Origin of the sequence: Mycolicibacterium palauense (assembly GCF_002592005.1) — a bacterium.
Lineage (GTDB): Bacteria > Actinomycetota > Actinomycetes > Mycobacteriales > Mycobacteriaceae > Mycobacterium > Mycobacterium palauense.
On record NZ_NVQF01000014.1, the window covers coordinates 1 to 56,666 of the forward strand.

The window sequence follows — 56,666 nt, forward strand, 5'->3', positions numbered from 1 at the left end:
AGCCCACACCCCAGCCCACGCAGCCCCCGGGCGACACCCCGCCGGCGCCGCCGGACCCGGTGACCCCGCCGGACTGGCTGACTCAGATTCCGCAGATCCCCGGCCTGCAACAGCTCCTGCCCGGGCAGGCTCCCGCCGAGTGAACCGCGGCGGCGCTCAGGGGGAGTGTCCGCCCTTGGCGAGCACCACCTTGGCCATCGGGATCTGCATCTCCTCGGGCGCCGCGGCCAGCCTCGCGGCCAGCCGCTGCTGCAACTGCTCGGCGAACCGGACCGGGCGCCCCTCGTCGGGCCCGTCGTCCAATGCGGCGGTCAGCGCGGGGAACACCGCTGCCCGGGCGAATCCGGCCCACCGCTCACCGAAGGCCTTCGCGTCGCCGTCGGCCCGGTACTGCGTCCAGAACCGGTCGCCGGCGTCGAAGACCTCGAGGTGTTCGACGCTGAGGTTCTCGAAGCGCCCCTTGGGGGCGAACGGTGCCACGAAGTCCTTCTCCGAGCGCCCGACGGTGGGAATCGACATCGCGCGCAGTTCCTCGGTGGTCAGGACCTTCTCGGTGACCAACTCGTCGAGGGCCGCCCTGAGACCGTCCAGCAGCGGGATCAGGCCGTACCCGCCGGACTCGTCGGCGCCGAGGGTGAGGACCACGAGCTTGCCGTGCGGTGACAGTTCGCGGCCCCGGAAGGCGATGAACTCGTGCCAGTCCTCGGCGGCCTGCCGGCTGTAGGCGGCGCGGAGGTCCTCGTCGGTGCTCATCGAGGCGTGCACATGGTCTTCGACCGGGCCCGGTATCCGGCTCAACCACTGGATCGCCCAGGAACTCCAGCCCAGCTGCACACTGTCGGAGGGGAGGATCTGCTGATAGAAGGACCGCCCGACCGCCGAGCTGAACACCTTCGGATCCTTGGCGAGGTAGCTGTCCGGGTCCTCGGCCAGGGTGTGGAACAGCGCGGTGAAGTCGTTTTCGGCGATGTCGGTGTGCGCGACCAGGATGGACTGCTCGGGCGGAATACGGGCACGCAGGCGGGCGATCGCGGCGCCGATCGGCAGCAGCGAGTTGTGCCCGTTGGAGGCGCCGTAGTCGGCGATGACGACCGGCTGCGGCGGTTTGGGCAGTGGGACCTCGTCGGCGGCCCGCTCGAAAAGTTCGATGGCGGGCCGCAATCCGGCCGCCTGCAGCCGCAGCGACGGGGTGTGGAAGACGCTGCCGTGCGGTTCGGGCCGCACCACGATGCTCGACTCGGGCACGGCTACTTCCGGCGTCGTCGGCCCAGCAGCAACCCCACCAGAATCCCCACCACGAGCATGACGGTCAGCACGAACCACATCGGCGATTCGACGGTGACCCACAGAATGTGAATACGCGGTCTGTCCCGGTTCTGGGCGATGAAGATGGCCGCCAGCGCGACCAGGACCAGGGCGACCCAGTACCGCACCGCGAAGCGCCGGACGGGGCCCGCCGTCGGCGACCCCGTCTCCTGTGCACTCATCGGAGAGCCTCCTTTCCCGGCATGTCGGTCTGGTTCCGACGGTAGTCGCCGTCCCGGCATGCCACCGTCCGAATGGTCGGCGGCACCGTTCTTGCCATGGTTGGCGGCGGAGTTGGCGGCACGGTTGGCGGCGCGCCGCGCCGGGCCCCGTGCGACACTTCGGGCATGGCTGACCGGCGGACGGCGCCGCGGCTGCTGCTGGCCGTCGCCGTCGTGACGATGGTGCTCACGGGGATCGGGTTCGTGCTGACACTGGTCCTCAACGCGTTCGTGCTCGACAAGTACGACGCCTACGGCCAGGTGCCGATCCCGGGCAGGGCCAGCCTGCAGCTGCCCGCCGGCGAGGTGACGATCACGTTCCACGCCACGGCGATCGGCTACCCGTCGGGAGCCATGCCGATCCCGGACCTGCAGATGAGCCTGCAGGGACCCGACGGCGGCCACGACCCGCAGGTCACCGAGAGCATCGGTACCACGACCACGGTCAACAACGACATGCGTCGCCGGGTGTGGGTCGCCCAGGTTCCCCAACAGGGCACCTACGACGTCATCACCGACGGCAACGTGAGCGCCTTCCTCAACCCGACGCTGGCGTTCGGGCGCGGCAGCGACTACGGGTCGTTGCCGTGGATCCTGGCCGCGGTGTTCGGGGTGGCGGTGCTCGACATGATCGTCGCGCTGGTTTGGCTCTCGCGCACCAAACGCCGGCCGCCGGTGGGCCTGGCGCCCAACCCCTTCGGCGGATCGGTGCGCGTCGGGGACCCGCCACCGCCGACCGCCACCCGGCGCGAGTCCGTCGTACCCAGCGATTCCGGGGTGCGTATCGAGCAACTCAAAACACTTGCCGCCCTGCGTGATTCGGGCGCGCTGACGCAGGAGGAGTTCGAGGCGGAGAAACGCCGGGTGCTCGGCGAGTCGTGAGCCGCGCGGCTCAGTGGCCCCTGGCCACCCACTCGTCGTAGTGCACGATCTCGTCGCCGATCTTCGTGGTGTCGCCGTGGCCGGTGTAGACCACGGTGTCGGCCGGCAGCACACCGAGTTTGTCCTTGATCGAGCCGAGGATCGTCGGGAAGTCCGAGAACGACCGGCCGGTGGCGCCGGGGCCGCCCTGAAACAGGGTGTCGCCGGAGAACAGCGCACCCAGCTCCGGGGCGTACAGGCACGTCGAGCCGGGGGAGTGTCCGGGGGTGGCGATCGCCCGCAGCTCGACGCCGTCGGCGGTGAGCACCTGCCCGTCGGACAGCGTCCGGTACGGCTTGCCGGGGTGGGTCATCTCCCAGAGCATCCCGTCGGCCGGGTTGAGCAGCACCGGCGCATCGAGGTCCGCCGAGAGCTGCGGCGCGACGGTGACGTGGTCGTTGTGGCCGTGCGTGCACACCACCGCCACCACGTGGCGGCCGCCGACGGCGTCCTCGATGGCCTTGGCGTCGTGGGCGGCGTCGATGACGATGACCTCCTTGTCGTCGCCCACGATCCAGATGTTGTTGTCGACGTCCCACGAGCCGCCGTCGAGTTCGAACTTCCCGCTGGTGACGACCCGCTCGATGCCGGGCTGCTTGTCGCTCATCGGTTTCCTCCGTTCTTCGCGCAAGCGCTCATCACTGCCTCCGGTTCTTCGCGCAAGCGCTCATCACTGCCTCCGGTTCTTCGCGCAAGCGCTCATCACAACACCACCACCGAGCGCAGCACCTCGCCGCCGTGCATCTTGTGGAACGCGCTCTCGATCTCGTCGAGTCCGATGCGTTCGCTGACGAACTTCTCCAGCGGCAGCCGGCCCTGCAGGTACAGGCTGACCAGGGTGGGGAAGTCGCGTTCGGGCAGGCAGTCGCCGTACCACGAGCTCTTCAGCGAGCCGCCGCGGGAGAAGAAGTCCACCAACGGCATCTCCAGGGTCATGTCGGGGGTCGGGACGCCGACCAGCACCACGGTGCCGGCCAGGTCGCGGGCGTAGAACGCCTGCTTCCAGGTCTCCGGACGCCCGACCGCGTCGATGACGACGTCGGCTCCGAAGCCGTCGGTGAGGTCCTGAATGGTGGCCACCGGGTCGAGTTCACGGGCGTTGACGGTGTGCGTGGCGCCGAAGTCGCGGGCCCACGCCAGCTTCGTGTTGTCGGTGTCGACGGCGATGATGCGCTTGGCGCCCACCAGCGCGGCCCCGGCGATCGCGGCGTCGCCGACGCCGCCGCAGCCGATCACGGCCACGGTGTCGTCGCGGCCGACCGCCCCGGTGTTGACCGCCGCGCCCAGACCGGCCATCACCCCGCAGCCCAGCAGGCCGGCCACCGCCGGGTCGGCATCGCGGTCGACCTTGGTGCACTGTCCCTCGTGCACCAGGGTCTTGTCGGCGAACGCGCCGATGCCCAGCGCCGGGGTCAGCTCGGTGCCGTCGGTCAGCGTCATCTTCTGGGTGGCGTTGAAGGTGTCGAAGCAGTACCAGGGCCGGCCGCGTTTGCAGGCGCGGCACTGCCCGCACACCGCGCGCCAGTTGAGTACCACGAAGTCGCCGGGCTCCACGTTGGTCACGCCCGCGCCGACGGCCTCCACGGTGCCGGCGGCCTCATGACCCAGCAGGAACGGGTACTCGTCGTTGATGCCGCCCTCGCGGTATGTCAGGTCGGTGTGGCACACCCCGCAGGCGATGATGTCGACCACCACCTCGCCGGGCCCGGGGTCCGGGATGACGATGTCCACGACCTCGACCGGGTCGCCCTTCTTCCGAGAGATCACTCCGCGCACTGTCTGGCTCATGCTGGAAACCCTATCGTCTGCGCGGCCCGCGCAGGATCCGGACGAACGGCGCTTCACCGCGCCCGGCGCCGGGTTGCGGACGGTTTCGGTGGCCGGGGAAAAGTGGCAGGCTGAGGGACATAACCGGGGGAGTTCTGCGCCCCACCCCACGGACCTGAAGTGGCCGACATGAACAGCACCGACATCCTCACCGATACCGCCACCGTCGAACTCCTGCTGGCCGCGCGCTCGGCACACGACGACCGCAACTGGCGGGCCGCCTACGACGCCTTCACCCGGGCGGGCGGGCGCGGTCCGCTGAGCACCGACGATCTCGACGCGATGGCGATGGCGGCCTGGCGGGTCGGCAACGTGCGCGAGGCGGTGCGGCTCTCCGAGCTGGTGTTCACCCGGCTGACCCGGACCGATCCGGTCGCCGCGGCGATGAAGGCCGTCGAACTCGGCCTGGCGTGGCTGACCCGCGGCGACCTCAACATCGGCCGGGGCTGGATGAACCGGGCCCGCCGGCTGCTGGAGGGCGCGCCCGAGAGCCCCGCCCACGGCTACCTGGCCTACCTCGACGCCGTGATGGCGGCGATGGAACAGGACGCCGAGGCCCTCGGCTCCTCCACCCGCACTCTGCGCGGCGTGGCCGAACGCACGGAGGTGCCCGCCTTGACCGCGCTGGGGCTGGTCGCCGAGGGGCTGCACGCGTTGTTCGACGACCGGCTGGCCGACGCCTACGGGCTGATCGACGAGGCCATGCTGCCGGTGCTGGCCGACCAGGTGCCCGTCGAGTGGGCCGGCGACATCTACTGCATCGTGCTCTACCACTGCCACCGGCTGGCCGACGTGCCGCGGATGCGGGCCTGGACGGAGTCGATGGAACGCTGGTGCGGGCTGTCGGGGTCGGTGGCCTACGGCGGGGTCTGCGATGTGCACCGGCTGCAGGTGGTGGCCGCCACCGAGGACTACCAGCATCTCGAGGAGCGCCTCGCCGACGCCAGCCGCCGCCTGGAGGATGTCAACAACTGGGCGGCCGCCGAGGGCTATTACCAGCTCGGCGAGGTGTGCCGGCTGCGCGGTGACGCCGAGGGCGCGGCCGCGGCGTTCGCCAAGGCCCGCAGCCTGGGCGCCGACCCGCAGCCCGGCGAGGCGCTGCTGCGCTGCAGCCAGGGTGACAAGCAGGCCGCGTGGGCCGGCCTGCGGGTGGCGCTGGCCGGCGAATCCGGGGTGGGGCGGATGCGCCTGCTGCGGGCGGCCGTCGACGTGGCGCTGGCCCGAGACAGTCTCGACGAGGCCGAGCTGTACTGCGCCGAACTGGAGGAGGGCGCGCGGGCGCGCCCGACGCCGGGGTTCCGGGCCTGGGCCGCCCACACCCGCGGGGCGCTGCTGGTCCGTCGCGGACGGCACGCCGACGCGCTGGACGCGCTGCACACTGCGCTGCGGGAGTACCGGAACCAGCAGGCCCGCTACGAGACCGCGCAGGTCTACGAATGGATGGCGTTGGCGCACAAGGGTTTGGGTGACACCGTCTCGGCCTCTGCGGACTCGGCGACCGCCGAGGCGATCTACCGCCAGCTGGGCGTGGAGGCGCCGCTGACCTGCGGTGACCCGACCCCCGGCGGTCTGACCAAACGCGAGGTGGACGTGCTGCGCCACATCGCGGTCGGCGCGACCAACCGGGAGGTCGCCCAGGAGTTGGTGATCAGCGAGAAGACCGTCGGGCGTCATCTGGCCAACATCTACGACAAGCTCGGCGTATCGTCGCGCACCGCGGCCGTCGCCTGGGCCTTCCAGAACATCGGCGACCAGCTGGACATGCGCTGATACGGCTTCTGCAGCATTCACCCCATCGGGCTCGCGCCGACGCGCGGCGAAAATGCATCATCTGCCCGATGAGCCGCCGGCCGTGCGCGCCGTAGCGTCGATATCCATGGCGGGCGACGGTGCCCGCACCGACACAGGAGTGCACACCAATGACAACCGTCACCGGATTCGACGAGGAAACCGATTCCGCGGCCGGCGAATCGGTCGAGGAGTTCGCCGGGCGCCTGCTGGAGGCCATCGACGCCGCCAGCGTGGCGATCCTGATCAGCATCGGTCACCAGACCGGGCTCTTCGACACCATGTCGCAGCTGCCGCCGGCGACCAGCGGCCAGATCGCCGACGCGGCAGGGCTCGACGAACGCTATGTACGGGAATGGCTGGGCGGGATGGTGACCGGCCGGGTGATCGACTACCACCCGGTGGATGCGGCCCCCGAGAAGTCCACGTACGTGTTACCGGCGCACCGGGCCGCGGTGCTGACCCGCGCCGCGGGACCCGACAACCTGGCCCGGGTGGCGCAGTTCATCCCGCTGGTGGGCGAGATCGAGCAGAAGATCATCGGCTGCTTCCACGACGGCGGCGGGCTGCCCTACACCGAGTACCCCCGCTTCCACGCGCTGATGGCCGAGGAGAGCGGCGAGGTCTTCGACGCCGCCCTGGTCGACGTGATCCTGCCGCTGGCCGAGGGGCTTCCGGAGCTGTTGCGTGCCGGTGCCGACGTCGCCGACTGGGGCTGCGGCAGTGGGCACGCGATCAACGTCATGGCCCGGGCCTTTCCGGGGAGCCGCTTCACCGGGATCGACTTCTCGGCCGACGCGGTGGCCACCGGTATCGCCGAGGCCGGCCGGCTGGGCCTGACCAACGCGAGTTTCCTGCAGCGCGACGTCGCCGAACTCGACACCGCCGAGGTCCACGAGGCCTGGGACGTCATCACCGCCTTCGACAGCATCCACGACCAGGCTCATCCGGGGCGGGTGCTGTCCAACATCCACCGGGCGTTGCGTCCCGGCGGGGTGTTCCTGATGGTCGACATCAAGGCCTCCAGCCGACTCGAGGAGAACGTGGGCGCGCCGCTGAGCACCTACCTGTACACGGTGTCGACGATGCACTGCATGTCGGTGTCGCTGTCGGCGGGCGGCGACGGGCTGGGCACCGTCTGGGGCCGCCAGCTGGCCACCCGGATGCTCGGCGAGGCCGGGTTCGGCGACGTCACCGTGGCCGAGATCGAATCGGATCCCCTGAACAACTACTACATCGCCCGCAAGACCGCCCGCACGGCACGCTGAGCCCGCACTCTGGGGCCCGGGCCCCAGAGCCGGCAGGCTAGGGTCGGGCGCCATGGGCGCACTCGACCTGCTCGATGACTGGCCGGTGCCGGCCGCCGCGGCCGCGGTGGTCGGCACCGCCGGCGTGCTGGCCACCCACGGTGACACCGCTCGCCGCTTCGCGCTGGCCTCGGTCACCAAGCCACTGGTGGCGCGGGCGATGCAGGTCGGTGTGGAGGAGGGCGCGGTCGAACTCGACACCCCCGCGGGCCCGCCCGGGTCGACGGTGCGCCATCTGCTGGCCCACGCCTCCGGGCTGGCGATGCACGAGGCGAAGGTGATGGCCAGGCCGGGGACCCGGCGGATCTACTCCAACTACGGCTTCCGGGTGGCCGCCGAGGCCCTGCAGGAGGCCGCCGGCATCGACTTCGGCCGCTACCTCGCCGAGGCGGTGTTCGCCCCGCTGGGAATGACGTCCTCGGCGCTGGACGGGGGAGCGGCCACGGCCGGCTACGGCGCCGAATCCACGGTGGCCGACCTGGCGGCATTCGCCGGTGATCTGCTCTCGCCGGCCACCGTGTCGCCCCAGCTGCACGCCGAGGCCACCTCGGTGCAGTTCCCCGGCCTCGACGGCGTGCTGCCCGGTTACGGGGTGCAGCGGCCCAACGACTGGGGGCTGGGCTTCGAGATCAGGGCGGCCAAGTCGCCGCACTGGACGGGGTCGGCCAACTCGGCGCGGACCTTCGGGCATTTCGGCCAGTCGGGCACGTTCCTGTGGGTGGATCCGCAGGCCGAGTTGGCGCTGGTGGTGCTCACCGACCGGGACTTCGGGGAGTGGGCGCTCCCGCTGTGGCCGGCAATCTCTGATGAAGTCCTGAGAGAATTCGGCGCACAGTAGCGCAACAGCCGCCTCACAGGGCACAATAGACACGCACGACACACACGTTTGTGATCCTGGCTCGGATCGATCGAGGTCGTTGGGGAAGACGTCCCTCGTCGATTGAAGGAGCATCATGGGCACGAACCGGTGTGGGTCGAACCAGTTCGCCGACGCGACCACCGGCGTGGTCTACATCCACGCCTCACCCGCGGCGGTGTGCCCACATGTCGAGTGGGCGCTTTCGTCGACCCTGAATGCCAGGGCGAACCTCAAATGGTCGCCGCAGCCGGCCATGCCCGGGCAGCTGCGCGCCGTGACCAACTGGCTGGGCCCCGTCGGCACCGGCGCCCAGCTGGCCAACGCGCTGCGCTCCTGGTCGGTGCTGCGCTTCGAGGTCACCGAGGACCCCAGCCCCGGCGTGGACGGGCAACGCTTCAGTCACACCCCGCAGCTGGGCCTGTGGAGCGGGGCGATGAGCGCCAACGGCGACATCATGGTCGGGGAGATGCAGCTGCGGTCGCTGATGGCCTCCGGGGCCGACGCCCTGGCCGCCGACCTGGACACCGTGCTGGGCACCGCGTGGGACGAGGCGCTGGAGCCCTACCGCTCCGGCGGCGGTGACATCGGCAGCGAGATCACCTGGCTGAGCCGCGCCGTCGGCACCTGATCCGGCACCTGATCCGCACCCGATCCGGGGCTCAGGCCGGCACCAGGATCTGCAGCGCGCCGGGAACCGCCGACACCTGCACCGGTAGCGCCGCGGCGAACTCGCCGTCGGCGTAGGCGTTGATCCCGGGGCACTCGACGCTCACCGAGCGTGCCCGATCGGTGGTGACGTCCTCGAGGTCGACGTGGGTGCCCTTGAACACCGTCGGGAACAACCGGATCAGCCGGGTCCGCGACGCGGAGTGCACCATCGTGATGTCCAGCAGTCCGTCGCCGTGGTCGGCGTCCGGGCAGATGAGCATCCCCCCGCCGTAGCTGCGGGTGTTGCCGAACGCCACCAGCGTCAGATCGGTGTGGATCTCCCGGTACCCGCCGGGGCCGCCGTCGAGCGCCAGCCGGAAGGGCAGCAGCTGCAGCCGGGACAGCTCGGCGATCATCGCCAGGTTGTAGCGCATCCGCCCGTGCGGCCAGCGCATCCGGTTGGTGCGGTCGCTGACCAGGGAGTCGAACCCGGTCGCCATCACGGTGCCGAACCACCGGACGGTCCCGTCGGCGGCCCGGATCCGGCCCAGATCCACCGTCTCGCGGCGGCCGTCGAGCACGACGTCGGCCGCGCGCTCGGGGTCGCCGGTGGGCACCCGGTACTCGCGGGCGTGATCGTTGCCGGTGCCGGCCGGGACGATGCCCAGCGGCACGTCGCCGCCGGCGAGCTCCTGCAGCGCCACCGCGATCACCCCGTCGCCGCCGGCCACCACCAGCGCGTCGGTGCCGCGGTCCAGTTGCTCGCGCACCAGCTCCCCGGCGTGGGTGGCGTCGCGCCCGACGATCTCGACGACGTCCAGGCCCCGCCCCTGCAGCCGCGCGATCGCGCGTTCGGCGGCGTGCGGCGCGTTCCCGTGGCCCGAGGCGGGATTGGTCAGCACGGTGACGCGCGCGATCTCGCCGGCGGTCACGGGATGAGCTTGCCCGGGTTGAGGATGCCTACCGGATCCAGCGTCTCCTTGACCGCCCGCAACACCCGCACGCCGAGGTCGCCGACCTCGGCGGTCATCCACGGACGGTGATCGGTGCCCACCGCGTGATGGTGGGTGATGGTGCCGCCGTGGGCCACGATCGCGTCGCTCGCCGCGGCCTTGGCGCGGCGCCACTGCTCGACGACCTCGCCCGGGGTGGACCCGCGCTGTGCGGCCACCACCGTGAAGTACAGCGAGGCGCCGGTCGGATACACATGGGAAATGTGGCACAGCACCAGCGCCGGGGTGCCGGATTCGGCCAGCGCGGCGGTCAGCGCCTCGGTGACGGCGGCCTTCAGGCGGGCCAGATTCGACCAGCTCGTGGCGGTCTCCAGCGTCTCGCACAGCGCCCCGGCCGCCAGCAGCGAGTCACGCAGATAGGGGGCGCCGAACCGGCCGTGCTCCCAGGCCCGCGCCGGCTGTTCGCCCAGCGAGGTGCCGCCGCGGGCGGCCAGCAGCGCCCGGGTCTCGGCGTGCCGGCTCTCGGCGTGGGCGGCGCTGCCCTCGAACACGGTGATCGCCAGGCAACCGCCGGTGATCTGCTGCTCGCCGATCTGTTCGGTGGTCGCCAGGTTCACCCCCGTCTCGGCCTCGTCGGAGAGCCGGATCACCGTCGCGCCCGTGCCGGTCTGGGTGACCGCGCGCAGCGCGTCGGCGCCGGTGGCGAAATCGGGGAACGACCACGCCTCGTAGCGGGCCGCCTCCGGCACCGGGTGCACCCGCAGCCGCACCCGGGTGATGACGCCGAACACGCCCTCGGAGCCCAGCAGGAGCTCCCGCAGGTCCGGGCCGGCGGCCGACGCGGGGGCGCGGCCCACCTCCAGTACGCCGGCCGGGGTCACCGCGGTGATCCCGCGGACCATGTCGTCGATGCGGCCGTAGCCGGCCGAGTCCTGGCCCGAGGAGCGGGTGGCGGCGAACCCGCCGATGGTGGCGAACTGGAAGCTCTGCGGGAAATGGCCCAACGAGAAGCCGCGCGCACCGAGCAGGCGCTCGGCCGCGGGGCCGGTGACCCCGGCGCCCAGTTCGGCCTCCCCGGAGATCTCGTCGAGTGCGTAGAGACGGTCGAAGCGGCGCAGGTCCAGCGAGATGACCGCCTCGAAACCGTCGCCCAGCGGGTCGACCCCGCCGACCACCGAGGTGCCCCCGCCGAACGGCACCACCGCGACGCGCCGGTCGGAGCAGTACGCCAGCACGGCGGCCACCTCGTCCTCGGAGCCCGGTGCCAGCACCGCGTCGGGGGCGTCCTGTTCCCCGCGCTCGGCCCGGCGCAGCAGGTCCAGCGTGGATTTGCCGCCGGCGCGCAGCAGCCGGGCCGCCGCGTCGGTGGCGATGTTCTCCGCGCCGACGATCTCGCCCAGGGCGCCCCGGTGCTGCGGTGTCAGCCGCGACGGGCGCAGCCGCACCTCGTCGGGGCTCAGCTCGGGCGCGGGTTCGGCGTCGACGCCGAGGGCCTGGCGCAGCAGGGACGTGATGCCGTCGGAGAGCGGCTTGGCCAATGCCGGGTCGCCCCAGGCGTTCCACTTCATGGCGGGATGATCCATGCGTTACAGTATTACAAATGCTGTCAATCAGTAACGCGGCAACGGCGGAAGACGTGCGCGACGAGACCGGCGACCGGATCCTGGCCGCCGCGGCCAGCTGCGTGCGCGACTTCGGCATCGACCGGGTCGCCCTGGCCGAGATCGCCCGCCGCGCCCGGGTCAGCCGGCCCACCATCTACCGGCGCTGGCCCGACACCCGGGCGATCCTAGCCGCCCTGCTGACCCAGCGGGTGACCGGCGTGCTGCGCGACATCCCCGCCGTGGGCACCGACCGCGCGGCGGTGGTGCGGCGCGTGGTCGCCGCCGCCGCCCGGCTGCGCGACGACGACCTGGTGATGGCCGTGCTGCACTCCGCGCCGGAGCTGGCGATGGTCTACATCGCCGAGCGCCTCGGCACCAGCCAGCAGATCCTGATCGACGCCCTGGCCGCCGACCTGGCGGGCGCCCAGGCCGGCGGCACCGTCCGCGCCGGGGACCCGCGCCGCCTGGCCACCATGGTGCTGCTGATCGCCCAGTCCACCATCGCCTCGGCGCGCATCATCGAATCCATCCTGACCGCCGACGACCTCGCCGGGGAGCTCACCGACGTGCTGAACGGATATCTGTCCCCATGACCCGCCGCCCGATCACCCGCTCCGCCACCCTGAACGCCGCCCGGCGCGCCGCCGACCTGCAGGCCCTGGCCGACGGCGGGCCCGTCGACGTCCTGGTCATCGGCGGTGGCATCACCGGAGCCGGGATCGCCGTGGACGCGGCTGCCCGAGGGCTGTCGGTGGCGCTCGTCGACAAGCACGACCTGGCCTTCGGCACCAGCCGGTGGAGCTCCAAACTCGTGCACGGCGGCCTGCGTTACCTGGCCACCGGCAACGTCGGCATCGCCCGCCGCAGCGCCGTCGAGCGCGGGATCCTGATGACGCGCACCGCGCCGCACCTGACCCGCGCGATGCCGCAGCTGGTTCCGCTGCTGCCCGGCACCGGGCGGGCCGAACGGGCGCTGGTGCGCACCGGGTTCCTGGCCGGTGACCTGCTGCGCCGGCTGGCCGGCACTCCGGCCTCGGTGCTGCCGCGCTCGCGCCGCGTCGACGCCGCCCGCGCGGCCGAGCTGGCGCCGACGGTGCGCCGCGACGGGCTCGACGGCGCGCTGCTGGCCTACGACGGGCAGCTGATCGACGATGCCCGGCTGGTGAGCGCGGTCGCGCGTACCGCCGCCCAGCACGGGGCGCGGATCCTGACCTACGTCGAGGCGTCGGCGGCCACCGGCACCTCGGCCCGGCTGACCGACCGGCGCAGCGGCGAGTCGTTCGACGTCGCCGCCCGAGCGGTCATCAACGCCACCGGCGTGTGGGCCGGCGACCTCGATCCGGCGCTGCGCCTGCGGCCCAGCCGCGGCACCCACCTGGTGTTCGACGCGGCGGCGTTCGGCCACCCGACGGCCGCGCTGACCATCCCGATCCCCGGCGAGCTCAACCGGTTCGTGTTCGCCATGCCCGAACAGCTCGGGCGGGTCTACCTGGGCCTGACCGACGAGGACGCCCCCGGCCCCATCCCCGACGAGCCGCGGGCGACCCCGGCCGAGATCGCGTTCCTGCTCGACACCGTCAACACCGCCCTGGCGACCTCGCTGAGCGTCGACGACGTGGTCGGCACCTACGCCGGGCTGCGGCCGCTGATCGACACCGACGGCGGCGCCTCGGGCACCGGCAACACCGCGGACATCTCCCGCGAGCACGCCGTCGTCGAGTCGGCGACCGGGATGATCAGCATCGTCGGCGGCAAGCTCACCGAATACCGGCTGATGGCCTCCGACGTCCTCGACCGCGCGATCGCCCTGCGCCACCTGAGAGCGGGCCCCTGCCGCACCCGCACCCTCCCGCTGATCGGTGCCCCCGCCAACCCCGGCGCCGCCGCGGGCGGACCCACGCGGCTGCCGGCGTCGCTGGTGGCGCGCTACGGGTGCGAGGCCGCCGCGGTCATCGCCTCGGCCACCTGCGGGCATCCCACCGACCCCGTGGCCGAGGGCATCGACGTCCTGCGCGCCGAGTTCGAGTACGCCGTCACCCACGAGGGCGCGCTCGGTGTCGACGACATCCTGGACCGGCGCACCCGGATCGGCCTGGTGGCCGCCGACCGGCAGCGGGCGCTGCCCGCGGCGCAGGAGATGCTGGCCGCGGATCCCCGCCGCTGACGCGGCCCGCTACCCGGACCACGCGGACCACCCGGAAAACGAATTCCCGGCCGTCTCGCAGGGAGAACGACCGGGAATTCAGCTACGCGTGCAGCGTTCGGCTCACAGCGGGATGTTCTTGTGCCGGCCGCGCCGCGCCGGGGCCTCGGCCAGCGCCTGGGTCAGCTTGGAGCGGGTCTGGGAGGGCTCGATCTTCTCGTCGACCACGCCGATGTCGATCGCGGCGTCCACACCGCCGGCGATGCGCTCGTGCTCGGCGGCCAGCTCCTCGTGCAGGGCGTCGCGCTCGTGGTCCTCGGCGGCGGCCAGCTTCTTCTTGTGCAGGATGCCGACGGCGGCCTTGGCGCCCATCACGGCGACCTCGGAGTCCGGCCAGGCGAACACCTTGGTGGCGCCCAGCGAGCGGGAGTTCATCGCGATGTAGGCGCCGCCGTAGATCTTGCGGGTGACCAGTGTGACGCGGGGGACCGACGATTCGCCGAAGGCGTGCAGCAGCTTGGCGCCACGGCGCACGACGCCGCCCCACTCCTGGTCGACACCCGGCAGGTAGCCGGGCACGTCGACGATGACCACCAGCGGAATGCCGAAGGCGTTGCACAGCCGGACGAACCGGGCGGCCTTCTCCGCGCTCTCGGAGTTCAGGCAGCCGCCCAGCCGCAGCGGGTTGTTGGCCAGCACGCCGACGCTGCGCCCGGCCAGCCGGCCCAGGCCGACGACCATCGACGGCGCCCACTTGGCCTGGAACTCGTCGAACGGCGCATCCTCGTCGAGCAGCGCGTTGAGCAGCGGGTGCACGTCGTAGGCGCGGCGCGCCGACTCCGGCAGCAGCGCGGCCAGGTCGGTGTCCTCGGCCTCGGCCTTGGCGCGGTCGAAATGGCCCTGCTGGCAGAACAGCCCGACCAGGCGGCGTCCCCGCTCATAGGCGTCGAGCTCGTCGTCGGCGACGATGTGGCACACGCCGGACTTCTTGTGGTGGGCCTCGGGCCCGCCCAGCGACACCATGTCGACGTCCTCGCCGGTCACACTGCGCACCACGTCGGGGCCGGTGACGAAGATCTTGCTCTCGGGGGCCATCACGATCACGTCGGTCAGCGCCGGTCCGTAGGCCGCGCCGCCGGCGGCGAAGCCGACGACCACCGAGATCTGCGGGATGTAGCCGGAGGCGCGGATCATCGCCTCGAACACCAGGCCGACGGCGTGCAGGGCCTTGACGCCCTCGGCCAGCCGGGCGCCGCCGGAATGCCAGATCCCGACGATGGGGCTCTGCTCGTCGATGGCGGTGTCGTAGGCGTCGACGATGTGCTTGCAGCCGTCGACGCCCATCGCGCCGCCCATCACGGTGCCGTCGGTGCAGAAGGCGATGGTGCGCACGCCGTTGACGGTGCCCGCGGCGGCCAGAATGCCCGAGCGGTCACGTTCGTGCAGCAGCTCGACGCTGCCGTCGTCGAAGAACGTCGACAGCCGCAGCAGGGGATCGCGGGGATCCAGCGATTCGTTGACCGATTCGGGCGCCATCGTCGTCATGTATGTCTCCTTGAGTGCCGTCAGTACGTTCAGTACTTGCCGAAGGCGAGTGCGACGTTGTGCCCGCCGAATCCGAATGAGTTGTTGATCGCGTACTGGTAGTTGCCGGTACGGGGTTCACCGCTGACCACGTCGAGGTCGATCTCGGGATCGAGATTCTTCAGGTTCAGCGTGGGCGGCACGATGCCGTCCCGCAGCGCCTGGATGGTGAGAATCGACTCGACGGCGCCCACCGCGCCGACCGAGTGGCCCAGCGCGGACTTCGGGGCGTAGACCGCCGGGCGGTGCCCGCGCATCGCCTTGTTGATGGCCACCCCCTCGGCCACGTCGCCGACGCTGGTGCCGGTGGCGTGCGCGTTGACGTGGCCGATGTCGGTGGGCTGCAGGCCGGCCAGTTCGATGGCCCGCGTCATGGCATAGCCGGCGCGCTCCCCGTTGGGGTCGGGCGCCACCATGTGGAAGCCGTCGGAGGTGATGGAGGCACCCATCAGCCGGGCCAGGATCCGCGCGCCTCGGGCCTTGGCGTGTTCCTCGGTCTCGATGACCATCAGCGCGCCGGCCTCGCCGAACACGAAGCCGTCGCGGTCCCGGTCGAACGGCCGGCAGGCCCCGGCGGGGTCGTCGTTGTTGGTCGACATCACGATGCGCATCTGGGCGAACCCGGCGATCGGCACCGCCTCGATGCGCTGCTCGACGCCGCCGCAGATGGCGATGTCGGCCTCGCCGAGGATGATATTGCGCCAGGCCTGGGCGATGCCCTCCGATCCCGACGCGCACGCCGAGACTGGGGTGACGACCCCGGCCTTGGCGTGTCGCTCCAGACCGACGACCGCCGAGGGGCCGTTGGGCATGTACATCTGCACGGCCAGCGGAGAGACGGCCCTGATGCCGCGTTCCCGCATGCCGTCGTAGGCGAACACCAGCGCCTCGGCGCCGCCGAGGCCGGTGCCGATCGACACCAGCAGGCGGGTGGTGTCGACCTCGGGCGAGCCGGCGTTCTCCCAGACCCGCCGGCCCAGCACCGTCGACATCCGCTGGGGATAGGACATTCTGCGAAGTTCGACCTTGGTCAGCTCGGACTCGAAGTCCTCCAGCAGGTGGCCCCCGATGCGCACCGGCAGGTCGAATTGCTCGACGAACGGATCCTCGAGCTTGCGGATCCCGCTCTGCCCGGCGAGCAGAGCCTTCCAGGTCGTCTCGGCGTCCGTCGCCACGCTCGTCGTCATCGCGATGCCGGTGACGACGACGTCGGGCAGACCGTTCCCAGTTGTCGGCGTAGCCATACTGCGCAGAGTGTCCTTTCCCCCGAACCCGGTCCTAGTACTTACCGAAGGTGAGCGCGACGTTGTGCCCGCCGAAACCGAACGAGTTGTTGATGGCGTACTGGTACTCGCCGTAGCGAGGTTCACCGGCAACCACGTCCAGGTCGATCTCCGGGTCGGGCGTCTCGTAGTTCAGCGTCGGCGGGATGACGCCGTCGCGCAGCGCCAACACCGTCAGCACCGATTCCAGGGCGCCGACCGCGCCGATCGAGTGGCCCAGCGCCGATTTCGGAGCGTAGACCGCGGCGTTCTCACAGCCGGCGACCCGGATTGCCTGGGCCTCGGCGGTGTCGCCGATCGGGGTGGCGGTGCCGTGCGCGTTGACGTGGTCGATGTCCTTGGGGTCCAGGCCCGCGGTCTCCATCGCCCGCTTCATCGCGTGACCGGCCCGCAGGCCGTCCGGCGCCGGAGCCACCATGTGATAGGCGTCCGACGTGATTCCGGCGCCCATCAGCCGGGCCAACGGCTTGGCGCCGCGGGCCAGGGCATGCTCCTCGGTCTCGATGATCATCAGCGCGCCGGCCTCGCCGAACACGAAGCCGTCCCGGTCCTTGTCGAAGGGCCGCGATGCCGCCGCGGGATCGTCGTTGCGGGTCGACATGGCACGCATCATCGAGAACGCTGCGATCGGCAGCGCCTCGATACCGCCCTCGACCCCGCCGCATACGACGAAGTCGGCGTCACCCATGACCACCTGTCGCCAGGCATGGGCGATGGCTTCCGAACCGGAGGAACAGGCCGACACCGGGGTGATCACCCCGGCGCGCGCGCCCAGTTCCAGGCCGGCCACCGCCGCCGCACCGTTGGGCATGATCATCTGCACGGCCAGCGGGGACACCTTGCGGGGCCCGCCCTCGTTCATGGCGTCGTAGGTTTCGACGATCTTCTCGCCGCCACCGAGGCCGGTGCCGATGACCACCGCGAACCGGTCCGGGTCGACCTCGGGCGCACCCGCTGTCTCCCAGAGCCGGCCGGCCAGCAGTTTGGACATCCGCTGGACGTACGACATGCGGCGCATGTCGATGCGCGTCATGTGGCTGTCGACGTTGTCCACGAGGTGGCCGCCGATGCGTACCTGCAGATCCCACTTGGTGACGAAGTCGTCGGTGAGCTCGCGGATACCGCTCTCGCCGGCCAGCAGGCCCTTCCACGTGCTCTCGATGTCCGCGGCGAGCGCCGTGGTGGCCTCAACAGCGGTCACCACGACGGAAGGGAATCCGCCGTTGGCAGTGGAAGGTCTGGTCATTCCGCCGCAAACTTCTCGCGCAGGGCGGCGGCAGCCTCGGGGTTCTCTTCCTCGAGCTTCTGGATGTAGGCGACGACGTCACCGACGGTGCGCAGACCGGCGAGGTCCTCGTCGGGGATCTTCACGCCGTACTTGTCCTCGGTCTGCACGGCGATCTCCACCATCGACAGCGAGTCGATGTCCAGGTCGTCGACGAAGGACTTCTCCGGGGTGACCTCGGAGGGCTCGATACCGGTGACCTCTTCGATGATCTCGGCGAGACCGGCGATGATTTCTTCCTGGCTGGCGGCCACAGTGTGGCTCCCTTCATTTTTTGATGGCCCGTGAACGGTTGCGTTCCGGGTTGATGACGCTCTTTGTTGATGACGCTGCTTGTTGATGACGCTGTGGTGTTGCGTATGTGGTTGTCCCGGCGGACCCGGCTGCTAGAGCTCGGTGAGTCCGTCCAGATCTGCGGGGGACTTGACGGCGTGCGTCGGTACCCCCCGAAGTTCCCGTTTGGCGATCCCGACGAGCGCCCCGGCGGGCGGGAACTCGACGATCGCGCGCACATTGTGGTCACGCATGTACTGGGTGCACAGGTCCCACCGCACGGGGCGGGTGAGCTGGGCGACCAGCTTGTCCATCGCGTCGGAGGTCGACGCGACCGGCTGCCCGTCGGCGTTGGACAGCAGTGTCAGCCCGTCGGCGGGCAGGGCGGCGGTGTCCACCGCGGCCGCCGCGGTGGCGTAGGCCTCGGTGGCCGGGGCCATGAAGTGGGTGTGGAACGCGCCGGCGGTGGCCAGCTGACGCACCCGGGCGCGGGCCGGCGGGTTCTCGGCGAGCTTGGCCAGCGCGTCCAGGCGGCCGGCGGCCACGATCTGACCGACCGCGTTGCGGTTGGCGGGCACCAGGTCCAGGTCGGACAGCGCGGCGAGCACCTCGGTCTCGTCTCCGCCGAGCAGGGCGGACATGCCGGTGGGCTCGGCGGCACAGGCCTTGGCCATCTCGGCGCCGCGGGTGGCGGCCAGCGCGACGGCGTCATCGGCGGAGATCAGCCCGGCCATGGCGTAGGCGGCGATCTCGCCCACGGAATGCCCGGCGACGATCGTCTCGGCGCCGGACAGCAGGCCGCGCCGGGTCAGTTCCCGGTGGGCCAGCAGCGTCGCGGCCACCACCAGCGGCTGGGTGATCGCGGTGTCGGTGATCTCCTCGGCCTCGGCGGTGGTGCCCAGCCGGGCGAGGTCCAGGCCGCTGGCGTCCGACCAGGCGGCGATCTGCTCGGCCGCACCGGGCAGCTCCAGCCACGGGCTGAGCATCCCGGGGGTCTGGGAACCCTGGCCGGGAGCAAGCAGCGCTACAGGAGCGGTCGTCGATTCAGGCACGTCTCTAAGAGAACATTGTGAAACGGATTTTGAACGGTGTAAGAGATTATGAACCTTGTCTTATGTTTTTGTAGCTTCCCCACAAAACGGCACGTGATGCGACGTCTTCGAGACCGCTGCGCGATCTGTCAGGACACGTGACTGACGCCCGTCGAGAACCCCGCCGGTGCGCTGACCGGCCCCGGAGCGGGGTTTGACAGGCTCGCATGCTGCTCGGAACGCGACAGCCGGCCGACGGTGGCCGCCACGCGAAGGACGTAGGCGTCACGCGGCAGGGTCGGATCGCGGCCCGTGAAATCAGTGATGCGCTTGAGGCGGTAGCGAACGGTGTTTGGATGAACGAACAACTTGCGGGCGCACGCCTCGATGGCGCCGCCGGAGTCCAGATAGGCATCCAGGGTCTCGGTCAGGGCCGGGCCCGCATCGGCCAGCGGCCGCATGACATCGGTCTGCAGCGCGCCGATCGCCGAGGCGTCACCCATCAGCGCCCGTTCGGGCAGCAGCTCGCGCGCCTGCACCGGCCGCGGCGCGCCGGTCCAGCCGCCGACCGCGTTCATGCCCGAAATCGCCTCGGAGGCGCTGTGATAGGCCGCGGTCAGCATCGGTGCCGTCGGACCGATGACCACCGGCCCCTCGGAGAACGCGCCGAGCAGGTCGGCCAGGAACCGGTCGGTGGGCGCCAGCTGCCCGGAGACGATCGCGATCAGCCACGTGCCGTGCACGTCGGTGAGCGCGGCCCGGCCGTGGCGCGCCGCGACGTCGCGGACGTCCTCGATGGCCAGTTCCTCCCGGCCCGGCGGGGGCGTCCCGACCACCACCGTCGCCGGGGCGTTGGTGTCCCAGTTCAGCGCCGCCGCGCGGGACAGCAGCTCGGCACCGGCGTCGCCGCGCACCACGGCGTCGACGACGCTGGCCTCCATCCGGCTGTCCCAGGCGCCGCGCGCCTCCGCGGCGTCGGCGTAGGAGGAGGCCGCGGCGAACGCCAGGTCGCGGCTGTACCGCAGGATCCCGACGGTCAGTGCGGTCAGCTGGTCCTCGTTGCGGGCCAGCATCGGCACCACTTCCTCGAAGTACTCCATGGTCACCCGCACCATCTCCACGGTCTGACGCAGCGCGATGCGGCGGGTCAGATCCTGCGGGACCAGCGCGAAGGCCTCGGCCGTGTAGCCGACGTTGCTGTGCGGGTCGTGCAGCCACTCGGCGAAGTTGACCACCGCGGTCTGCACCACCAGTTGCACGCTGGCGCGCTGGGAGGCCTCCAGTTCGGCGAAGAACGGCAGCCGGTCGCCCATCGCGTGGACGGCGTCGGTCGCCAGCCGCCCGGAGTACTGCTTGAGCCGGCGGCGCAGCGAGTCCGGGACCTTCTCGACGAGTTCCAGCGGCGATCGCGACGGAACGAACCGACTGTCGGGCATAACTAAAAGCTACGCCCGTTTTCTGGACAAAACCTCCAAGGGGCCGGCCGCGGTGGCGACCGGCCCCGCCCGGAGGATGCCGATCGGCTAGGCGCTGCCGGGGTCGGAGGTCTGCTCCGGGGCGGCCAGCACGTCGTCGATCTGGTACTGCCGTGCGGCGGCCACGGCCACCGACGGGTCGATCTCGCCGTCGCGGGCCAGCGCCTCCAGCACCGCCACCGCCACGGACTCGGCGTCGGTGTTGAAGTAGCGCCGCGCCGCCGGGCGGGTGTCGGAGAACCCGAACCCGTCGGTGCCCAGGGTGACGTAGGTGCCCGGGACCCACGGCCGGATCTGCTCGGGCACCGCGCGCATCCAGTCCGAGACCGCCACCACCGGGCCGGTCGCGTCGGCCAGCGCCGTGGTGACGTAGGCCTCGCGGGCCGGGCGGTCGGGATGGCGCAGCCGCTCCTTCTCGATGTCCACGCCGTCGCGGTTGAGCTCGCCCCAGCTGGTCACCGACCACACGTCGGCGGCCACATCCCAGTCCGCGGCCAGCAGCTCGGCGGCGCGCAGCGCGTCGGGCATCGCCACCCCCGAGGCCAGGATCTGTGCGGTGTTGCTGCGCTTCTCCGGGGCGCTGCGGTAGCGGTAGATGCCGCGCAGCAGGCCCTCGGGGTCGAAGTTCTCCGGCTCCGGCGGCTGGCGGTAGGGCTCGTTGTAGATGGTCATGTAGAAGAAGACGTTCTCCGGGTTCTCCCCGTACATCCGCTCCAGCCCGCTCTCGATGATGTAGGCCACCTCGTAGGCGAACGCCGGGTCGTAGGCCACCACCGCGGGGTTGGTCGAGGCCAGCAGCAGCGAATGCCCGTCGGCGTGCTGCAGACCCTCACCGGTCAGCGTGGTGCGTCCCGCGGTCGCGCCGAGGGCGAACCCCCGGGCCATCTGGTCGCCGGCGGCCCAGAAGCCGTCGCCGGTGCGCTGGAACCCGAACATCGAATAGAAGATGTAGATCGGGATCATCGGCTCGTTCTGCGTGGAGTACGAGGTGCCCACGGCGGTGAACGACGCCGTGGAGCCGGCCTCGTTGATGCCCTCGTGCAGGATCTGGCCGATCTCGCTCTCCTTGTAGGCCAGCATCAGCTCGGCGTCCACGGCGGTGTAGAGCTGCCCGTTGCGGTTGTAGATCTTCAGGCTCGGGAACCAGGAGTCCATCCCGAACGTGCGGGCCTCGTCGGGGATGATCGGTACCAGGCGGGGGCCGATGTTCTTGTCGCGCAGCAGCTCCTTGAACGTGCGCACCGTCGCCATGGTGGTGGCGACCTCCTGCTGCCCGGACCCCTTCTTCAGCGCCTTGTAGGTGTCGCGGCCCGGCAGTGTCAGGACCTTGGACTTGGTGCGGCGTTCCGGGACGAACCCGCCCAGCGCGCGGCGCCGGTCGAGCATGTAGCGGATCTCGGGGGCCTCCTCGCCGGGGTGGTAGTACGGCGGCAGGTAGGGGTTCTCCTCGAGCTGGGCGTCGCTGATCGGGATGCGCTGGGTGTCGCGGAAACCCTTGAGGTCGGCCAGCGCGAGCTTCTTCATCTGGTGGGTCGCGTTGCGGCCCTCGAAGTGCGAACCGAGGTGGTAGCCCTTGATCGTGTGCGCCAGGATCACCGTGGGTTGGCCCTTGTGCTCGGTCGCCGCGCGGTAGGCGGCGTAGACCTTGCGGTAGTCGTGTCCGCCGCGCCGCAGGCCCCAGATGTCGGTGTCGGAGAGGTTTTCGACCAGTGCCTTGGTGCGCGGATCCCGTCCGAAGAAGTTGTCCCGGATGTAGCTGCCGTCATTGGCGCGATAGGTCTGGAAGTCGCCGTCGGGCGTGGTGTTCATCAGGTTGACCAGGGCGCCGTCCTTGTCGGCGTGGAACAGCGCATCCCAGCCGCGACCCCAGATCACCTTGATGACGTTCCAGCCCGCGCCGCGGAAGAACGACTCCAGCTCCTGGATGATCTTGCCGTTGCCGCGCACCGGGCCGTCGAGACGCTGCAGGTTGCAGTTGATGACGAAGGTCAGGTTGTCCAGGCCCTCCAGCGAGGCCATGTGGATCAGCCCACGGCTTTCCGCCTCGTCCATCTCGCCGTCGCCGAGGTAGGCCCACACGTGCTGGTCCGAGGTGTCCTTGATGCCCCGATCGTGCAGGTAGTGGTTGAACCTGGCCTGGTAGATGGCGTTCATCGGGCCCAGGCCCATGGACACCGTCGGGAACTCCCAGAAGTCGGGCATCAGCCGCGGATGCGGATACGACGGGAGCCCGCCGCCGGGATGGCTGTGCTCCTGGCGGAAGCCGTCGAGCTGGTCGGCGGTGAGCCGGCCCTCCAGGAAGGCGCGCGCGTAGATGCCGGGGGAGGCATGGCCCTGGATGAACACCTGGTCGCCGCCGCCCGGGTGGGCCTTGCCCCGGAAGAAGTGGTTGAAGCCCACCTCGTAGAGGGCCGCCGAGGAGGCGTAGGTCGAGATGTGCCCGCCCACGCCGACGCCGGGACGCTGCGCCCGGTGCACCATGATCGCCGCGTTCCACCGGATCCAGGCCCGGTAGCGCCGCTCGACGTCCTCGTCGCCGGGGAACCACGGTTCCAGTTCGGTCGGGATGGTGTTGACGTAGTCGGTGGAGGTCAGCGAGGGGATCGCGACCCGCTGCTCACCGGCGCGCTCCAGCAGCCGCAGCATCAGATAACGGGCGCGCGCCGGGCCCGATCGTGCCAACAGGCCGTCGAAGGACTCCAGCCACTCGCCCGTCTCTTCGGGGTCGATGTCGGGCAGGTAGGAGGCCACGCCCTCCCTGATCACCCGAACACGGTCGTGTTCGGCTGCGGTGCCGGAGTTTTGGGCCAGGTCCTGGCGCACGAACTCGGTGGTCAACTTCCGCTCCTTTTGGGATTGCCGGGGTAGCTCTGCGAGGTTGTCGCTGACATCTATCAAACCGCACTCGGACCACTCGTGAAGAACGGATCCGTGGGACGGCACGCCGGGCCCGCCGAGCCGGTAACCTCAGCGGCTGTGATCGGACGGCGGGGGACGGGATCGGGGCATCGGCGCCTGCGTGGCCCCGGGCCGTGCGGTCTGCGGCGGGTGCGGATGGCGGCGCTGGCCGTCGGTTCGGGCACCGCGGCGGTGATGGGGTTGATCGGCACGGGTTGTACCACCGTCACCGACGGTACCGGTGTCGTCGACGCCGGGGAGGCGCCCGCCTACCGGGCTTCGATGTCGGCCTCGGCGTCGGCGTCGGCGGCCACCTCCAGCGCCCGGGAGTCGCGGCGGCAGGAGTCGCTGACCACCGAGGCGGTCTACTCGGCGTGCGAGACCATGAGCACCACCAGCGCCGACGCCATCGACGATCTCAACGGCTACGTCGACGCGATGAACAGCGGCGACGCGTCGGACGCCACGGTGGGCCGGGCCGCCGACGGGCTGAACCGCAGCGCCGACCTAGTGGAGAGCGATATCAACGACACGCTGCCGTCGGATCTGCGCGACGCGCTCTACGCCTGGAGTGACGCTGCCCGGGCGACGGCGGGCGCGGTCCTGACCGATGCCTCGCCCTCGGATTTCAACGACACCGTGACCCAGCTCAACGATTCCCGAGCGAACGCGCTGAACCTCTGTGATGGTTTCTACTGAGATTCTCGAGGATGTTCTCGCGGGTGCGTTCCGGGGGTGCCGGTCGGCTTTTTCCGTCCCTCCTAGGGCGTTGCCCATGACCTGCGGAAGCTCGCTGTGCGACGATGAGCCCATCAAGCGTTTTGCCGACATCAACCCTGACGAACGACGCTGACAACAACAAGGAGGTCCCACCGTGGTCGCGGCGGACAGCGCCCCGAACTATGCCCATCGCCTGGGCATCCAACGAGACCAGGTGGTCCAGGAACTCGGCTGGGACGACGACACCGACGACGATATCCGCGCCGACGTCGAGGAGACCTCCGGTGGTGAGCTTCTCGACGAGGACACCGACGAGGTCGTCGACGTCGTGCTGCTGTGGTGGCGTGACAGTGACGGCGACCTGGTCGACGCGCTGATGGACGCGATCACCCCGCTGGCCGACGACGGGGTCATCTGGGTGCTCACCCCCAAGACCGGCAAGCCCGGCCACGTGGTGCCCGCCGAGATCGCCGAATCGGCCCCGACGGCGGGGCTGGTGCAGACCTCCTCGGCCAACCTCGGCGACTGGAGCGCCAGCCGGCTGGTGCAGCCCAAGTCGAAGGCGGCGGGCAGGCGCTGATGCTGACCGAGGGCGCACCGGCCCCGGACTTCACGCTCAAGGATCAGAACGGACGGCCGGTCACGCTCAGTGACCACCGGGGCGTCAAGAACGTGCTGCTGGTGTTCTTCCCGCTGGCGTTCACCGGAATCTGCCAGGGTGAGCTGGAGGAGATCCGCAACCGGCTCCCGGAGTTCCAGAACGACTCGACCGCCACGCTGGCGGTGTCGGTGGGGCCGCCGCCGACGCACAAGGTGTGGTGCGCCCAGCGTGGTTTCGACTTCCCCGTGCTGTCGGATTTCTGGCCGCACGGGGCCGTCGCGCAGGCCTACGGAGTGTTCAACTCCGACACCGGGTTCCCCAACCGGGGCACGTTCGTCATCGACCGTGCCGGGGCGATCCGGTTCGCCGAGTGCCGGGAGCCGGGGGAACAGCGCGACCAGTCCCTGTGGGCGGCCGCGCTGGCCGCGCTGGACTGACCCACCGCCGACTCACCCGCCGCCCAAACTGCAGGTTCTGTACGCATCGCGCGAGTGGGCCCGTCACAACGTGCAGTCTCGGCGAGGTTTTGGGGCCGGGGCGGCGCTGCGTGTAACCTGCCAGCGCACGGGCGTGTAGCTCAGTGGTAGAGCTCTGGTTTTACACACCAGCGGTCGGGGGTTCGATACCCTCCGCGCCCACCAAGGTTTGTGCAGTCCACTGCCGCCCGCGGCCCCTCCGTCCCGGTTCGAGGACGGCCCAACCGCTGTCGGTCGGCAGCCATGCCACGTGTCCGAGAGCGTCGGCAGGTTGTGTCTGGGTCGTGTGTGGTCGATCGCCGCCAAATCGGTTGTCGGGTCAGGTCGGTAGCACCTCGTTCGGGCGGGGCGGGGGAGAGCTTCCGCCGTCGCACGCGCGTCGGTATCGCCGCCGGCCCAGCCGCCCAGCCGCCGGCCCAGCCGCCGGTGACGTCCGTCGCTCGTCGGCTCAGCCGAGGTCACACGTGGCGGCGATGCGGCCCCGGTCGATGGCGGCACCGTGCGTTGCGTAGTCGCGTTCGGCGATGTCGGCATAGGCCTCGGCGAAGGTCGTGATGACGTCGTCGAAGATCTCGTCGTCGCCCAGATAGCCTGCGATCATCGCCGGGTCGCCGGTGCGGGCGTGGGCGACGGCCAGCGCGCCGCCACACAGAGCGGCGTAGCGCTGCAGCATCTTGGCGCCCATGTCCTCGACCACCAACGATCCCTTGCCGTCCCAGAGTTGACGGAAGTAGTAGTCACGGTGGCCGGTCGGACGCTCGTAGCGCGACCACCCCAGAAAGATATCCCCCGTCGACTGCATCAGCCGCTGGCCTCGAACCACCCGTTCACCAGCCTGCCGGAACGCGCTCGGACCCAGATGCGCTTCCAGAACCGAGGTGACCGCCTCCTTGAACTGGAGGAACAGCGGCGCACCGTCGCCGGTGACCAGCAAGAGGATCAGGCAGCGGGTGCCGACGCTGCCGACCCCGACCACCTTGTGTGCCACGTCGACGAGCCGATAGCGCCGAAGCAGCAGCTGATGCTCGAGGGGCAGGGAGTCGAGATACCCCAACAGGAAGTCCTTCAGACGTCCCAGTTCCCGGTCGATGTAGTCCTCGCCGAACCGGGTGATCAGTGGCCAATCGGCCTTGATCCGCGGTTGGCCGTCCACGGCCTCGGTGAGCCGGTCGAAGGCGCGCAGACTGTTCTTGACGGCAGCCTTGTCGGCGGCCCGCTGGGCATTGCGCCGTGACTGCGTGCCCGTCCCGAGTTTGGGGATCAGCGATGCGTAGTCCAGGCGGTAGTACTGGCGGTGCAGCGGGCTGACCGGGATCGCCGTCGCCATCGTCTTGCGATACTGGGCCACCGCGGCGCGGGTCGCGGCGACCGCCTTGGAGCGCGACACACCCAGGCTGCGCGCGGCGATCGTGACACTGGTCGCCAGCCGCTTGAGGTCCCAGTCGAAGGGGCCCGGCAGGGTCTCGTCGAAGTCGTTGACGTCGAAGACCAATCGGCGGTCGGGGCCCTTGAAAAGCCCGAAATTGGACAGGTGGGCGTCGCCGCAGAGTTGGACGTCCAGCCCGGTGGTTCGTGGTGTCGACGCCAGGTCCGCGGCCATGATGGCCGCGGAGCCGCGATAGAAGGCGAAGGGGCTCGCGCTCATCCGCCCGTGGCGGATCGGCACGAGTTCGGGCACCCTGTCCTGGTCCTGCCCGATCAGGATCGACATCGGGTCGGCGCGACCGGACTGAGCGGGCACCTCGGCCAGCGCCGTCAGCGGCACCTCGGCCCGCAGCGCGCGGCCCTCCGCTTTGCGCTGCGTGCTGCCGGCGAGGGCCTGGTGGCGGACGACCCGGTCCCATTCGTGCACGGGAGGCTCCTCTCGCCGGCCCCGGGGGGGGACGAACCCACGCCCCATCACCTGCTCCGAACGCCGTCGCTCACCTGGGCGACACCGCGCGCCCGGTCCTTTGACCGTGCCAGAGTCGCGACGGGGCTGGTAGGGGCGAAGGTCACGACAACGGCCGGAGGCGGTTCGGCGAACGGCTCGGTGACGCTGGCATGGCAGGCATCCGGGGCCGTCCCGCGCCGGTCCGCTTACCGGTTGCGCCGCGGGATCCCGGTGGCCCACAGCGCCCACACGATCAGCACCGGCTGGAACAGCAGTCGCACGAATCGGCTGGTGTCGCTGTTGAGGCCGAAGGCGTCGGTGTGGTTGAGGAACTGGGCCAGGTTGCCGGGGAAGACCAGCACGAAGAACACCGCCAGCAGTCGCCCGACGAGCACCCGGTCGCGGCGCAGCACCGCGAGCCCGACACCGAGTGCGATCTCCACGCCCCCGGACGCCATCACGACGCCGTCGGGGTCCATCGGAACCCAGCCGGGTACCTGCGCCTGGAACTCCTGGCGCGCCCAGAACAGGTGGCCGAGGCCGGCGAAGATCATGGCGCCGGCCAGGAGCAGGCGGGCCACCGTGCGGGCGGTCGTGGTCGGCGGTGGCGGGGGTGCTTCGGGCACGCGGGTCAGCCGCCCAGATCGGCGAGCGCGTCGTCGCCGCCCTCGCGGTAGGCCGACCAGTCGGTACCACCGCCGCGCGCGGCCGGGGCGACGACGTCCCAACGCCGCCGGGCCGCCTCGATCGCCTCCTCGGGCCGCAGCCCGCGGCGCAGGGCGCGGGTGACCTCCCCGGCCACGAATGCGCGTCCCTCGTGGTACTTACCGCCCGGGAAGGCGTTGCCGGACTTGGCGATCGTGCACATCGAGGCGCCGGCCGCCAGCTCCTGCAGCGTCGCCGCGGCCGCCTCACGGATCGCGGCGGCGCGCTCGGTCAGAGACGAACCGGAGCCGCCGACTGCGTCGAGGCTCACGCGGCGTTCACCGGCACGGCAACCTCGTTGCGCCGGCGCCACGGGATGGTCCACGGCGGATCGTAGAACCACGACACCGGCTCGCCGGTCACCTCGATCTCCTTCTTGCGCAGCGTGTTCAGCAGCACTGCGGTCTGTGCCGCCATCGCCGAGGGGCTGCGGTCGCCGGTGAACCGCAGCACCGCGAACGTCTCGGCGGGCACCTCGACGAGGCGGACATCCTCGGAGTCGGGTTCGGGCAGGGTCTGCAGCGACCATTTGGACGGCATGTAGAACCGGATCACCGAGGCGCCGCCGGGCCCGGTCGCCTGCGCCACCGGGGCCGTCATGGCGATCTTCTCGCCCTGCTGCGCCACCGGCGCGGTCATGGCGATCTTGGTCGAGCGGCGGTTGCCGCCGAAGATGTAGCCGGCCAGCCGCCGGAAGCCGGCGTTGCGGGCGCTTTCCTCGTCGGCGTCGACGGTGGTCTCGGCGGCGATCCGGGGTCCGTAGCGGCGGATCTCGACGCCGGGGGTCAGCGGCTCGGCGAGGTAGTGCGGTTCCTCGGTGCCCGCCCGGATACCGACGAGTCCGCCGAGCCCCACGAGGAACTGTTCGGAGATCTGTCCGGCGGTGCCGAGGATGGTCTTGATCATGGCACCGGGAATACCCGTCGTGCCCGCCGGCCTACACCGGCGGTCACGACATGCCCACCAGCAGGGCCTCGGGGCCGGCCGTCGAGGCGCTCCCGGCGATTCCCACGGTGTCGAAGGCGTCCCGGATCGCCTGCAGCTGGGCGGGGGTGAAGCCCAGGTCGGCGGCCGAGTCGAGGACCGCGGCGCGGCCGTCGGTGAACACCGCGTCGGCGCCGAGCCGGAACAGCGACTGGTAGAACACCCGCGCCCAGGTCTGCGAGGAGACCGCCGCGGTGTCCGAATCGGTCATCATCAGGTAGGCGGCGTGGCTGAAGATGGTGCTGTTCCAGTGTTCGCCGGCGTCGTCGAGGGTGCCGGTGTAGCGGTTCGAGTAGTAGGTGCGGTAGTTCGCGCCCACCGAGGACGGGTCGGCCATGCTGCGCAGGGCACCCCGTGCGGAGTCCTCACCGATCAACCAGGCGCCGCTGCCGGACTTGCCCTCCACCAGGTTGCCCATGATGTCGGAGTAGGCCTCGCTGAGCGCACCGGACTCGCCGTAGTCCAGCACCGACCCGCCGTTGCCGACGACGTGGCTGGTCACGCCGTGGAAGAACTCGTGAGCGACCACGTCCAGCGCGGCCTCCAATTCCCCGGCGTTGCCGAAGGCGAACTGCTGGGCGTCGGCGTCCCAGAAGGCGTTGTTGTAGCCGATGAGGTAGTCGTCGAGGGTGTCGCGGGGGTTGTAGCGCACCGAGGAGATGACGGTCGCGCCGTTTCCGTCGAAGGAGTCGCGACCCAGGACGGTGTCGACGTAGTCGTAGACGGCGGCCATGTTGGCGTGTGCGGACACCGCCGAGGCGTTCCAGCCGAACCATGAGCGCTTCACCAGATCTCCGGGGATCACCGGTCCGCCCCAGCCGAACAACCCGTAGGCGGTGGTGTAGGTCTCGACGCTGCGCTGCTCGTCGGCGAGCCGGTAGGAGGAGAAGAACCACTGGGTGACGCGCGTGACGTTGAGTTCGCGGCTGTCGCCGAGCAGGTCGGTGCCCACGCTGGTGGTCGGGGCCGACAGCGCCTGGATGTTCGAGGTGCTGCGGATGACCCGACCGGCCTGCTCGCCATTAGCGTACAGGTAGTAGGTGGCGCCGATGGAGTTGCCCGCCTCCTCGGCGGCGGCCGTCGAACGCAGGGTGACGCGCCAGGCCAGCTGGGGAGCGGTGTCCGGGTCGACCGCGAAGATGACGAGCTGGGTGTCGGCGGTGGCAGGGTCCACGAGCGCGGCGGCCTCGGCCTGCGGGCCGCCCAGCGCGTCGACGAGCGCGGCGGCGGCCAGCGCGGCCGCCGAGGCGCCGTCGCCGATCCCGGCGTCCGGTGTGGTGTCGACGGTGCCCAGGCGGGTGTCGTGGTAGTTGAACAGTCCGGTGACGGTGCCGGCCCCGTCGGTGACGAGGATGACTTCGCTGCCGATCACCGGGATTCCGTCGACGTTCTCACGGAGCCGGTAGAACTCCTCGGCGTTGCCCGCCGGAGCCGCCACCGTCTGGACGGTGATGGAATCGGCTCCGGCGAAACCGTTTTCGGCGCCCAGCAGGCCGGCCAGGGTGTTCAGCAGGCCGGCGGCGTCGCCGGTGTCGTACACGCGGGCGTCGGTGAAGGTGCCGTCGATGACACTGATGCGTCCGTCGGGGTCCATCTGCACCGTCACCGCGCCGGGGGACCCGGTCGCGGTGTCGTCGGCGGCGGCCGGGGTGAAGCTCGCGGTGGCGGCCAGGTCCACGGTGATGGTCGCGGTCGTCGGTCCGCCCAGCCCCAGCAGGGCCCCCAGGCCGTGCATGTGCCGGGGGTTGCCCGGAAGGTCGTCGATGGCGATCGCGAACGTGTCGGTGCCGGCGGTGGGTGTCAGCTCGGGATTGGGCGTGTAGGTGAAGCTGCCGTCGGTGTCGACGAGCACGGTGCCGAACTTCCCCTGGGCGGCCACCGTGTAGGTCAACCGGGTGTCGTCGTAGTCGGTGGCGTTGAGCTCACCTCGAACCACGCCGTCGCCGTCCTGGCTCAGCAGTGTCGGCTGTACGGTCGGGCGCTGGTTGTTCCAGGTGTACTGGGTCTGGCGGACGGCCAGCCACAGCATCTCGACGAGCCGGGGCATCGGGACGGCCGGGACGGGAAGGTCGGAGGCCAGCGGTCCCAGGCCGATCCAGGTCAGCACGTCGGCGACGATGGTGGCGGCGGTGACCGGCCGCGCCTTCGCCGGCGGCGCGGTGTCGACCCGCTCGGCGGTGACGTGCGCGGTGACCAGGGACGCCGCCGGGGAGGCGGTGGCCGGGGTCGCCGCCGCGTCCTCGGTGCCGGTGATCTCGGTGTCGCTGACGTCGGAACCGGTCTCGCCGCCGGTGTCGGTGCTCGGCTCGGTGCTGGCCCCCACGGCCCCGGCTACCTGATCAGCGGCTACCTGATCACCGGCTACCTCGTCAGCGCCGACCTCACCGGCCGCGGCGGAGGCGGTCCGGGCCCGGGCGGTGACGGCGTCGGGTCCGGACGAGGGCGCCGCGTCGCTCGAGGCGTCGGCACCCTCGGGGGCCTGGGGCTCCTGGGCGGGGGCTTCCACGGTGACTTCCGCGGTGGCTTCGGTGGCTCCGGTGGTGGCTTCGGTGGCTTCGGTGGTGGCTTCGGTGGCGGACCCGGTCGGCGCGGCTGTGTTCTCGGTGTTCTCGGTGCCCTCGGTCTCCGTGCCGTCGGCGTCCTCGGTATCGGAGGCGGTATCGGGACCGGAGTCCGCATCGGGGTCCGCCTCGGACTCCGTGCCGGCTTCGGCAGCGGCCTCGGCTTCGGCGGCGGCTTCAGCGGCAGCCTCGGCAGCGGCACTGTCCCCGGTGCCCGCCTCGGCGTCGTTGCTGGTGGCTCCGGTGTCGGAGTCCTGGGTCGAACCCGAGCCCGCGCCCGAACCCGTGTCGGTCGCCGACCCGGAATCCGCCGCGGACCCGCCGGTGTCTCCGCCCTGGCCGCCGTTGCTGGCGGCCGCGGTGCCGGTGTCGCTGTCGGAGTCGGCCACGGCGACGCCCTGCCCCGAGGCCACGGCAACGCCCAGCCCGAAGGCCACGGCGGTCACACGCATCCAGGTCAGCGTGGGTGAGGAACGTTTCGGAATCACCGAACCCCCATTCTCGGAGTCTCCTGGGAAGCCAGATTAACCCCCGGAGGTGCTTCGCTGTGCCTTTAGGCGGCCTTTGGGCGCGGTTTGTCGGCGACCGGCTGAAACCATCGGCCCCGGTCACACCATCAGCAACATCCGCCCGTCTGTCGTTCGCCGGCCAGGTGGGCGTGTGCGGTGTTGTCGGCTTTGCCGACAGCTCCGAGGAAGGCGTCGAGATCGATGCGGTGCCCGCCGAGCCAGGTACCGCCCACCGCGACGGCGTCGGCCAGTTCCGTCGGCTCCGTGGCAAACGGATCGGCGCTGAGCTCCACGAAGTCGGCGAGCTTGCCGACCTCGATCGAACCCACCAGGTGATCGCGGCGCAGCGTGCGCGCGGCGTCGATGGTCTGCGCGCGCCACGCCTGTTCCAGGGGGATGGCCTGCCCGGCACCGTGGACGTGGCCCGCCCGGGTGCGTCGGGTCGCCGCCGTGGCGATGTTGAGGATCGGGGTGGGCGGCGAGACGGAGCCGTCGTTGTGCAGGGAGACGCAGGCCCCGGAGGCCACGGCGTCGGCGAATGCCTGCCACTCGTTGCCGTGCTCGTGGTCGAACAGCTGACCGTCGAGCAGGTCGCCCCAGTAGTAGTACTGGAACGGCGCCATCGACAGGTGCACACCCAGGCGCGCCGCCCGGTCGAACTGTGGGCGGGTGCCGGCACCGCAGTGCTCCAGACGCCACCGGTGGTCGCTGCCCATCAGTCCGTGCCGGGTCAGGGCGGCCTCGTAGGCGTCCAGGGCGAGGTCGATCGCCAGATCGCCGTTGGCGTGGAAGGCCATCTGCCAGCCCGCCGGCGCGGCGCGGTCCAGGATCGCGTCGAGTTGCTCGCGGCTGTAGTTCATCGACTGCGGCCCTCCGGCCACGGCGGGATCGATACCGGCGTTGCGGGTGGCCTCGCTGCTGAGATACGGAAAGGAGATCGCGATGTTGCCCACCCAGGGCGATCCGTCGGTCCACAGCTTGACCCCGGACTTGGTCAGCCACTCCTCCCCGGCGGCGAACGACACCGGGTCGCTGTAGGTGTCGGTGATCGACATCTCCCACATGCTGACCCGCAGCGGGCACGACGGCGCCGCGGCCAGCGCCTCGTAGCCGGCGGCGAACTTCGGGTCGTAGGTCATGTCCGAGGTGGAGGTGTAGCCCCCGCGTGACATCAGCGCGAAGTACTGCGCCGCGCTGGAGAGCGGATCTCCCATCTGGGCCATCAACGGACCGGTCACCGCGGTGAGCACCGGCAGCTCGTAACCACGGCCGTCGAGGCTGCCGTCGGAGCGGCGTCCGTAGTGGGCGGCCACCGGGTCCGCCGGCGGGTTGGTGTCCCAGCCGTAGCGCTTCATCAGCGCGGTGGTGAAGTACACCCCGTGCCCGGAGTTGTCGGTGACCACGACGACGCGGTCGCCGAAGATGCGGTCCAGTTCGTCCGCGCCGGGTTGGGGATGTCCGTGCAGCAGCGCGTCGAATCCGCTGAACCACAGCGGCGTCGACGCATCGGTGCCGGCGACGGCCTCGGCGAACACTTTCTGCACGTCGTCCCAGCTCGCCGCATCCCACGGGGCGATCGACCGGGCCGGCGACTGGGTGGCGATCCCGCTCATCAGCGGATGGCTGTGCGGCTCAACGAATCCGGGGGCCAGCGCGGCTGCGCCACTGTCGACGACCTCGGCGCCGGGCAGGGCGGCCGCGCATTCCTCGGTGGAGCCGACGGCGACGATGCGGCCGTCGGACACCGCGACCGCGCCGGCGCGCGGCAGGCCGGGATTCATCGTGATCACCGTGGGGGCGGTTAGGATCATGTCGGTCATCAGCGGCTCCTCCGTCACTGGGCGGGAGTGAAGAACTCCAGGGCGATGCCGTCGGGGTCGCGGAAACTCAATCCCGACCCGTAGTGGGCGTCGACGACGCCGCCGTGTTCGACGCCCAGCTCCTCGAGCCTGGTTGCCCACGACAGCAATTCGTCGCGGGAGGTGCAGCCGAACGCGATGTGGTCCAGGCCGGCGCGGAACTCGGTGAACGGTTCGTCGGGTGCGGCGGTGGTGTGCTGGTGGATGCCGAACAGCGTGTCGTTGTCCAGCAGCCACACGACGTGGTGGAACCCGGCGTCGGTGTCCTCGTCGAGCACCGGGTCGGTGCCGAACAACGCGCGGTACCAGGGGGTGCTGACCGCCAGGTCACGCACGGTCACCGCGACGTGGGACAGGGGTGGAAACGGCATTGGTACTCCTACGGGGCGGGTCGGGCAGGGCTGATCAGACGATTCTGCGGCCCAGCCGGGCGCGAACACGCATGTCCCACAGGTAGAGACGGTAGCCGTCGACCCAGAGGCGCTGCGGGATCACCCGGTCGGCCAGCCGCAGAGCGCTCAGCAGCCACTCGAACCGGCGCTGCTGGGCGGCGCTCCACCGCAGCTGCATCATGGAACGGAACTCGGGGGGCAGGAAACCGGCGGTGGCGAACAGGTTGAACGGTCCGGCGAGGGCGCGCACCGGCCACGGCAGAAACGCCATCTCGGCGACTCCCCTGAGGTGCCGGCGCACCGGTGGGTCGATGTGCAGGTCGTCCAGGGACCGTTTCCAGTACGCGTCGAAGGCCGCGCGGTCCGCCGGCCACATCTCGTCGCGGACCTGCAGCGTGGTGGCCAGCCGGCGGGCGTCGTCGTAGACCGCGTCGGCGGCGTCCTCGGGCAGCGGTCCGTAGAGAAACTCGTGCTGGTCGACGTAGTAGCGGTATAGGCAGGCCGCGACCCACAACTGCAGTTTCGGGTCGAATGCGTTGTAGGCCACCGGGCTCGACGCACCCGAACGCACCCGGGCGTGGACACCGTCGACGGCCGAGCGGATCAGCCGGCGGTCGGCCGCGGTGCCGATCGTGGCCGCCGCCAGGTAGGTGCCCGTGGTGCGGGCGCGTTTGAACGGGTGCTTGTAGACGTTTCCGCTGTCGACGGGGCTCTCCAGCACGCCGTATCCGACTCCCGGGGAGGACAACTGCATGATTACGTTGGCCGCCGGTGCCAACACCGCCGCCGGGTTGAGCAGATCGGCGACTCGCCGCGGGCGGCGGTTCACTCCCGCCACCCGGTGGTGTTGCTCATGGGCGAAGTACATCACTTATGAGAGGCTGCCGGGGTGATTGCGCCCAGAAGGCAGGCCCGTGCCCTCGGACTGCTGGCGGGCTACCTGGCCGACCTCGCAGTGGCCGACCCGCGCCGTGGACATCCGGTGGCCGGCTTCGGCGCGGGTGCCGCCCTGCTGGAACGGCTGACCTACCGCGACGCGCGCGGCGCCGGGATAGTGCACGTCGGTGTGCTGGTGGCCGCACTGGGCGCCGGCGGGTTGGCCGCCTCCCGCGCTGCGGCCCGCTGCGGCCCGGTGGGTGAGGCGGCGCTGACGGCCGCGGCGACGTGGGTGGTGCTGGGCGGCACCTCACTGGCGCGCACGGGTTCGCACATCGCCGACGTGCTGGCGGCCCCCGGCGGGGGCGAGGAGGCCGCGCGCGAGCTGCTGCCGTCGTTGTGCGGGCGCGACCCGGCGATGCTCGACGGCCCCGGGCTGACCCGGGCGGCGCTGGAGTCGGTGGCCGAGAACACCTCCGACGCCGCGGTCGCACCGCTGTTCTGGGTGGCCGTGGCCGGCGTGCCCGGGGCGCTGGTCTACCGCGGCATCAACACCCTCGACGCGATGATCGGCCACCGCTCGCCCCGGTACCTGCGGTTCGGGTGGGCGGCGGCCCGGCTCGACGACGTCGCCAACTATCCCGGGGCGCGGCTGGCGGGGGTGTTGACGGCGGTGTGCGCGCCGCTGATCGGCGGCTCGCCGGTGGCCGCGGTGCGGGCCTGGGCTCGTGACGCGGCCAAGCATCCCAGCCCGAACGCCGGGGTGGTGGAGGCGGCGTTCGCCGGTGCCCTGGGGGTGCGTCTGGGCGGCCCCACCCAGTACCGCCACGAACTGCAGATCCGTCCCACCCTGGGCGACGGGCGTGCGCCGCGCGTTGTCGACCTGCGCCGAGCCGTCGCGCTGTCCCGGCTGGTGCAGGCCGGCGCGGCGGTGGTGCTGGCACTCGGGACGCAGCGGGTGACTGGCGTCGCTCAGCGGGGCCGGCCGTAGCGGTCGGCCAGCTTGTCCTCGACGGTGGCCGGGGACGGTGGGGGGCCGCCGGGTTCCGGCGACGCCCCCGGAACCGGGTGGGCACGCTCCCGGCGCCGCGCCTTGATCTCGGAGTAGGCGAAGTAGCCGAGGCCGATCGGGGCCAGGATGCCGAAGGCGATCCACTGGATGCCGTAGGACAGGAACGGTCCGGCATCGAGGTGGGGCAGTGGGATCACACTCAACCCGCCGGGCTGGTCGTCACCCAGTTGCAGATAGGAACCGGTCAGTGGCACCCCGGTCAGGGCGGAGATCTGGGCCGGGTCCACGGCGTAGACCTGCTGGTAGCCGTCCCGGACGAAGGGTTTCTTGTCCGGTGGTGCGGTCTCGGCGTCGCGCAGGCGGCCGGTGATGGTGACCCGATCGCCGGGAGGCGCGGCGATCGTCGGCACCTTCGAGCCCTGCTCGGGACGCACGTAGCCGCGGTCGACGAGCACCGTCGGCCCGCCGTCGACGTCGAAGGGAACCAGCACCTCGAAGGCCGGCTGGCCCTCGATCACCCGCAGCCGCGCGAGGACCTGCCGGTCGGGCCGGTAGCGGCCGGTCGCGGTGACCGGGCGCCACTGGTCGTCGGGCGCCGCCGAGTCCTGCCGGGGCAGCAGGGAGGTCAGTGCCACCGGTTCGGCGTCCAGCGCGGCGCTGATCTGGTTGTTCTCCCGCGAGGTGCTGGTGTTCTTGCCCAGCTGCCAGGGCGCCAGAACGGTGAAGCACAGGTAGGCGAACGCCGCCACCACGATGGCCAGCGCGATCCACCCCGGCTTCAGCAGGAACCCCAGCGTCCGCAACTTCATCATTCTCACTGCGCACCGGCCTCCAGTCGGGTGTCCACCCACTCGTGCAGACCGGGCAGTGACGCCTCGATGACGGAGAACACGTCCTCGAAGTCGCCCAGGTCACCGTAGTAGGGGTCCTCCACGTCGAGGGGGTGCGCGTTGGACCGGGGGTCGAAGCTGCGCAGCATGCGCAGCCGGTCGTCGTCGACGCCGAGCTGGCGCAGCAGCCGTGCGTGGTTGCGTCCCAGCGCCACCACCAGGTCGGCGGACAGGTGGTGGTCGTCGACCTGGGCGGCGACGTGGTCGGCGGGGTAGCCGTGGCTGCGCAACACGCGGACCGCCCGGTGGTCGGCGCCGTCGCCGGCGTGCCAGCCACCGGTGCCCGCGCTGGTGACCCGGATCAGATCGCCGAGCCCGCGCTGGGCGATCTGGTGGGCGAACATCTTCTCGGCCATCGGGGAGCGACAGATGTTGCCCGAACAGACGAACGTCACGTGCAGCGAATCAGACACCGAGCACCCCGCGCAGGTCGGTGATGGTCGCCACGTGCCGGTACGGGGGCAGGGCCGGCCCCGGGTTCTCCACGAAGTCGGCGCGGCCGTAGCCCCAGCCCACCACCACGGTGCGGATACCGTGCGCGGCCGCGCCCTCGACGTCGTGGGAACGGTCGCCGACCATCAGGATGCGCTCGGGTAGCGGCTGCAGGTGTTCCAGGGCGCGGGCGAGCACCTCGGCCTTGGAGGCCCGGCTGCCGTCCGGGCCGGCGCCGGCGATCGTCTCGAAGAACCCGGCCAGCCCGAAGTGCTCGAGGATGCGCTGGGCGGTCGGCTCGGCCTTCGAGGTCGCCACGGCCAGGCGCACCCCCGCCGAGCGCAGGTCGGCCAGCAGCTGGGGGATTCCGTCGAACGGGCTGTTCATCGCCCATCCGCGGCTGGTGTAGTCGGCCCGGTAGGCCGCCATCGCGGTGTCGGCGAGCTCGCCCAGGCCCAGCCCGGCCAGCGTCTGGTGCATGGGCGGGCCGACGATCCGGCCGGCCAGGTCCCCGTCGGGGATCTCGGCGCCGATCTGGGCCAGGGCGTGGCGGAAACTGGCCACGATGCCCTGGGCCGAATCCGTCAGGGTGCCGTCGAGGTCGAAGATCACCAGCTGCGGTGCGCCGGTGGCGAGCACTTCCGTCACGCCGCCATTGTCCCCGATTCCCGGCGCACTAGGGTTCGAGGTGTGAGTGTGCGGCTGGGCGAGGTCATCGAGGTGCTGGAGAGGGCCTATCCGACCAGCCTGGCGCAGGCCTGGGACTCGGTGGGTCTGGTCTGCGGTGATCCCGGCGAGACCGTGGATTCGGTGACCGTCGCCGTCGATGCCACCGCGGCCGTGGTCGACGACGTCCCCGAGGGCGGACTGCTGCTGGCGCACCATCCGCTGCTGCTGCGCGGGGTGGACACGGTGGCCGCGGACACGGCCAAGGGTGCGCTGGTGCACCGGCTGATCCGGACCGGCCGGGCGCTCTACACCGCCCACACCAACGCCGACGCCGCCGACCCGGGTGTGTCCGACGCCCTGGCGGCCGCGCTCGGGCTGACCGTCGAGGGTGTGCTGGAGCCGGCCGGCGCGGCGCCCGGGCTGGACAAGTGGGTGATCTTCGTGCCCGCCGAGAACGCCGAGGCCGTGCGCGCGGCGGTGTTCGCCGCCGGGGCCGGACAGATCGGGGACTACTCGCAGTGCAGCTGGAGCGTGACCGGGACCGGGCAGTTCCTCCCGCACGACGGGGCCTCCCCGGCGATCGGCAGCATCGGCACGGTCGAACAGGTGTCCGAGGACCGGGTGGAGGTGATCGCGCCGTCGCGGCTGCGCCCGGCGGTGCTGGCCGCCATGCGCGCCGCCCACCCCTATGAGGAGCCGGCCTTCGACGTGCTGGAACTGGCGCCGCTGCCCTCGGGCTGTGGGCTGGGCCGGGTGGCCAGGCTGCCGGAGCCCGAGCCGCTGCGCGCGTTCGTCGATCGCGTCGGCGACCGGCTGCCCGCCACCGCGTGGGGGGTCCGCGCGGCCGGGGATCCCGACGTCACCGTGTCGCGGGTGGCGGTCTGTGGTGGCGCCGGGGATTCCCTGCTGGACACCGTCTCCCGAGCCGGAGTCGACGCCTACGTGACCGCCGACCTGCGCCATCACCCCGCCGACGAGCACCGCCGGGCCGGTGGTGTCGCACTGGTCGACGTGGCGCACTGGGCCAGTGAGCAACCGTGGTGCGAGCAGGCCGCCGGGATCCTACGCGAGCGGTTCGGCGAGCGGCTTGCGGTGCGGGTCAGCGATATCCGCACCGACCCGTGGACCCTCGGTGCCCACCGGCGCGACAATCAGGAGAGCTGGAGATGAGAGCACGATGAAAGCCGAAGTGACACAACAGCGTTCACTGCTCGATTTGGCCGAGCTGGACGCCGAACTGGCCCGGATCACCCATCGTGCGGGCCATCTCGACGAGCAGCAGCGCTACGAGCAGCTGCAGGCTGAGCATCAGGAGGCCACCGACCGTGCCGCGGTGGCCGGGATCGCGCTGGAGGACCTCGACGGGCAGGTCTCCCGGTTCGAGTCCGAGATCGACGCCGTGCGTCAGCGCGAGGATCGGGACCGCTCCCTGCTCGACTCGGCCGGGGTCAATCCCAAGCAACTGGGCGAACTCCAGCATGAGCTGCAGACACTGGAGCGCCGGCAGTCGTCGCTGGAGGACTCGCTGCTGGAGGTGATGGAGCGCCGCGAGGAGCTGGCGGGCCAGGCCGCCGCGGAGCGGGCGGCGATCGAGGCACTGCAGGGTGACCTCGACGCCGCGCGGCAGGCCCGCGACGCCGCGCTGGCCGACGTCGAGCAGAAACGCACCGAGTGCCAGGCCCGGCGTGAGGAACTCGCCGCGGGGCTGGAGGCCAACCTGCTCGCCCTCTACGAACGCCAGCGCGCCTCGTCGGGGGTGGGGGCCGGTGTGCTGCGCGGCAACCGCTGTGGCGCCTGCCGGATCGAGATCGACCGGGGGGAGATGGCGAAGATCTCCGCGGCCGCCGAGGACGAGGTTCTGCGCTGCCCCGAGTGCGGGGCGATTCTGTTGCGCGTCAAGGCATAAGCGTCAGGGCATCTCAGCGTCAAGGCTTCTCAGCGTCAGGGCTTCAGCGTCAAGGCAGGGAGACGGGATCATCAAGGTTCTCATCGAGGCCGACGGCGGTTCGCGCGGCAACCCCGGTCCGGCGGGATACGGATCGGTGGTGTGGTCGCAGGACCACTCGACCGTCCTCGCCGAGAGCAGGCAGGCGATCGGACACGCCACCAACAACGTCGCCGAATACCGCGGGCTGATCGCCGGGTTGGAGGAGGCGGCCGGGCTGGGCGCCGACGAGGTCGAGGTGTCGATGGACTCCAAGCTGGTGGTCGAGCAGATGGCGGGTCGCTGGAAGGTCAAGAACTCCGGGCTGGCCGACCTGCACCGGCAGGCGAGGGCGCTGGCCGAGCGGTTCGACTCGGTGACCTACCGCTGGATTCCCCGCTCGCAGAACGCCCATGCCGACCGGCTGGCGAATGAGGCGATGGATGCGGCCGCGGACCCGGCGGCGATGGGCAGGGCCGCGGACCCGGCGGCGATGGATGCGGCCGCGGACTCGGCGGCGATGGGCAGGGCCGTGGACTCGGCGGCGGTGGATGCGGCTGCGGACCCGGCGGGGTCCTCGGCCGACCCGGCGACCCCGACCTCAACGGAGGGCAGGACCAGCACTCATACGCCGGTCAACCCGGCGGGCTGGACCGGTGCCCGCGGGGTGCCGACCCGGTTGCTGCTGCTGCGCCACGGCCAGACCGGGCTGTCGGTGGAGAAGCGCTATTCCGGCCGTGGAAACCCCGAGCTGACCGAGCTGGGGCGCCGGCAGGCCGACGCGGCGGCGGACTATCTGGCCGCGCGCGGCGGGATCACGGCGGTGGTGTCCTCGCCGCTGCAGCGGGCCCGTGACACCGCGGCGGCGTCGGCGAAGGCGCTGGGCCTCGACGTCACCGTCGACGAGGACCTCACCGAGACCGATTTCGGGCAGTGGGAGGGTCTGACGTTCGGCGAGGCGTCGGCGTCCGATCCGGAGACGCACGGCCGGTGGCTGCGCGACACCAGCGTCGCGCCTCCCGGCGGGGAGAGTTTCGACGCGGTCGCCACCCGGGTTCGCCGCGCCCGCAACCGGATCATCGCCGAATACGGCGGTGCCACCGTGCTGGTGGTCTCCCACGTCACTCCGATCAAGACCATGCTGCGCATGGCGCTGGACGCCGGGCCGACGATGCTTTATCGGCTGCATCTGGACCTGGCCTCGCTGTCCATCGCGGAGTTCTACCCCGACGGGGTGGCCTCGGTGCGGCTGGTCAACCAGACCGCCTATCTCTAACTGTGCAGGTGGAGGCGTTCGCCCTGGGCGCCGAAGATCATGATCGCCTCCACGGGCCCGTCCACGGCCCCGAACCAGTGTGGTGTCCACGTGGTGAACTCGACGGCCTCGCCGGGTTCGATGACCAGGTCCCGTTCGCCCAGGATCAGTCGCATCCGGCCGGACAGCACGTACATCCAGTCCTGGCCCTCGTGGACGGGAAGGTCGTCGGGCGGAGTGGCGCGCCGTGGGTTGACCCGAATCTTGAAGGCGTGCAGGCCGCCCGCGGGGCCGTGGCGCGTCAGCGGCCAGAAGGTCACGTCGTTGCGGGTGTGGGCGCTGCCGCGGACGCGGGGGTCGGGGTGCTCGGGTTCGCGCAGCAGATCGTCGGTGCTGACCGACAGTGCCGCGGCCAGCCGCGGGAGGTGGTCGAGCGCCAGCCGCCGTTTTCCGGATTCGAGCCGGCTGAGGGTGGAGACGTCGATGCCGGCCCGCCCGGCCACCTCGTCGAGGGTCAGCCCCTGGCGGGTGCGCAGTTCACGTAGTCGACGCCGGACCCGCAGGTCGACGCCGTCCTCGGTCGACCGAGTCGACTGATTTGCCTGCATGGCAAACCATGTTGCCACATTTCCAAGGCCGGGGCATCGTGGATGTCATCGGCGCCGAGGATCTCGGCGAGGGCTTTCGGAAAGGAAATGCGATGTCGGAGACCACGGACGCACGCCAGCTCTGGAACGAGCGCTACGGCGAGTCGCACCGCGTCTGGAGCGGGCGGGCCAATGCCCGGCTGGTCGAGATGGCCGACGGGTTGGCGCCCGGGCGTGCGCTCGACCTCGGCTGCGGCGAGGGCGGCGATGCGCGCTGGCTGGCCGAGCGAGGCTGGCAGGTGGTGGCGGTCGACATCTCCGATGCGGCGCTGCAGCGCGCAGCCGAGGACGCCGGTGACCTGGCCGCCCGCATCGACTTCCAGCATCACGACCTCACCGAGAGCTTTCCGGAGGGCACCTTCGACCTGGTCTCGGCGCAGTTCCTGCATTCACCGGTGTCCATGGACCGGGCCGCGGTGTTGCGCCGCGCCGCAGACGCGGTGGCCCCCGGCGGCGTCCTGCTGATCGTCGACCACGGGGCGGCCCCGCCGTGGGCGGAGGGGCTGAAGAAGCACGTGCACGACTTCCCGTCGCCTCAGGAGGTGGTCGACGGGCTCGGTCTCGACGGGCAGCGGTGGGAGCGTGTGCGGGTGGACAGTGCGGAGCGCGAAGGCGTCCTGGGCCCCGACGGCCAGGAGGCGACGCTGCTGGACAACATCATCATGCTGCGGCGACGGGATTAGGCGGGGCGGGTGGTTGCCCGTTCGGGCCGGCTCGTCGGTGGGCCGGTCTAGTATCGAAAGTATGTTCGAACGCGCGGTGGCCGATCTGGCCCGGGACGGCTGGGATGACGAGGCCGCCCTCGTCGAGGGCATCGCGCGGCTCGAACGCCTCAAGGCCGCGGCGGCGGCCCGGCAGGCGCAGCTGACCGCCCGGCTGGATACGTTGCGCCGGGCCGCCGAGGCGCAGCGCGGGGTTCCGGCGGCGCGGCAGTGCCGCGGGCTGGCCGCCGAGGTGGCGCTGGCGCGGAGTGATTCGCCCTTCCGCGGCAACCGGCATCTCGGCCTGGCCAAGGCCCTGGTGCACGAGATGCCCCACACGCTGGCGGCCCTGCAACAGGGGGAGCTTTCGGAGTGGCGGGCCACCATCGTCGTGCGGGAATCGGCCTGCCTGGACGTCGAGGATCGCCGGACCCTCGACAGCGAGCTGTGCGCGGACGTCGCGTCCCTGCGGGGAGTCGGCGACGCCGGGCTGGCCGCGGCGGCCAAGGCGATCGCCTACCGCCTCGACCCGCACGCGGTGGTCGACCGGGCGGCCCGGGCCGAGGCCGAACGCAACGTCTCGATTCGGCCGGCCCCGGACACCATGACCTACGTGACCGCCCTGCTGCCGGTCGCCCAGGGCGTGTCGGTGTACGCCGCACTCAAACGGCAGGCCGACACCAACGCCGACGGGCGGAGCCGCGGCCAGGTCATGGCCGACACCCTGGTGGAACGGGTGACCGGACGCACCGCCGCGGCGGCCACGCCGGTGGCGGTGAACCTGGTGTTGAGCGACGACACCCTGACCGGCGGGCCGGAGCCGGCCACCGTCTCGGGTTACGGCCCGATCCCCGCCGGGATCGCCTGCCGGCTCATCGAACACGCACTCACCGATCCGGCGAGCCGGGCCACCCTGCGCCGGCTCTACGCGGAACCGGCCAGTGGGGCGCTGGTCGCGATGGAGACGCGGTCGCGGACCTTCCCGAAGGGGCTGGCCCGGTTCATCGGGCTGCGTGATCAGCGCTGCCGAACGCCGTACTGCGACGCCCCCATTCGGCACACCGACCACGTGAGGCCCCACGCCCGCGCGGGTCCCACGTCGGCGGCCAACGGTGAGGGGCAGTGCGAGGCCTGCAACTACACCAAGGAGGCGCGCGGCTGGTCGGTGAGTACCGGCGTCGGCGAGACGGGCCGGCACACCGCCGAGTTCCGCACCCCGACCGGCGCGGTGTACCGGTCGACCGCCCCGCCGCTGCTGCCGGGGCGGTGGTGGATCGACGGCGGCGAGGTCGAGCGGGGCCTGCGCATCGAGCTGGTCAGGCGGCACGCGGCCTGACCGCCGGGCCAGGGTGTACCTTTATCGGCGCGAACGAGTTGGCTGGGCGGCCGCGGATCGTCGGCCGGCCTGCCTGGCAGGCCGGGGGTGATTCGAGGAAAGTCCGGACTTCACAGAGCAGGGTGATTGCTAACGGCAATCCGAGGTGACTCGCGGGAAAGTGCCACAGAAAACAGACCGCCGGAAACGGTAAGGGTGAAAAGGTGCGGTAAGAGCGCACCAGCGCCCCGGGTGACCGGGACGGCTTGGTAAACCCCACCCGAAGCAAGGCCAAGAGGTCGTGCCCGGCACGACTGCGCAGGCGTTCGAGGGTCGCTCGCCCGAGCCTGCGGGTAGGCCGCTTGAGGCACCCGGCAACGGAGTGCCCAGATGGATGGTCGCCGCCGCGCACCCGGTGCGCGGAACAGAATCCGGCTTACAGGCCAACTCGTTCGCCCACCTCGGGGATCAGCAGATGAGCGCCGCGCCCGGGGCCCCAATGCAGGGTCGTGCGCCCCCGCGGTGAACGGGCGTACCGCGACGGCAGCGAGCCGTAGAACGGGTTGCTCGGCGCCAGCCAGCGCGCGGCGACCACGAGCCGCAACTGTTCGCCGGCGCGGAACATGGTCGCCGACGGGCCCAGGGCGACGTCGACGGTGACGATCTCACCCGGTTGCAGCACACGAGGGTCGGTGCAGGTCGGTACGGGCTCCCACGGTCGAGACAGATTCCGGTCGAGCCGACGCAGCGACGCCCGTTGCCACCCCGTGGCCACGCGATCCCGTCCGTACCCGAACGAACCTTCGAACGGCACGAATCGTCCTCGGCGCCACTTCTCCACGCCCACAAAGATGTTCAGGTCATCACAGCGGTCCGTCCCCAGCCACAGGCGCGCGCTCATCGGACCGGTGATCTCGGTGTCCTCGGCGAGGGTCCAGGTGAACGCCGCGGCGCTCGAACGATTCCCGAAGGTCACGCTTCCGGACGTATCCGGCGGATCGTCGGCCAGCTGCCCGGGGGCGCTCAGATACAGCCGGCGCCACCGCGTCCGCGCCAGGGGCCACTCGGATTCCTCGCGGATCTCGTGGACGGTACCGGCGTCCTCGCGTACCTCCAGCCGCACGGAGCGGGTGGGTGGGGCATCGTCGAGGGCCGCGCGGATGAACCTGAGCTGCTCCCGCAGTGCCTGCTCGGAGTAGAAGGTCGACCACTTGCCGCCGCGATGGGTGTAGAGCCGCGCGTGCGGGCTCGACGCCGCGGCGAACGCGCGCATCGATCCGCGGCTGTGCAGCGCCTGATCGGAGAAACTGCCGCAGACCAGCATCGGCACGTCGATCCGGCTGAGGTCGGGGACCAGCGACTCCCAGAAGGCGTCGCGCAGCGGATGTCTGCGCTGCACGGCCGCGAGGTCGTACGCCTGCCGGATGGTGCGGCCGAGGACGGCGCCCCAGACCCGCATGAACCCCGTCTCCCGAACGCCGCCCGGACACGCGAAATCGCGGTAGACGTCGGTGAAACCCTCCCACGGAACGATCGCGCGCAGTCCCGACGGCCGTTGCGCCGCAGCGGCGTACTGGCTGACGGCCAGATAGGAGACACCCAGCATGGCGACCCGGCCATCGCTCCAGGGTTGCCGTGCCGCCCACTCGACGACGTCGTGGGAGTCACGTCCCTCCTGGGGCGAGAGCAGCTGCGCGGTGCCCTCGGAGCGGCCGCAGCCCCGCAGGTCCACGTTCACCACGACGAACCCGTGCTGGGCCCACCAGACGGGATCCGGTGCCTCCCAACCCGTGAGCGACGAAAACCGCACGGCCGAGGGTTGCCGCAGCACGCGGTACTGAAACGAATAGGCCCACCGTCGGCCGCGCCGGCGCGGCAGATCGTCCTTGCCGTAGGGGTGGATACAGACGACGACCGGCTTTCGGTCGCCGTCGGGGGTGCGGAACACGTTGGCCCGCAATATCACACCGTCGCGCATCGGCACGGCGACATCGCGCTCGTCGACGAGGTCGGCCGGTGGTTCGTACACAGTGACGGGCGGGCGCACGAGACCACGAACACGCGTCAGCGCGTAGCGCAACCGGCCCGGCCGCCGCCACGGGCGATCTAGCGGCTGCGGGGTGGTCCTCACGTCGGTCAAGCTACCCGGTGCGTCAGGAACTCCTGCGTACCGCCTTGTTCAACTTCTTCAGCGCGGCGTCGAGCTGCTCGCGGGCGCTGTCGGCCAGGTCGTCCTCGCGTTGGTAGAGCAGGCCATAGGTAAAGGTGTCCTCACCGGCGCCGTGGGCGGCCTCGGCCTGCTGCGCCAGGTGCGAACGGCTCACGACCGCGTCCTGGTGATCGCCGAGCAGGGTCTGAATGGTCTTGGCGGCGTTGGACACCTGGCTGGCCCCGGTGGCCGCCGCCGTGTAGCGCAACCTCTTGGCGCTCTTGCGGATCCGGTGCAGGGCCTCGTCACGGTCGGGGGCCGCGGCGGCCGCGGCGGCCCTGGCGGCCTTGGCGGCCTTGCGGATCCGGCGGTAGGCGGCGTCGATGGTCACCGGCGCCGGCTCCTCACCGGAGGGCGCCGGCAGCGGTTCGGCGGTGGCCAGGTCGTCCAGGGCGTCGAGCAGCCGGAAGTAGCGGGGGGAGCGCATCGCGGCCAGCGAGCGGCGCAGCCCCACCTCGTAACGACGCCGGGCGCCGTCGACCAGCCGTTCCCGCACCGGCCCACGGATCAGGTCGACGGGCAGCTCGTCGAGCGCGTTCTCGTACTTCTCCGCCAGCACCTCGGCGTCGCGCGCGACACCGAGGATCGCCGCCAGCTGGCGGAGTTCGTCGAGCACCCAGGAGTCGTCGGTGAGGCCGAAGGACTCCTCGGACTCCTTGAGCAGGCTGCGCAGCTTGCGGGTGGTGACCCGCATCTGGTGCACGGAGTCGTAGGTGTCCGAGCGCACCGCACGGTCCCAGGTGATCAGCTCGCCGACCTGCTCGGCGACGGCCCGGTGGACCGGGTCGCCGGGCTCGGGACGGGCGGCCTGGGCGTCGGCGGGCGTCGCGGCGGCCAGCACCCGGGCCAGCTTGGACCCGGAACCGGCCGGTGCGGCCCCGGCATCGAGGAGACGGTTGCTCAGACGGTCCAGCAGCGCCCGGTCGGTGGAGCCGACGAGCTCGAGCTCCCATTCGCGCCACTGCTGCTCGGACTCGCCGGCGGTGGCGGTCACGTGGTCGTCGCAGAATTCGGCCAGTGCGCTGCCCCCGGTGTCCTCGGTGTCGGCGTCGGCGCCGTAGAGCATTTGCACGAAGCGTTGCGTCCGGATGCGGGCCACCGGCGCCAGCGGCCGGTCGCGCACGATGGCCAGCACCACGTCGAGCAACTCGGTGGGGACGGTGCCCTCGTCGGGCGCGGCGTCCAGCGGGGCGCGGACCTCGGTGCGCGCGTCGGGTCCGGCCGGAAGTTTCAGGTGCCAGCCCTCGTCCGGGCCACCGGTGCGGCGCCGCAGTGTCACACGGTGGGCCGCCAGGTCGTGGCCGGCTGTGTCGAAGTAGACAGCGTCGAGGGACTGTGACGGCGGACGCTCGATCCGGGCCACCGCGGCCAGGCCCTCGAAGGACGGGGACACCGCGGACTCCCCGACGTCGTACTTGCGTTCGATCTCGGTGAAACGAGCAGCTTTAGCCTTCTGAACTGCGCTTTCGGGGGGCATTTCCACCTTCGCGGACGGTTGTGGGCGGTGTGAGGACGTGAACAGACTGCCACAGCAAGGTGAACGGCCGACGTCGCCGAGTTCAGGGTGATGTGTCCGGATGGCGACCGGTCGACATGCGGTCGACATGAAGAGGACTTTGGACTCTTGGCGGATTTCTAAGGCCATCTCTTAAAATGCTCTTATGCGCAAGGGGACGACCGTACTGCAGCTCGAGGACTACCTCGACGCCGAGGGCAACATCGCGCTGCCCGCGGGTACGACGCTGACGTCGTACCTCGATCGCAACATCGCCGCGCTCGGCGGGCACACCGCCTACCGCTACCTGGACTACAGCCACGATCGCGACGGTCATGCCGTCGAGCTGACCTGGTCCCAACTGGGCGACCGGCTGCGTGCGGTCGCCGCGCGGCTGCAGCAGATCGCCGAGCCCGGTGACCGGGTGGCGATCCTGACCCCGCAGGGCGTCGACTACGTGGTCGCGTTCTTCGCGGCCATCGAGGCCGGCATGATCGCGGTGCCGCTGTTCGCGCCGGAGCTGCCCGGTCACGCGGAGCGGCTCGACGCGGTCCTGACCGACGCCGCACCCACGGTGGTGCTGACGACCGCCGCCGCGGCCGCCCCGGTGCAGACGTTCCTGCGCACGCGTCCGCGCAATCTGCGTCCACGGGTGATCGCCGTGGACGACGTGCCGGACTCGGTGGGGGCGTCGTTCACGGCCCCGCTCCTGGACACCGACGACATCGCCTACCTGCAGTACACCTCCGGTTCCACCCGGACCCCCGCCGGCGTGGAGATCACCCACCGCGCCGTGTGCACCAATGTGCTGCAGATGATCATGTCGGTGGGGCTGGACCGGGACATCCGCAGCGTGAGCTGGCTGCCCCTCTACCACGACATGGGACTGCTGATGATCATGTTCCCGGCGCTGTGCGGCGGGCACATCACGCTGATGTCGCCGATGGCGTTCGTGCGCCGCCCGGCGCGCTGGATCGCCGAGCTGGGCTCCCGGGCCGAGGGCGGGCGGACCTTCGCCGCCGCACCGAATTTCGCCTTCGAGCTGGCCGCCCAGCGCGGCCTGCCCGGCCCGGGGGAGCAGCTCGACCTGAGCAACGTCGCGGGGCTGATCAACGGCTCGGAGCCGGTGAGCATGGCGTCCATCGAGAAGTTCACCGCCGCGTTCGCTCCCTACGGCCTGCCTCCCCAGGCCGTCAAGCCCTCCTACGGGATGGCCGAGGCCACGTTGTTCGTCTCCACCGTCGATCCCAGCGCGGCACCCAAGCCGGTGCACCTGGACCGCGACGAGCTCGGCGCCGGGACCGCCGTGCGGGTGGCGCCCGACGCGCCCAACGCGGTGACCCAGGTGTCCTGCGGGAAGGTGGCGCGCAGCCAGTGGGCGGTCATCGTCGACCCGGCCAACGAAGCCGAGCTGCCCGACGGCCGCGTCGGCGAGATCTGGCTGCACGGTGACAACATCGGCCGCGGCTACTGGAAGCGCCCGCAGGAGACCGAGCTGACCTTCGCCAACAAGCTGCAGTCCCGGCTGCCACTGGGCAGCCACGCCGAGGGCTCCGCCTTCGGGGCGACCTGGCTTCGCACCGGCGATCTGGGCGTCTACATCGACGGCGAGCTGCACATCACCGGGCGCATCAAGGATCTGGTGATCATCGACGGCCGCAACCACTACCCGCAGGACATCGAGGCGACGGTGGCCGAGGCCTCGCCGGCGGTGCGCAGCGGTTACGCGGTGGCGTTCTCCGTGCCGGGCGAGGCGGGCGAGCAGCTCGTCGTCGTGGCCGAACGCGCGCCCGGGGCCGGCCGGGCCGACGCCGGACCGGTCGTGGCCGACGTGCGGGCCGCCGTATCGCGGGTGCACACCCTGCCGGTCGCCGACATGCGGCTGGTGGCCGCCGGCACCATCCCGCGGACCACCAGCGGCAAGCTGGCGCGGGCGGCCTGCCGCGCCGACTACCTGGCCGGCCGGATCTAGAGACACCGAGAGATTCCCCAACAACCGCGAGGCGCCACGGGGCGGCCGGTGATGGGGCAGGATTCCGCTATGAATCGCGATGGCCGCGGCCGCCCGAGACTGGTGCAGCCGCGCCGTCCGGGTGCCACCGCGCGCGAGGAGATCCTCGACGCGGCCGGCGAACTGTTCACCACCCAGGGGTATGCCAACACCTCGACGCGTGCGGTGGCCGACGCGGTCGGCATCCGGCAGGCATCGCTGTACCACCACTTCGCCACCAAGGACGACATCCTCGACGCGCTGCTGGCGCAGACGCTCGACGCGCCGTTGCGGCTGGCCGCCGAGCTGCTGGCCGAGGCCGGCTCACCGGCGCAACGCCTGCACATCCTGATCGTCTTCGACGCCGAGCAGCTGTGCCGCGGGCGCTGGAACCTGGGCGTGCTGTACCTGTTGCCGGAGCTGCGGGTGCCGCGCTTCGCGGAGTTCCGGCAGCGCCGCGAGCTGCTGCGCGGGCACTACCGGAGCCTGGCCGCCGCCGTGACCGCCGAGTGTGACGGCCCCCCGCACGCCGACGACCTGCCGTTCCGGCTGGTCGAATCGGTGGTCAACCGCCGCGCCGACGACGGCTTCTGCCTGCCGGAGGCGTGCTGGTCGGTCGGCGACGCCGCGCTGCGTCTGCTCGGTTACCAGGGGGACTTCCAGGCGCTGCGCCGGGGGACGGCCGACCGGCTGCAGTTGGCACCGGTTAACGTCACGTCATGACCGAGTACCAGACCCTGCTGTTCGACCAGTCCGGCCCCGTCACCCGCATCACGCTGAACCGCCCCGATGCCGCCAACGGGATGAACGACGTGATGACCCGCGAGCTGGCCGACGCGGCGGCCCGCTGCGACAGGTCCGACGCCAAGGTGGTGGTGCTCACCGGCGCGGGACGATTCTTCTGCGCCGGCGGCGATCTCAAGGCGATGGACGCCTCTCCGCTGGGCCCCGGGCCGTTCGTCAAGGGCATCGCCGACGACCTGCACCGGGCGATCTCGACGTTCGCACGGATGGACGCGGTGGTGATCACCGCGGTCAACGGGGTCGCCGCGGGCGCCGGATTCTCCCTGGCGATCGGTGGTGACCTGGTCCTCGCGGCGTCCTCGGCGTCGTTCACGATGGCCTACACCCGCGCCGGGCTCAGCCCCGACGGCAGCGCCTCCTACTACCTGCCGCGGATCGTCGGTGTGCGCCGGGCGGCCGACCTGATGCTGACCAACCGGCGCCTGGACGCGGCCGAGGCCGCGGGATGGGGACTGGTCAACGAGGTCGTCGACGACGCCGAACTCGGCTCCCGCACCGACGCGCTGGCCACCCAGATCGCCGGTGGCGCACTGGGTTCGCATTCCGCGGTGAAGAAGCTGCTGCTGGCCACGTTCGACAACGGCATCGAGACGCAGATGGAACTCGAGGGCCGGTTGATCGCCGCGAACGCCGATTCACCCGACGGTCGCGAGGGAATCGCGGCGTTCCTGGGCAAGCGGCCGCCGCAGTTCGGCTGACGCTGCCGCGGGCGGCCGCTAGAAGGAGTGCTCCTCGGCGGGGAAAGCGCCGCTGGCCACGTCTTCGGCGTACTGCGATGCTGCGCGGTGCAATTCGCCGCCCACCTCGCCGAAACGCTTGACGAACCGGGCGGTCTTGCCCGACGTCATGCCGGCCATGTCCTGCCACACCAGCACCTGCGCGTCGCAGTTGGGTCCGGCGCCGATCCCGACGGTCGGAATGGTGAGCTTGCCGGTGATCTGGGTGGCCAGCTCGGCGGGGACCATCTCCAGCACCACGGCCACCGCGCCGGCCTCGGCGACCGCGATCGCGTCGGCGATGGTCTGCTCGGCGGCGTCGCCACGGCCCTGGACGCGGAAACCGCCCAGCCCGTTGACGCTCTGCGGGGTGAAACCGATGTGCGCGACGACCGGGATGCCGGCCTGGGTCAGCGTGGCGATCTGCTCGGCGACGCGCTCGCCGCCCTCGAGCTTGACCGCGTGTGCGCCGGTCTCCTTCATGAACCGGGTCGCGGTGGCCAGGGCCTGGGCCGGCCCGGCCTCGTAGCTGCCGAACGGCATGTCGGCGACCACGAGCGCGTGCGGGGCGCCCTTGACCACCGCGCGCGCCAACGGGATCAGCTCGTCGATGGACACCGGCACGGTGGTGTCGTAGCCGTAGACGACGTTGGCCGCCGAGTCGCCGACCAGCAGCACCGGAATGCCGGCGTCGTCGAAGACCCGGGCGGTCGAGTAGTCGTAGGCGGTGAGCATGGCCCACTTGTGGCCTTCGCTCTTCCACTTCTGCAGATGATGGGTACGTACTTTGGTGCGCGGCTTGTTCTGCTCGTTCGCCGACGGGGCAGCACCGTACAAAGCCTGCTCAGACATCGTTGTCCCTCATTGTTTTCGTCGGGTCGATCCTCGTGGCCCGAATGACGGGTCCCCGGGTTCGCATTCCGTTCTCCAGTCTGCCATCACGCGTCACCCGAAATGAACTCCCAGTTAAGTGGAGTTCCTCACACGCCCCGAGGTGCGGACATACCATCGCGGCATGCCCGCCTACCAGAGGCTCAGCGGCCTCGACGCCAGCTTCCTGTACCTGGAGACCCCGTCCCAGCCCCTGCACGTCTGTTCGGTCCTGGAACTGGACACCACCACCATCCCCGGCGGGTACACCTTTGCCCGCCTGCGCGACGAACTGCTGCTGCGAATCAAGGCGATGCCCGAGTTCCGCGAGAAGCTGATGAACAGCCCGCTGAACCTCGATCACCCGGTCTGGGTGGAGGACAAGGACTTTGACGTCGACCGGCACCTGCACCGGATCGGTCTGCCGGCGCCGGGCGGGCATGCCGAGCTCGCCGAGATCTGCGGGCACATCGCAGGCCTGCCGCTCGACCGCAGCCGGCCGCTGTGGGAGACCTGGGTGATCGAGGGACTCGGCGGTTCCGATCCACAGTCCGGCGGCCGGCTGGCGGTGATGACCAAGGTGCACCACGCCGCCGTCGACGGCGTCACCGGAGCCAACCTGATGTCGCGGCTGTGCAGCACCGAACCCGACGCCCCGCCGCCGGAGCCCGTCGAGGGGGCCGGCAGCGCCAACGAGTGGGAGATGGCCGCGCGCGGCCTGGTGAAGTTCGCCGCACGCCCGCTGCACCTGGCCACCAAGGTGCTGCCCGCGACGGTCAGCAGCGTGGTCAACACCGTCCGCCGGGCCGCCAGCGGAGCGGCGATGGCCAGCCCGTTCACGGCGCCGCAGACCCCGTTCAACGCCTCCATCACCAGCCACCGCAACGTCGGCTTCGCCCAGCTCGATCTCGCCGACGTCAAGACCGTCAAGAACCACTTCGGGGTCAAGGTCAACGACGTGGTGATGGCGCTGGTCGCCGGGGCGCTGCGCAAATACCTGATCGACCACGCGCAGCTGCCGGGCAGTTCCCTGGTGGCGATGGTGCCGGTGTCGGTGCACGACCGCTCCGACCGGCCGGGCCGCAACAAGGTGTCGGGGCTGTTCACCAGCCTGCACACCGAGATCGAGGATCCCGGCGAGCGGCTGACCGCGATCGCCGCGACCAGCACGGTGGCCAAGGACCACAGCTCGGCGATCGCGGCCACCCTGCTGCAGGACTGGTCGCAGTTCGCCGCCCCGGCGGTGTTCGGGGCCGCCATGCGGCTCTACGCCAACACCCGGCTGACCGAGGCCCGCCCCGTGCACAACCTGGTGGTCTCCAATGTGCCCGGCCCACAGGACCCGCTGTACTTCCTGGGCGCCGAGGTGCAGGCGATGTATCCGCTGGGGCCGGTGTTCCACGGCTCCGGGCTGAACATCACGGTGATGTCGCTGACCGGGAAACTCAACGTCGGCCTCATCTCCTGCCCGGAGCTGCTGCCCGATCTGGGCGCGATGGCCGACGACTTCGCTGCCGGGATGAAGGAGCTGCTGGCCGCCGCCCAGTGATCCCGGGACCCGAACCGGGGAAACGCGATGACCAGCGGTTCGACGGTTCGGCGCCCGGCCATGGCAGCATGTGTTGCCATGAGGCTGCTTTCTCGCCGGATGTTGCGCCGCACCGTGGTCGGCGCCTGCGTGCTCACGTTGGCCGTCGGTGCCGCCGGCTGCGCCCGGGTCGTCGAGGGCAGGGCGGTGATCGCCGGCCCGACCGTCGGCGCGCCCGTGCAGTGGGAACCCTGCAAGTTCGTCGGCGGGGCCGAGACCGAGCTGCCCGCCCCGGCCGACTGCGGGCGCATCGCGGTGCCGGTCGACTACGACAAGCCCGACGGTGACCTGATCGACCTCGCGCTGATCCGGTTCCCGGCGACCGGGGACAAGATCGGCTCGCTGGTGATCAACCCGGGCGGGCCGGGGGAGTCCGGCATCGAGGCCGCGATCGGGGTGGTCGAGACGCTGCCCGAGAAGGTGCGCGAACGCTTCGACCTGGTCGGCTTCGATCCGCGCGGTGTCGGATCCTCCACGCCGGCGCTGTGGTGCAACTCCGACGCCGACAACGACGAGATGCGCGCCGACCCGACGGTGGAATACACCCAGAAGGGTGTCGACCACATCGAGAGCGAGACCAAGAAGTTCGTGCAGCGCTGCGTCGACAAGATGGGCAAGGACTTCCTGGCCAACGTCGGAACGGCCAACGTGGCCAAGGATCTCGACCAGATCCGCGCCGCCCTGGGCGACGACAAGCTGACCTACCTGGGTTACTCCTACGGCACCCGCATCGGTTCGGCCTACGCCGAGGAGTTCCCGCAGAACGTGCGCGCGATGATCCTCGACGGCGCGGTCGACCCGAACGCCGACCCGATCGAAGCCGACATCAAGCAGGCCAAGGCGTTCCAGGAGGCCTTCGACGACTACGCCGCCGACTGTGCCAAGGACCCGTCCTGCCCGCTGGGCACCGATCCGGCGAAATCCGTTGACGTGTACAAGAGTCTGGTCGACCCGCTGGTCGAACACCCGGCGAAGACCAAGGACCCGCGCGGGCTGTCCTACAGCGACGCGATCGTCGGCACCATCATGGCGCTGTACTCACCCAACCTGTGGACGCATCTGACCACTGGGCTCACCGAGCTGCAGAACGGCCGCGGGGACACCATGCTGGCGCTGGCCGACATGTACATGCGCCGTGACGCGCAGGGGCACTACACCAACGCCACCGACGCGCGCATCGCGGTCAACTGTGTCGACGAGCCGGCGGTGACCGATCGCGCCAAGGTGGTCGACGAGGACCGCCGGATGCGCGAGGTCGCCCCGTTCATGAGCTACGGCGAGTTCACCGGCCTGGCCCCGATGCCGACCTGCGCCTTCTGGCCGGTGCCGCCGACCAGCGAGCCCCACGAGGTGTCGGTCAAGGACCTGCCCCCGCCGGTCATCGTGTCCACCACCGGGGACCCCGCCACGCCGTACCAGGCCGGGGTGGACCTGGCCAAACAGCTCGGTGGCGGGCTGCTGACCTTCGACGGCACCCAGCACACGGTGGTGTTCCAGGGCAACGCCTGCGTCGACAAGGTCGCCGCCGACTACCTGATCGACGGCACCATGCCGCCGCCCGGGGCCACCTGCTGATTCCGCGCTGACCGGCGCCCCGGGCCGCACCGAGACCGAGGCGTGACCATTCCGGAGCCGCGTTGCCATCCGCGGGTGCGACGATGACCGGAATGCGCGGCCCTCGTCGACGACGATGCGGGGCGAGGGACCAGCCCGGTGAGGAGTCGGAGAGATCAACACCACCTTCGCCGACGAGGCGGGCGAGGGACGAGCCCCGGCGGAAAGCCCACCGACACCCTTGAAACACTGCAGACGCCTGACGGCGCTGAGGGTGCTGGCCGGGCTCGCGGCGCTGCTCGCCGGTCTGCCGATCGCCGCCCCGGCGACGGCGGCGCCCACCAAACCCGCCGTCTCGCAGCCGGACTGGGGCGGCTGCGAGGAGTTCTTCGGCAACGACGCCGCCGCGGTGCCCCGCGCCGCCTGCGCGATGATCCCCGTCGAGGACCCCAGCGGTGCGCGCGCCGAGCTGGCCACCGTGCGCATCCCCGCGAACGGGCGGCGCCTGGGCGTGCTGTTCGTCAACCCCGGCGGTCCGGGCGCCTCGGCGGTCGACGCCGTGGCGGGCATGGGGGCGGCGCTGCAGGGCACCACGATCACCGAGCATTTCGACCTGGTCGGCTTCGACCCGCGCGGTGTCGGGCACTCCACGCCCGAACTGCGCTGCCGGACCGACGCCGAGCTGGACGCGTGGCGCCGCGAACCGATGGTGGACTTCAGCCCCGCCGGGGTCGCCCAGATCGAACGGCTCTATCAGGGCTTCGTCCAGCAGTGCTCCGAGCGGATGGGCGACGAGTTCCTTGCCGGGGCGGGCACCGAGGCGGTCGCCCGCGACATGGACACGGTGCGGCAGGTTCTCGGCGACGACCAGATCAACTATCTGGGTTTCAGCTACGGCACCGAGATCGGCGCGGCCTATCTGCAGCGCTACTCCGACCACGTGCGAGCGATGGTGCTCGACGGCGCCATCGACCCGAACGTGGGCCCGGTGGAGAAGAACATCCGCCAGATGGCCGGCTTCCAGACGGCGTTCAACGACTACGCCGCCGACTGCGCCCGCGCGGCCGGCTGTCCCCTGGGCCAGGATCCGGCGCAGTGGGTCAACCGCTACCACGACCTGATCAACCCCCTGGTGTACCGGCCCGGCGCCACCTCCGATGCCCGCGGCCTCAGCTATTCCGACGCCATCACCGGCACCGTCAACGCGCTCTACACCCAGCAATACTGGCCGTACCTGACCAGCGGGCTGCTGGGCCTGCAGCGCGGCACCGACGCCGGCGACCTGCTGCTGCTGGCCGACGAGTACTACGGCCGGGCCCCCGACGGCACCTACCGCAATCAGCAGGACGCGTTCAACGCGGTCCGCTGCGTCGACGCGCCGTCGCCGACCGACCCCGCGGTGTGGGCCGAGGCCGACCGCCGGATCCGCGAGGTGGCCCCGTTCGTGTCCTACGGCGCGTTCACCGGCTTCGCCCCGCGCGACATCTGTTCGTTCTGGCCCGTCCCGGCGACCTCGGTGCCCGCGCCGGCCACGCCCGCACCGCCCGGCAAGGTCGTCGTGGTGTCCACGACACACGACCCGGCCACGCCGTATCAGGCCGGTGTCGACCTCGCCCACGAACTCGACGCGCCGC

Annotated in this window: 49 protein-coding genes, 1 tRNA gene, 1 other RNA gene and 1 pseudogene (1 of these 52 running past the window's edge); 24 read left to right on the forward strand and 28 right to left on the reverse strand. The window is 71.1% G+C overall.

From position 1 onward, the window contains the following. Window positions 1-156 precede the first annotated feature (156 nt). Entirely contained in the window at window positions 157-1,245 is a 1,089-nt protein-coding gene (locus CSR00_RS07980) for a class I SAM-dependent methyltransferase (RefSeq protein WP_099021861.1), read from the reverse strand. Window positions 1,246-1,247: 2 nt separating this feature from the next. After that, complete coding sequence (locus CSR00_RS07985) at window positions 1,248-1,487, reverse strand: LapA family protein (protein WP_099021862.1); 240 nt, start codon at window positions 1,485-1,487, stop codon at window positions 1,248-1,250. A 165-nt stretch (window positions 1,488-1,652) separates the two neighbouring features. Between CSR00_RS07985 and CSR00_RS07990 the strand changes: the two genes are divergently transcribed. Then, entirely contained in the window at window positions 1,653-2,408 is a 756-nt protein-coding gene (locus CSR00_RS07990) for an SHOCT domain-containing protein (protein ID WP_099021863.1), read from the forward strand. Window positions 2,409-2,418: 10 nt separating this feature from the next. Here CSR00_RS07990 and CSR00_RS07995 read toward each other — a convergent pair whose 3' ends face one another. Next, window positions 2,419-3,054: an MBL fold metallo-hydrolase gene (locus CSR00_RS07995; protein ID WP_099021864.1), complete on the reverse strand. Its 636-nt coding sequence runs from the start codon at window positions 3,052-3,054 to the stop codon at window positions 2,419-2,421. A 95-nt stretch (window positions 3,055-3,149) separates the two neighbouring features. Next, window positions 3,150-4,235, reverse strand: a complete 1,086-nt coding sequence (locus CSR00_RS08000; protein ID WP_099021865.1) for an S-(hydroxymethyl)mycothiol dehydrogenase — start codon at window positions 4,233-4,235, stop codon at window positions 3,150-3,152. A 168-nt stretch (window positions 4,236-4,403) separates the two neighbouring features. On the opposite strand from CSR00_RS08000, the gene CSR00_RS08005 reads away from it, so the two are divergent. The 4 genes from CSR00_RS08005 to CSR00_RS08020 all read left to right on the forward strand — a co-directional run bounded on the left by CSR00_RS08005 (window position 4,404) and on the right by CSR00_RS08020 (window position 8,856). After that, window positions 4,404-6,044, forward strand: coding sequence for a helix-turn-helix domain-containing protein (locus CSR00_RS08005; protein ID WP_099021866.1), 1,641 nt, complete (start codon window positions 4,404-4,406; stop codon window positions 6,042-6,044). A 149-nt stretch (window positions 6,045-6,193) separates the two neighbouring features. Then, window positions 6,194-7,330: a class I SAM-dependent methyltransferase gene (locus tag CSR00_RS08010; protein WP_099021867.1), complete on the forward strand. Its 1,137-nt coding sequence runs from the start codon at window positions 6,194-6,196 to the stop codon at window positions 7,328-7,330. Between the two features lie 52 nt (window positions 7,331-7,382). Next, window positions 7,383-8,207: a serine hydrolase domain-containing protein gene (locus CSR00_RS08015; RefSeq protein WP_099021868.1), complete on the forward strand. Its 825-nt coding sequence runs from the start codon at window positions 7,383-7,385 to the stop codon at window positions 8,205-8,207. A 115-nt stretch (window positions 8,208-8,322) separates the two neighbouring features. Next, entirely contained in the window at window positions 8,323-8,856 is a 534-nt protein-coding gene (locus CSR00_RS08020; protein WP_099021869.1) for a DUF3145 domain-containing protein, read from the forward strand. Window positions 8,857-8,887: 31 nt separating this feature from the next. On the opposite strand, the gene CSR00_RS08025 is transcribed toward CSR00_RS08020, so the two are convergent. Both CSR00_RS08025 and CSR00_RS08030 read right to left on the reverse strand, forming a co-directional pair. Continuing rightward, complete coding sequence (locus CSR00_RS08025) at window positions 8,888-9,808, reverse strand: diacylglycerol kinase (protein ID WP_176561958.1); 921 nt, start codon at window positions 9,806-9,808, stop codon at window positions 8,888-8,890. Next, window positions 9,805-11,397 carry an FAD-binding oxidoreductase gene (locus CSR00_RS08030; protein ID WP_099021929.1) on the reverse strand — a complete coding sequence of 531 codons (1,593 nt, stop codon included), beginning with the start codon at window positions 11,395-11,397 and terminating at the stop codon, window positions 9,805-9,807. The genes CSR00_RS08025 and CSR00_RS08030 overlap by 4 nt, the downstream gene beginning before the upstream one ends. Window positions 11,398-11,429: 32 nt before the next feature. On the opposite strand from CSR00_RS08030, the gene CSR00_RS08035 reads away from it, so the two are divergent. Together CSR00_RS08035 and CSR00_RS08040 are read left to right on the forward strand one after the other, a co-directional pair. Next, window positions 11,430-12,026: a TetR/AcrR family transcriptional regulator gene (locus tag CSR00_RS08035; protein WP_099021870.1), complete on the forward strand. Its 597-nt coding sequence runs from the start codon at window positions 11,430-11,432 to the stop codon at window positions 12,024-12,026. Further along, window positions 12,023-13,597, forward strand: a complete 1,575-nt coding sequence (locus tag CSR00_RS08040) for a glycerol-3-phosphate dehydrogenase/oxidase (protein ID WP_099021871.1) — start codon at window positions 12,023-12,025, stop codon at window positions 13,595-13,597. The genes CSR00_RS08035 and CSR00_RS08040 overlap by 4 nt, the downstream gene beginning before the upstream one ends. Before the next feature lie 102 nt (window positions 13,598-13,699). Here the strand turns inward: CSR00_RS08040 and CSR00_RS08045 are convergent, their stop codons facing one another. The 7 genes from CSR00_RS08045 to aceE form a co-directional block, all read right to left on the reverse strand. Continuing rightward, window positions 13,700-15,121, reverse strand: coding sequence for an acyl-CoA carboxylase subunit beta (locus CSR00_RS08045; protein WP_099021872.1), 1,422 nt, complete (start codon window positions 15,119-15,121; stop codon window positions 13,700-13,702). A 29-nt stretch (window positions 15,122-15,150) separates the two neighbouring features. Next, window positions 15,151-16,404 carry a 3-oxoacyl-ACP synthase KasB gene (gene kasB / locus CSR00_RS08050; RefSeq protein ID WP_099021873.1) on the reverse strand — a complete coding sequence of 418 codons (1,254 nt, stop codon included), beginning with the start codon at window positions 16,402-16,404 and terminating at the stop codon, window positions 15,151-15,153. Window positions 16,405-16,438: 34 nt separating this feature from the next. Next, a complete protein-coding gene (gene kasA, locus CSR00_RS08055) occupies window positions 16,439-17,689 on the reverse strand; it encodes a 3-oxoacyl-ACP synthase KasA (protein WP_099021874.1) in 1,251 nt (416 codons plus the stop codon). Then, the gene (gene acpM / locus CSR00_RS08060) at window positions 17,686-17,982 is read right to left on the reverse strand and encodes a meromycolate extension acyl carrier protein AcpM (protein WP_048471774.1); all 297 of its coding nucleotides are present in this window, start codon (window positions 17,980-17,982) and stop codon (window positions 17,686-17,688) included. The genes kasA and acpM overlap by 4 nt, the downstream gene beginning before the upstream one ends. 132 nt (window positions 17,983-18,114) lie before the next feature. After that, entirely contained in the window at window positions 18,115-19,053 is a 939-nt protein-coding gene (locus CSR00_RS08065; RefSeq protein ID WP_281259687.1) for an ACP S-malonyltransferase, read from the reverse strand. A gap of 128 nt (window positions 19,054-19,181) precedes the next feature. Further along, window positions 19,182-20,468, reverse strand: coding sequence for a PucR family transcriptional regulator (locus tag CSR00_RS08070; RefSeq protein ID WP_099021876.1), 1,287 nt, complete (start codon window positions 20,466-20,468; stop codon window positions 19,182-19,184). 87 nt (window positions 20,469-20,555) lie between these two features. Next, complete coding sequence (aceE, locus tag CSR00_RS08075) at window positions 20,556-23,345, reverse strand: pyruvate dehydrogenase (acetyl-transferring), homodimeric type (protein ID WP_099021877.1); 2,790 nt, start codon at window positions 23,343-23,345, stop codon at window positions 20,556-20,558. A 138-nt stretch (window positions 23,346-23,483) separates the two neighbouring features. Between aceE and CSR00_RS08080 the strand changes: the two genes are divergently transcribed. The 4 genes from CSR00_RS08080 to CSR00_RS08095 all read left to right on the forward strand — a co-directional run bounded on the left by CSR00_RS08080 (window position 23,484) and on the right by CSR00_RS08095 (window position 25,367). Continuing rightward, window positions 23,484-24,104 carry an Rv2240c family protein gene (locus CSR00_RS08080; RefSeq protein ID WP_328514692.1) on the forward strand — a complete coding sequence of 207 codons (621 nt, stop codon included), beginning with the start codon at window positions 23,484-23,486 and terminating at the stop codon, window positions 24,102-24,104. A 175-nt stretch (window positions 24,105-24,279) separates the two neighbouring features. Beyond that, the gene (locus tag CSR00_RS08085; RefSeq protein WP_099021879.1) at window positions 24,280-24,705 is read left to right on the forward strand and encodes a DUF3052 domain-containing protein; all 426 of its coding nucleotides are present in this window, start codon (window positions 24,280-24,282) and stop codon (window positions 24,703-24,705) included. Beyond that, window positions 24,705-25,163 carry a peroxiredoxin gene (locus CSR00_RS08090; RefSeq protein ID WP_099021880.1) on the forward strand — a complete coding sequence of 153 codons (459 nt, stop codon included), beginning with the start codon at window positions 24,705-24,707 and terminating at the stop codon, window positions 25,161-25,163. Before CSR00_RS08085 ends, CSR00_RS08090 begins: the two co-directional genes overlap by 1 nt. Window positions 25,164-25,292: 129 nt before the next feature. Further along, a tRNA-Val gene (locus CSR00_RS08095) sits at window positions 25,293-25,367 on the forward strand. 283 nt (window positions 25,368-25,650) lie between these two features. Here the strand turns inward: CSR00_RS08095 and CSR00_RS08100 are convergent. The 8 genes from CSR00_RS08100 to CSR00_RS08135 form a co-directional block, all read right to left on the reverse strand. Continuing rightward, window positions 25,651-27,054 carry a DUF2252 domain-containing protein gene (locus CSR00_RS08100; RefSeq protein ID WP_245905895.1) on the reverse strand — a complete coding sequence of 468 codons (1,404 nt, stop codon included), beginning with the start codon at window positions 27,052-27,054 and terminating at the stop codon, window positions 25,651-25,653. Between the two features lie 227 nt (window positions 27,055-27,281). Continuing rightward, window positions 27,282-27,629, reverse strand: coding sequence for a DoxX family protein (locus tag CSR00_RS08105; RefSeq protein WP_245905899.1), 348 nt, complete (start codon window positions 27,627-27,629; stop codon window positions 27,282-27,284). 77 nt (window positions 27,630-27,706) lie between these two features. Then, a complete protein-coding gene (locus tag CSR00_RS30615; protein WP_099021883.1) occupies window positions 27,707-28,051 on the reverse strand; it encodes a hypothetical protein in 345 nt (114 codons plus the stop codon). Beyond that, complete coding sequence (locus CSR00_RS08115; RefSeq protein WP_099021884.1) at window positions 28,048-28,686, reverse strand: SOUL family heme-binding protein; 639 nt, start codon at window positions 28,684-28,686, stop codon at window positions 28,048-28,050. Before CSR00_RS08115 ends, CSR00_RS30615 begins: the two co-directional genes overlap by 4 nt. 43 nt (window positions 28,687-28,729) lie before the next feature. Further along, on the reverse strand, window positions 28,730-31,777 hold the full coding sequence (locus CSR00_RS08120) for a M4 family metallopeptidase (protein WP_099021885.1): 3,048 nt from the start codon (window positions 31,775-31,777) through the stop codon (window positions 28,730-28,732). A gap of 164 nt (window positions 31,778-31,941) precedes the next feature. Then, the gene (locus CSR00_RS08125) at window positions 31,942-33,654 is read right to left on the reverse strand and encodes an amidohydrolase (RefSeq protein WP_099021930.1); all 1,713 of its coding nucleotides are present in this window, start codon (window positions 33,652-33,654) and stop codon (window positions 31,942-31,944) included. 14 nt (window positions 33,655-33,668) lie between these two features. After that, window positions 33,669-34,064 carry a VOC family protein gene (locus CSR00_RS08130; RefSeq protein WP_099021886.1) on the reverse strand — a complete coding sequence of 132 codons (396 nt, stop codon included), beginning with the start codon at window positions 34,062-34,064 and terminating at the stop codon, window positions 33,669-33,671. A gap of 34 nt (window positions 34,065-34,098) precedes the next feature. Then, on the reverse strand, window positions 34,099-34,953 hold the full coding sequence (locus tag CSR00_RS08135; protein WP_099021887.1) for an oxygenase MpaB family protein: 855 nt from the start codon (window positions 34,951-34,953) through the stop codon (window positions 34,099-34,101). 21 nt (window positions 34,954-34,974) lie between these two features. Here CSR00_RS08135 and CSR00_RS08140 point away from each other — a divergent pair, with 21 nt between their 5' ends. Beyond that, on the forward strand, window positions 34,975-35,952 hold the full coding sequence (locus CSR00_RS08140; protein ID WP_099021888.1) for a cobalamin biosynthesis protein: 978 nt from the start codon (window positions 34,975-34,977) through the stop codon (window positions 35,950-35,952). Here the strand turns inward: CSR00_RS08140 and CSR00_RS08145 are convergent. From CSR00_RS08145 to CSR00_RS08155, 3 genes are read right to left on the reverse strand one after another with little or no spacing between them, the layout of a single operon-like run. Beyond that, entirely contained in the window at window positions 35,934-36,776 is an 843-nt protein-coding gene (locus CSR00_RS08145) for an SURF1 family cytochrome oxidase biogenesis protein (protein ID WP_099021931.1), read from the reverse strand. The genes CSR00_RS08140 and CSR00_RS08145 overlap by 19 nt on opposite strands. Window positions 36,777-36,787: 11 nt before the next feature. Continuing rightward, window positions 36,788-37,276 (reverse strand): low molecular weight protein-tyrosine-phosphatase, encoded by a 489-nt coding sequence (locus tag CSR00_RS08150; RefSeq protein ID WP_099021889.1) that lies wholly within the window; start codon window positions 37,274-37,276, stop codon window positions 36,788-36,790. Next, the gene (locus CSR00_RS08155; protein ID WP_245905896.1) at window positions 37,269-37,943 is read right to left on the reverse strand and encodes an HAD-IA family hydrolase; all 675 of its coding nucleotides are present in this window, start codon (window positions 37,941-37,943) and stop codon (window positions 37,269-37,271) included. The genes CSR00_RS08150 and CSR00_RS08155 overlap by 8 nt, the downstream gene beginning before the upstream one ends. 42 nt (window positions 37,944-37,985) lie before the next feature. Between CSR00_RS08155 and CSR00_RS08160 the strand changes: the two genes are divergently transcribed. The 3 genes from CSR00_RS08160 to CSR00_RS08170 all read left to right on the forward strand — a co-directional run bounded on the left by CSR00_RS08160 (window position 37,986) and on the right by CSR00_RS08170 (window position 41,164). Beyond that, a complete protein-coding gene (locus tag CSR00_RS08160; RefSeq protein WP_099021890.1) occupies window positions 37,986-39,134 on the forward strand; it encodes a Nif3-like dinuclear metal center hexameric protein in 1,149 nt (382 codons plus the stop codon). A gap of 7 nt (window positions 39,135-39,141) precedes the next feature. Continuing rightward, entirely contained in the window at window positions 39,142-39,870 is a 729-nt protein-coding gene (locus CSR00_RS08165) for a zinc ribbon domain-containing protein (protein ID WP_099021891.1), read from the forward strand. Between the two features lie 70 nt (window positions 39,871-39,940). Beyond that, on the forward strand, window positions 39,941-41,164 hold the full coding sequence (locus tag CSR00_RS08170; RefSeq protein ID WP_099021933.1) for a bifunctional RNase H/acid phosphatase: 1,224 nt from the start codon (window positions 39,941-39,943) through the stop codon (window positions 41,162-41,164). Here CSR00_RS08170 and CSR00_RS08175 read toward each other — a convergent pair. Further along, window positions 41,161-41,751, reverse strand: a complete 591-nt coding sequence (locus CSR00_RS08175) for a type II toxin-antitoxin system RelB family anti-toxin (protein ID WP_099021892.1) — start codon at window positions 41,749-41,751, stop codon at window positions 41,161-41,163. The genes CSR00_RS08170 and CSR00_RS08175 overlap by 4 nt on opposite strands. A gap of 92 nt (window positions 41,752-41,843) precedes the next feature. Here CSR00_RS08175 and CSR00_RS08180 point away from each other — a divergent pair, with 92 nt between their 5' ends. From CSR00_RS08180 to rnpB, 3 genes are all read left to right on the forward strand, one after another. After that, entirely contained in the window at window positions 41,844-42,473 is a 630-nt protein-coding gene (locus CSR00_RS08180; RefSeq protein ID WP_099021893.1) for a class I SAM-dependent methyltransferase, read from the forward strand. A 61-nt stretch (window positions 42,474-42,534) separates the two neighbouring features. Further along, the gene (locus CSR00_RS08185) at window positions 42,535-43,827 is read left to right on the forward strand and encodes a DUF222 domain-containing protein (RefSeq protein ID WP_099021894.1); all 1,293 of its coding nucleotides are present in this window, start codon (window positions 42,535-42,537) and stop codon (window positions 43,825-43,827) included. A 34-nt stretch (window positions 43,828-43,861) separates the two neighbouring features. Next, window positions 43,862-44,261: RNase P RNA component class A (gene rnpB, locus CSR00_RS08190), an RNA gene on the forward strand. 2 nt (window positions 44,262-44,263) lie between these two features. Here the strand turns inward: rnpB and CSR00_RS08195 are convergent. Continuing rightward, window positions 44,264-45,937, reverse strand: a pseudogene (locus tag CSR00_RS08195) (CocE/NonD family hydrolase); the annotation flags it as partial. Window positions 45,938-45,959: 22 nt separating this feature from the next. Continuing rightward, on the reverse strand, window positions 45,960-47,492 hold the full coding sequence (locus CSR00_RS08200) for a CYTH and CHAD domain-containing protein (RefSeq protein ID WP_099021895.1): 1,533 nt from the start codon (window positions 47,490-47,492) through the stop codon (window positions 45,960-45,962). Window positions 47,493-47,676: 184 nt separating this feature from the next. Here CSR00_RS08200 and CSR00_RS08205 point away from each other — a divergent pair, with 184 nt between their 5' ends. From CSR00_RS08205 to CSR00_RS08215, 3 genes are all read left to right on the forward strand, one after another. Continuing rightward, window positions 47,677-49,482: a fatty acyl-AMP ligase gene (locus CSR00_RS08205; protein ID WP_176561959.1), complete on the forward strand. Its 1,806-nt coding sequence runs from the start codon at window positions 47,677-47,679 to the stop codon at window positions 49,480-49,482. Between the two features lie 69 nt (window positions 49,483-49,551). Continuing rightward, entirely contained in the window at window positions 49,552-50,223 is a 672-nt protein-coding gene (locus CSR00_RS08210) for a TetR/AcrR family transcriptional regulator (RefSeq protein WP_099021896.1), read from the forward strand. Continuing rightward, window positions 50,220-51,002: an enoyl-CoA hydratase/isomerase family protein gene (locus CSR00_RS08215; protein WP_099021897.1), complete on the forward strand. Its 783-nt coding sequence runs from the start codon at window positions 50,220-50,222 to the stop codon at window positions 51,000-51,002. The genes CSR00_RS08210 and CSR00_RS08215 overlap by 4 nt, the downstream gene beginning before the upstream one ends. 18 nt (window positions 51,003-51,020) lie before the next feature. On the opposite strand, the gene panB is transcribed toward CSR00_RS08215, so the two are convergent. Next, window positions 51,021-51,872, reverse strand: a complete 852-nt coding sequence (gene panB / locus CSR00_RS08220) for a 3-methyl-2-oxobutanoate hydroxymethyltransferase (protein WP_099021898.1) — start codon at window positions 51,870-51,872, stop codon at window positions 51,021-51,023. A gap of 163 nt (window positions 51,873-52,035) precedes the next feature. Between panB and CSR00_RS08225 the strand changes: the two genes are divergently transcribed. The 3 genes from CSR00_RS08225 to CSR00_RS08235 all read left to right on the forward strand — a co-directional run. After that, window positions 52,036-53,439, forward strand: a complete 1,404-nt coding sequence (locus tag CSR00_RS08225; protein ID WP_099021935.1) for a WS/DGAT/MGAT family O-acyltransferase — start codon at window positions 52,036-52,038, stop codon at window positions 53,437-53,439. Between the two features lie 78 nt (window positions 53,440-53,517). Further along, on the forward strand, window positions 53,518-55,053 hold the full coding sequence (locus tag CSR00_RS08230; RefSeq protein ID WP_218014442.1) for an alpha/beta hydrolase: 1,536 nt from the start codon (window positions 53,518-53,520) through the stop codon (window positions 55,051-55,053). A 253-nt stretch (window positions 55,054-55,306) separates the two neighbouring features. Next, window positions 55,307-56,666, forward strand: partial view of an alpha/beta hydrolase gene (locus tag CSR00_RS08235; protein ID WP_245905897.1) — the 5' portion only. Its footprint extends 119 nt past the window's final position; the window shows 1,360 of its 1,479 coding nt (coding positions 1-1,360); it begins with the start codon at window positions 55,307-55,309; the stop codon falls past the right edge of the window.

What these genes read in the sequence shown, in the direction of transcription:
- CSR00_RS07985 (WP_099021862.1), bottom strand. Translation starts at nt 1,487, where the DNA reads ATGAGTGCACAGGAGACGGGGTCGCCGACGGCGGGCCCCGTCCGGCGC.
- CSR00_RS07990 (WP_099021863.1), top strand. Translation starts at nt 1,653, where the DNA reads ATGGCTGACCGGCGGACGGCGCCGCGGCTGCTGCTGGCCGTCGCCGTC.
- CSR00_RS07995 (WP_099021864.1), bottom strand. Translation starts at nt 3,054, where the DNA reads ATGAGCGACAAGCAGCCCGGCATCGAGCGGGTCGTCACCAGCGGGAAG.
- CSR00_RS08000 (WP_099021865.1), bottom strand. Translation starts at nt 4,235, where the DNA reads ATGAGCCAGACAGTGCGCGGAGTGATCTCTCGGAAGAAGGGCGACCCG.
- CSR00_RS08005 (WP_099021866.1), top strand. Translation starts at nt 4,404, where the DNA reads ATGAACAGCACCGACATCCTCACCGATACCGCCACCGTCGAACTCCTG.
- CSR00_RS08010 (WP_099021867.1), top strand. Translation starts at nt 6,194, where the DNA reads ATGACAACCGTCACCGGATTCGACGAGGAAACCGATTCCGCGGCCGGC.
- CSR00_RS08015 (WP_099021868.1), top strand. Translation starts at nt 7,383, where the DNA reads ATGGGCGCACTCGACCTGCTCGATGACTGGCCGGTGCCGGCCGCCGCG.
- CSR00_RS08020 (WP_099021869.1), top strand. Translation starts at nt 8,323, where the DNA reads ATGGGCACGAACCGGTGTGGGTCGAACCAGTTCGCCGACGCGACCACC.
- CSR00_RS08030 (WP_099021929.1), bottom strand. Translation starts at nt 11,397, where the DNA reads ATGAAGTGGAACGCCTGGGGCGACCCGGCATTGGCCAAGCCGCTCTCC.
- CSR00_RS08035 (WP_099021870.1), top strand. Translation starts at nt 11,430, where the DNA reads ATGCTGTCAATCAGTAACGCGGCAACGGCGGAAGACGTGCGCGACGAG.
- CSR00_RS08040 (WP_099021871.1), top strand. Translation starts at nt 12,023, where the DNA reads ATGACCCGCCGCCCGATCACCCGCTCCGCCACCCTGAACGCCGCCCGG.
- CSR00_RS08045 (WP_099021872.1), bottom strand. Translation starts at nt 15,121, where the DNA reads ATGACGACGATGGCGCCCGAATCGGTCAACGAATCGCTGGATCCCCGC.
- kasB (WP_099021873.1), bottom strand. Translation starts at nt 16,404, where the DNA reads ATGGCTACGCCGACAACTGGGAACGGTCTGCCCGACGTCGTCGTCACC.
- kasA (WP_099021874.1), bottom strand. Translation starts at nt 17,689, where the DNA reads ATGACCAGACCTTCCACTGCCAACGGCGGATTCCCTTCCGTCGTGGTG.
- CSR00_RS08070 (WP_099021876.1), bottom strand. Translation starts at nt 20,468, where the DNA reads ATGCCCGACAGTCGGTTCGTTCCGTCGCGATCGCCGCTGGAACTCGTC.
- CSR00_RS08090 (WP_099021880.1), top strand. Translation starts at nt 24,705, where the DNA reads ATGCTGACCGAGGGCGCACCGGCCCCGGACTTCACGCTCAAGGATCAG.
- CSR00_RS08105 (WP_245905899.1), bottom strand. Translation starts at nt 27,629, where the DNA reads ATGATCTTCGCCGGCCTCGGCCACCTGTTCTGGGCGCGCCAGGAGTTC.
- CSR00_RS08115 (WP_099021884.1), bottom strand. Translation starts at nt 28,686, where the DNA reads ATGATCAAGACCATCCTCGGCACCGCCGGACAGATCTCCGAACAGTTC.
- CSR00_RS08120 (WP_099021885.1), bottom strand. Translation starts at nt 31,777, where the DNA reads ATGCGTGTGACCGCCGTGGCCTTCGGGCTGGGCGTTGCCGTGGCCTCG.
- CSR00_RS08125 (WP_099021930.1), bottom strand. Translation starts at nt 33,654, where the DNA reads ATGACCGACATGATCCTAACCGCCCCCACGGTGATCACGATGAATCCC.
- CSR00_RS08130 (WP_099021886.1), bottom strand. Translation starts at nt 34,064, where the DNA reads ATGCCGTTTCCACCCCTGTCCCACGTCGCGGTGACCGTGCGTGACCTG.
- CSR00_RS08135 (WP_099021887.1), bottom strand. Translation starts at nt 34,953, where the DNA reads ATGTACTTCGCCCATGAGCAACACCACCGGGTGGCGGGAGTGAACCGC.
- CSR00_RS08165 (WP_099021891.1), top strand. Translation starts at nt 39,142, where the DNA reads ATGAAAGCCGAAGTGACACAACAGCGTTCACTGCTCGATTTGGCCGAG.
- CSR00_RS08175 (WP_099021892.1), bottom strand. Translation starts at nt 41,751, where the DNA reads ATGCAGGCAAATCAGTCGACTCGGTCGACCGAGGACGGCGTCGACCTG.
- CSR00_RS08180 (WP_099021893.1), top strand. Translation starts at nt 41,844, where the DNA reads ATGTCGGAGACCACGGACGCACGCCAGCTCTGGAACGAGCGCTACGGC.
- CSR00_RS08185 (WP_099021894.1), top strand. Translation starts at nt 42,535, where the DNA reads ATGTTCGAACGCGCGGTGGCCGATCTGGCCCGGGACGGCTGGGATGAC.
- CSR00_RS08200 (WP_099021895.1), bottom strand. Translation starts at nt 47,492, where the DNA reads ATGCCCCCCGAAAGCGCAGTTCAGAAGGCTAAAGCTGCTCGTTTCACC.
- CSR00_RS08205 (WP_176561959.1), top strand. Translation starts at nt 47,677, where the DNA reads ATGCGCAAGGGGACGACCGTACTGCAGCTCGAGGACTACCTCGACGCC.
- CSR00_RS08210 (WP_099021896.1), top strand. Translation starts at nt 49,552, where the DNA reads ATGAATCGCGATGGCCGCGGCCGCCCGAGACTGGTGCAGCCGCGCCGT.
- CSR00_RS08215 (WP_099021897.1), top strand. Translation starts at nt 50,220, where the DNA reads ATGACCGAGTACCAGACCCTGCTGTTCGACCAGTCCGGCCCCGTCACC.
- panB (WP_099021898.1), bottom strand. Translation starts at nt 51,872, where the DNA reads ATGTCTGAGCAGGCTTTGTACGGTGCTGCCCCGTCGGCGAACGAGCAG.
- CSR00_RS08225 (WP_099021935.1), top strand. Translation starts at nt 52,036, where the DNA reads ATGCCCGCCTACCAGAGGCTCAGCGGCCTCGACGCCAGCTTCCTGTAC.
- CSR00_RS08230 (WP_218014442.1), top strand. Translation starts at nt 53,518, where the DNA reads ATGAGGCTGCTTTCTCGCCGGATGTTGCGCCGCACCGTGGTCGGCGCC.